Genomic DNA, 57671 nt, shown 5'->3' with positions numbered 1-57671 from the left:
AGCCACGGGACGCGCTGGAAGCTTTCGGCCATTCCGCTCGGCGGCTACGTGAAATTCTTCGGAGACGAGGATGCTTCGAGCCTGCCTGATGCGTCGAGCGTCGCGCATATGAGCGAGGCGGACCGGGCGCAGACGCTTGCGGGCGCAAAGCTGTGGAAAAGAGCGGCGACCGTCGCCGCAGGTCCGATCGCGAATTTCATCCTGGCGATCGCGATTTTCGCGGTGCTCTTCTCCGTCTACGGCAAGATGGTCGCCGATCCGGTCGTGGCCGAAGTGCGGCCTGACAGCGCCGCCGCGGAAGCCGGCGTGCAGCCCGGTGACCGTCTGAAGGCGCTCGATGGCTATGACGTCAACACGTTCGACGATGTGCGTCGTTATGTCAGCGTCCGCCCCGAGACCTCGATCGTCGTCACGGTGGAACGCAACGGTCAGGACATGGACCTGCCCATGGTGCCGAAGCGGACCGAAATCACGGATCAGTTCGGCAACAAGGTCGAGCTCGGCCTGATCGGCATCGTCACAAACGAGGAACGCGGCAATTTCCGGGTGCAGAACTTCACCCCGCTTGAAGCGGTCGGCGAGGGCTTCAAGGAGACCGGCAACATCATCACCGGCACCTTCCGCTATATCGGCAACCTTGTGACTGGCCGCATGAAGGCTGATCAGCTTGGCGGACCAGTGCGCGTCGCGCAGGCATCCGGCCAGATGGCGACGCTGGGCTTTGCCGCCGTCATCCAGTTGGCGGCCGTGCTTTCGGTCTCGATCGGACTTCTCAATCTGATGCCGGTTCCGGTGCTTGACGGCGGGCATCTGGTTTTCTACGCAATAGAAGCGGTGAGGGGAGGCCACTCGGCGCCGGAGCCCAGGAGATCGCGTTCAGAATCGGACTGGCGATGGTGCTCAGCCTGATGGTCTTCGCGACATTCAACGACATAACAAATCTGATCGGTTAACCTGATCAGAGCGTTGAAATAACGGATTATTCACCATGTTTGCATGTGTTGCGTGGCGATATGGCCACGCATCAAAAGGAAGTAAATAGAAATTAACACGATAGCTTGCTTGTAGGGCAAAAGAAGGTAAAACGACACACGTGGCCGGAGTCGGGTTACACCGTCGAGGGACAACGGGAAAAGGTAAGAATTGAAAATGAAGGCTGGTTCAAAGTTTTTGAACGCAGTGTCGGCGTTTGCGCTGTCTGCTAGTGTTGTCGCGTCCGGCGCAGGTGTAATGGTTCTTGCCACTGCCCCAGCTGCTGAAGCTGCTGTCATCCGCAGCGTGCAGGTCCGTGGTGCGCAGAGGGCGGGTGAAGAAGCCGTCCGTTCCAACCTCACGATTCGCCCCGGCGTCTCTTTCTCGGCCTCGGATATCGATGAGTCGGTCAAGCGGCTCTACTCGACCGGTTATTTCTCCGACGTGAAGATCAGTGTTTCCGGCAGCACGCTCGTCGTGTCCGTCAGCGAAAACCAGCTGGTTAACCAGGTCGTGTTCAACGGCAACCGCAAGATCAAGGACGACAAGCTTTCGGGCGTCGTTCAGACCCAGCCGCTTGGCCCGTACAGCCAGGCCATGGTTGATGCCGACATTCAGCGCATCCGCGACGCCTATGCCGCGATCGGCCGCAGCGACGTTGAAATCACGACCCAGACCGTCAATGTCGGTGAGGGTCGCGTCAATATCGCTTTCGTCATCAACGAAGGTGATCGTACGAAGATCGCTGACATCAACTTCGTGGGCAACCAGGCTTACGGCAATGGTCGTCTGAAGGCTGTCATCGTCACGAAGGAAACGGGCCCGCTGTCCTTCTTGACCCGTAAGGACGTTTACAGCCAGGACAAGCTGCGCGCCGACGAAGAGGCGCTGCGCCAGTTCTATTACAATCACGGCTATCCTGATTTCCGTATCATTTCTTCCGACGCGACGCTTGATCCTGCGTCGAACCAGTACAACATCACCTTCACCGTCGAGGAAGGCGCGCGTTACACCTTCGGTGACGTCGGTGTCGAATCGAGCGTCGAAGGCGTAAGCGGCGAATCGCTGCAGGGTCTGGTGGAAACCAAGCCGGGCGCTACCTACGATGCCCGCGAAATCCAGAAGTCGATGGAAGCGATTTCCCGCAAGGTTGCTTCGCAGGGTTATCCGTTTGCCCGCGTCACCCCGCGCGGTGACCGCAACCTGCAGACCAACACGATCGGCGTCTCCTACATGGTCGACCAAGGCGAGCGCGCCTATGTCGAGCGTATCGAGGTTCGCGGCAACACCCGCACGCGTGACTACGTCATTCGTCGCGAGTTCGATTTCTCCGAAGGCGATGCCTTCAACCAGGAAATGATTTCGCGCGCCAAGCGTCGTCTTGAAGCGCTCGGCTACTTCACATCCGTCAACATCTCGACCGCGCAGGGCAGTGCTCCGGACCGCGTCGTCGTTATCGTCGACGTAGAAGATCAGTCGACCGGTTCGTTCGGTATCGGCGCCGGCTACTCGGCAGGTGGCGACGGCTTCGTTCTCGAAGCGTCGATCGAAGAAAAGAACTTCCTCGGCCGTGGTCAGTATGTCCGCGTCGCCGTCGGTGGTGGTCTCGATGACGCGCGTACCTACTCGCTGTCCTTCACCGAGCCTTACTTCCTCGGCTACCGCCTGGCGGCCGGCTTCGACATCTTCCGCAACGAGACGTCGTCGAACGACTACTACGACTACTCCGAGCAGGGGTTACGCTGCGCGTCACCGCGCCGATCACTGAAGATCTGGCGACGACGTTCCGCTACACCTATAAGGAGGTCAAGTACGAAGAGGACGGCGCATTCGGCGACGACAACACGTGGGATCAGATTTCCGGCAACAGCGACGACCGCGTATCGACGATCTTCGGCAACCTCATCGACCACGGTAAATATTCGTCGTCATCCATTTCGCAGACCCTGACCTACAACACGCTGGACAGCCAGACGCTGCCGCGCGAAGGCATCTATGCGAGCTTTACGCATGAATTCGCCGGTCTTGGTGGTGATTCGGAGTTCTACAAGCTTTCCGGTCGCGCCCGTTACTTCCACCTTCTGTCGACCGAAGCCGATCTCGTCGGTTCGTTGGCCGTCGGTGCGGGTCACGTCATGGGCACGGGTGACAACCTGAACGTCTTCGATCAGTTCACGATCGGCGGCCGCCAGATCCGTGGCTTTAAGAACGACGGTATCGGCCCGCGCACGGTCGAGCACAGCGATGCGATCGGTGGCACGACCTACTTCAATGCGTCTGCTGAAATGTCGATGCCGATGCCGGCCGTTCCGGAAGATATCGGCCTGCGTCTCGCAGCCTTCGCCGATGCCGGCACGCTCTATGGTAGCGATGTCGACAAGCTCGGCTCCGAGGTCGAGGGCACTGGCATGTCCTGGCGCGCGTCCGTCGGCGCCGGCATCATGTGGGCTTCGCCGTTCGGCAACCTGCGCTTCGACTACGCGGTTCCTGTCGTGAAGGAAGACTTCGACGAAACCCAGGAATTCCGCTTCAGCATGGCGAACCAGTTCTGATTGTTGCCGGCCGCGAAAGCGGCCGAAACATCTCGGGAGCCCTGGCTTTATGGACCACAACGAATTCTTTCCGCCCCACGATGGTGTGAGCCTGCGCGCGCTGGCGGCCCATCTTGGGGTTGAGCTTTGGATGATGGCGCGGGCGACCGTGTGATCCGTTCCGTCGCGCCGGTCTACCGGGCACAGGAGGGGCAGGTCTGCTATCTGCTCTCGCGCAAGAACCGTCATGAGCTTGAGACCTGTCAGGCTTCAGCGATCATCTGCGATCCCGGCCTTGCAAGCATCGTGCCTTCGCACATCCCTGTTCTGACAACCAAGGCCGCTCATGCAGCCTTTGCCATGGCAGGTGCTCTGCTTCACCAGCAGGCGATGCGCCCGGTGTTGACCACGTCTGCCGATGACCGTATTTCCCCCGCCGCTTACGTGGATCCGACTGCGCATCTCGAAGAGGGTGTGACTGTCGAACCCATGGCCGTTATCGGTGCACGGGTGCATATCGGCAGCGGTACGCGCATCGGGCCGGGCGTCATGATCGGACCGGACGTCCAGATCGGCCGTGACTGCAGCATTGCGGGCGGTGCGAGTGTTATCTCGGCTCTGATCGGCAACGGCGTCATCATTCACAATGGCGCCCGCATCGGACAGGATGGTTTCGGTTTCGCTCCGGGCCCGCGGGGCATGCTGAAGATCGTGCAGATCGGCCGGGTGATCATCCAGGACAATGTGGAGATCGGCGCCAATACGACGATCGACCGCGGCGCCATGGATGACACGGTCATCGGGGAGGGCACGAAGATCGACAACCAGGTGCAGATCGCGCATAACGTGCATATCGGTCGGCATTGCGGTATTGCATCGGGCGCCGGCATCGCCGGATCCACGAAGATCGGCAATGGCGTATTGATTGGCGGCGCTTCGGGCATAAATGGTCACATTACGATCGGCGACCGGGTTCAGATCGCAGCTATGAGCGGCGTCGTCGCCGACATACCTGCCGGTCTTATCTACGGTGGCATACCGGCGCGCCCGATGAGGGATTTCCTTCGCGAAATGGCCGAGAAAATGGCTCAGTCGGACGATAGGGCAAAACGCAAAGGAGAAAAGACCAATGACTGATGAGACCAAGCCGGAACTCGGCGCGGCCGATATTCAGGAAATCATGAAGCTGCTGCCCCATCGCTACCCATTCCTGCTCGTGGACAAGATCATCGATATCGACGGTGACAACTCGGCCATCGGCATCAAGAATGTTACGGCGAACGAACCGCACTTCACTGGTCATTTTCCTGAACGCCCGATCATGCCTGGCGTCCTTCTCGTAGAGGGCATGGCTCAGACGGCAGGCGCGATCTGCGCTCGCAAGGAAGGTGAGAGCGGCAACCTCGTGTATTTCATGACGATCGACAACGCCCGCTTCCGCAAGCCGGTCGTGCCGGGTGATCGCGTGGAATATCACGTTGTGAAGCAGAAGCAGCGCGGCAATATCTGGAAGTTCCACTGCGATGCAAAGGTCGACGGCTCGCTCGTCGCGGAAGCCGATATCGGCGCGATGATCGTCCGTAAGGATGGCGAATGAGTAATATTGCTGCCAGCGCGCGCATTCATCCGCTCGCGGTCGTCGAAGACGGCGCCGTGATCGGTGAAAATGTGGTCGTCGGGCCGTTCAGCCATGTCGGGCCACGCGTCGTCCTTAAGGATGATGTGGAACTGGTGTCCCATGCCGTCGTCAGCGGCAAGACGGAGATCGGCAAGGGTTGCCGCATCTTCCCGATGGCAGTCATCGGCGGTGTCTCGCAGAGCCTTCATGAAGCAGGTGAGGAATCGTCGCTAACTGTCGGCGAAAATTGCACCATGCGTGAAGGCGTGACGATGAATACTGGCACTGTCGGCGGCGGCGGCAAGACCGTTGTCGGTGACAACTGCCTGTTCCTGGCCAATAGCCACATCGCGCATGACTGCCAGCTCGGCAGCGGCATCATCATGTCGAACAACGTGATGTTGGCCGGCCATGTGCATGTTGGAGACCGCGCCATTCTCGGCGGCGGCTGCGCTGTGCATCAATTCACGCGCATCGGTCGCCAGGCCTTCATCGGCGGGCTTTCTGCGGTAAATTACGATGTCATTCCCTATGGGATGCTGAACGGCAATCCGGGTATTCTCGGCGGCCTCAACGTCGTCGGTATGACCCGTGCGGGCATGGACAAGCAGACGGTCCATCGTGTGCGCCGCGCCTTCAAGGATATTTTCGAAGGCGAAGGCAATGTCCGCGCAAACGCTGCGGCGATCCGCGAAAATTATCTCGATTGCCCCGAGGCGCTGGAAGTTATTGATTTCGTCGCGGCTGATAGCGATCGCGCCATCTCCTCGCCTTTCCGCAGGAAGGGATGAGGTCAATGGCCGACGCGTCGGAGAAGGCGCGCCACGGTCGTCAAGGCGGCCGTCTGGCGATTATCGCCGGGCGCGGCCTGCTGCCGCTACATCTGGCGCAGGCGGCGAGGGCCGTCGGCGAGGATCCCTTCATCATCTCGCTGAAGGATGAAGCAGATCACCGTTTTGACGGGTTCGAAACCCTGTCGGTCAGTGTCGGCAATCTCGCGGAAATCGAGAAGGCTTTTCGTGAAAACGGTATCGGCCGCGTCGTCATGTCCGGCGGTGTTGCGCGCCGTCCCGAATGGCGCGACATTCGCCCGACAATCAAGACAATCCTGAAAATGCCGTCCGTCGTGCGGACGCTGTTGTCGCGCGGTGACGATGCCGTGCTGCAGATGGTCATCAAGCTGATCGAGGCGATGGGCTGCGAGGTTGTCGGTGCCCATGAGATTGCGCCGGGCCTGCTTGCGAAACTCGGCCCGCTCGGCCAGATCTCGCCGAACGAGGACGACCTGCGCGATATTGCCCGTGGCACCGAGGCAGCGCTTTCTCTCGGCCAACTGGATATCGGCCAGGGCGCCGTCTCCGTCGGCGGCCGCGTTGTGGCGATGGAAGGTGTCGAGGGCACCGATGCCATGCTGGAGCGGGTTGCCGAGTTGCGCGCGGCGGGCCGGATTTCGGCACGTCGCCGCGGCGTGATCGTCAAGCTCTGCAAGCCGCAGCAGGATATGCGCGCCGACCTGCCGACGATCGGTCCATCCACGGTTGCGAGTGCCGCGAAAGCAGGCCTGGCCGGCATCGCGGTGGAGGCTGGGCGTGCCATCGTTCTGGATGAAACAGCGTTGATTGCAGCAGCCGACGCGGCCGGTATCTTCGTCTGCGGCATCGAGCCGACACTTGCCCATGGAGGTCTGACATGAGCCGCCCTTTGAAGGTCGCCGTCATTGCCGGCGAAGTCTCCGGCGATCTCCTCGGCGGTGATCTTGTCGCAGCATTGAAGGCCGCGCATGATGGACCGGTCGAATTGATCGGCGTCGGCGGGGATGCACTCACCGTCCAGGGACTTCACTCGCTGTTCGACTTTTCCGAATTGTCGATCATGGGGATCACCCAGGTCCTGGCACGGCTGCCGAACCTGATCAAGCGCATCAACGAGACCGCCAAGGCGATCGCCGAGGCGCGACCGGATGTGTTGATCATCATCGACAGCCCGGATTTCACCCATCGCGTGGCGAAGAAGGTGAGGGCGGCTCTGCCCGACCTGCCGATCGTCAACTATGTCTGCCCGAGTGTGTGGGCCTGGAAGGAATATCGCGCCAAGGCGATGCTCTCCTATGTCGATCGGGTGCTCGCGGTCCTGCCGTTCGAGCCGGAAGCCATGGCGCGGCTTGGCGGACCGGAAACGATCTTCGTCGGGCATCGACTGACCAATGATGCCGAGTTGCTGAAGGTGCGCAGCCTGCGCGCAGAGCGGCCGGTGAAGTCAGCGGAGGACGAGAAGACCATCCTGCTCCTGCCCGGCTCGCGCTCCGCAGAGATCAAGAGCCTGCTGCCGATCTTCGGCGAGGCTGCGCGCGAGTTCGTTACCCGTAATGGCAAGACGCGCTTCCTGCTGCCGACCGTGCCGCGGCGCGAAGCAATGGTGCGCGAGATGGCGGCCAAGCTGCCGGTTCAGATAGAGATCACATCAACGGCTGAAGGAAAGTGGACTGCGTTCGCGCAAGCCAATGCAGCGATGGCCGCCTCCGGCACCGTCATTCTGGAGCTCGGCCTTGCCACCGTTCCGGTCGTCTCGGCCTACAAGACCGACTGGCTGATCAAACTGCTTGCCGGCCGCATCAAGATCTGGACGGGCGCGCTTCCCAATCTGATCGCCGACTATGCGGTCGTGCCGGAATATATCAACGAGGTGGTGCGTCCGGGTAGCCTCTGCCGCTGGGCCGAGCGCCTCTCCGGCGACACGCTGCAGCGCCGCGCCATGCTGGAAGGCTTCGATCTCGCCTGGCAGCGATTGCAGGTGCCGGTTCCGCCCGGGAAGCGGCCGCGGGCGCCGTGCTCGATCTTCTGGACAAGAAAAAACCCGGTCATTTCTGACCGGGTTTTTTGTCGGTTCGGTTTGCGGCTTAGCGCTTGGTGACCGGCACGTAGTCGCGCTTTGCTTCGCCCGTGTAGAGCTGGCGCGGGCGACCGATACGCTGCTGCGGATCCTCGATCATTTCGGCCCACTGGGCGATCCAGCCGACGGTGCGGGCAAGCGCGAAGAGCACGGTGAACATAGTAGTCGGGAAGCCCATCGCCTTCAGGGTGATACCCGAATAGAAGTCGATATTCGGGTAAAGCTTCTTCTCGATGAAATACTCGTCGGTCAGCGCGATCCGCTCGAGTTCCATGGCGACCTGCAGAAGCGGATCGTCCTTGTTGCCAAGTTCAGCCAGGACCTCATGGGTGGTCTTCTGCATGATCTTGGCGCGGGGATCGTAGTTCTTGTAGACGCGGTGACCGAAGCCCATCAGGCGGAACGGATCGTTCTTGTCCTTGGCGCGGGCGATGTATTCCGGGATCTTGTCGACCGTACCGATTTCCTGAAGCATGTTGAGCGCTGCTTCGTTGGCGCCGCCGTGAGCCGGGCCCCAGAGGCAGGCAATGCCGGCCGCGATGCAGGCAAACGGGTTGGCGCCGGAGGAACCGGCAAGACGAACGGTCGAGGTCGATGCGTTCTGCTCGTGGTCGGCGTGCAGGATGAAGATGCGGTCCATGGCGCGGGCCAGAACCGGGTTCACCTTGTACTCTTCGCACGGTACGGCGAAACACATGCGCAGGAAGTTCGACGCGTAGTCGAGATCGTTCTGCGGGTACACGAAGGGCTGGCCGATATGGTATTTGTAGGCCATGGCGGCGATCGTCGGCATCTTGGCGATCATGCGGAGCGAAGCGACCATGCGCTGGTGCGGATCGGTAATGTCGGTCGAGTCGTGATAGAAGGCCGAGAGAGCGCCGACGGTGCCGACCATGACGGCCATCGGATGGGCGTCACGGCGGAAGCCGGTGAAGAAGCGGCTCATCTGCTCGTGCACCATCGTGTGATGGGTCACGCGGTAGTCGAAGTCCTTCTTCTGCGCTGCCGTCGGCAGTTCCCCGTAGAGAAGCAGGTAGCAGGTTTCCAGGAAGTCGCCGTGCTCTGCGAGCTGCTCGATAGGATAGCCGCGATGCAGGAGCACGCCTTCGTCACCGTCGATATAGGTGATCTTGGATCTCGCAGGAGGCTGTCGAGGTGAAGCCTGGGTCGTAGGTGAACGCGCCGGTCTGCTTGTAGAGAGCGCCGATATCGATGACGTCAGGGCCGATCGTGCCGGATCGAACCGACATGTCGACATTCTTGTCACCGAGCGTGATAGTTGCGCTTTTTTCCGTCATTCTGATCCTCCAACCAGTTGCCTGCATAGCGCCCAGAAAGCGCCATAAGAGTTAAGCGTCCCAGCTTAGCTATATGATCCGAAACGCAAAGCCAAGCTTTCCTGACGGCAATTTGTGCAGCGCGAAAAATATTGGGCAGACGGATTTTTACGCGTTGCCAACTTGATGTTGCAATCGCGATCAGGGCCTTACGGCATGGGCTGATATGCCTGCCGTTGACGCCTTCTAAAAGAACGCTCAGGTTGTAGCGGGGCGATCGGGCGGGCTGGCTTTCATCATGCCAAAAGATCTGACACGGGAAGGCGTCGACGACTTGGGCGCACGCGCAGAGCGCGTGGCTTTCGCCAACCTGCGTCTCGATTCCAGGTCGCCGGTGATCGGCTCGGGCGACCTTGCTCTTAGTCGCGACGAGCGCCCAAGGCGAGGCATGGCGACAGCCGCCAGGCATCTCGCCAGGCGGTGCGCGCGACTGGGCCCTCACTCTCTGCGGCGGTCGTCGTTGAGCACGCCTACGGGCACGGTTTTCTCTTCGTTCCCGTTGCGATCGGCCTCGGCAGCACGATCTGGTTTCTGGCGCCTCAGGACATAAATCCATGGCCCTGCGTGGCAGCGCTTCTGATCGCGGTTGTCTCTGCTTTCATGGCAAAAGGCAGTATTACCCGCGTGATCCTCCTAGGGCTCAGCCTTCTGCTCGCGGGCATGATCCTTGCCAGCGTCGAAACATGGCGGCGGGCAACGGTCATTCTCGATTCCCCGGTGACGACGACGATTTCCGGCGTGGTGGAGCGCGGCGAAATGGTGGGGGCGGGGATGCGCTATCTCGTCAGCATCACCGCGACGAGCGAGCCCGGCCTTCGCCGACCACCGCTTCGCGTGAGCCTCGTCGCGCGCGGGCGACATGTGCCGTTCGAAAATGGTGCCGCCATTACCGGCCGGGCGCGGCTCTCACCGCCGTCGGGACCGGCCTTGCCGGGGCTGAACGACTTTGCCTTTTCTGCTTATTTCGACGGCATCGGTGCTGTCGGTCATTTCTACGGTGCGCCGAAATCCGTCACAGCGACCGAGATGAGGGCCGGACCGACGGAGGCGGTGGAGCGATGGCTCTTTGCACTGAGGCGACAGATCGGCGACCGGATCAGATCCATCGCGCCGGGGATGCCGGCGCATTTGCCGCCGCCATCATCACCGACGAGCGCCGGGCGATCTCAAACGAGACGGTGGAAGCGCTTCGCGTGTCGGGACTTGCTCATATCGTGGCGATCTCCGGGCTCAATATGGCGCTTGCCGCCGGCATCTTCTTCGTCGGCCTGCGCACATTGCTGGCGCTCTCGCCCGGCACCGCTCAGGCGATCCCGGTCAAGAAGATCGCAGCCGCCGGCGCGCTTGCCATGGTCACCGGCTACTACCTCATCTCCGGCTTCGGCGTGTCGGCGCAGCGCGCCTATATCATGATGGCGGTGATCCTGATCGCCGTTCTGGTCGACCGGCCGTCGATCAGCCTGCGCAATGTGGCGCTCTCGGCGCTCATCATCATCGTCTGGACGCCGTCCGAAATTATGGGGCCCAGCTTCCAGATGTCTTTTGCCGCGACGGCCGCGCTCGTGGCGGGCTATGCCGCCTGGGCAAGGCGGGCGCAGGAGCGGCCATATGAACCTCTGCCTTTCCGTCACCCGGCGGTGACGACGATTGTCGGTTCATGGAATTTCATCGCCGGCATCATCCTCACCTCGCTGATCGGCAGTCTCGCCACGGCGATGTTCTCCGTCGAGCATTTCCATCGGATCGCCACTTATGGGCTGGCCGCCAATCTGGCCGCGATGCCGATCATCAGCTTCCTCGTCATGCCCGCTGGGCTGATGGCCATGCTGCTGATGCCCTTTGGTCTTGACGCGCTATTCATAAGCATCATGGCGCAGAGCCTGGAGTGGGTGATCGCCATCGCTCGGCATGTGGCGAGCTGGGGTGGCGATATCGTCATCGGCCAGCCTCATCCCTGGTTCCTGCCGCTCGGCGTGACGGGGTTCCTGCTGCTGACGCTGCTGCGCACGCGGCTGAGGCTTGCGGGTCTGCCATTTCTTGCCGCCGCGGCGATCCTGTTCTGGACGCATGATCCGCCGGCATCCGACCTGATGATCGCCGAGGATGGTACGCTTGTCAGTATCAGGACCGATGAAGGCATCGCGATCAACCGTATTCGGCCTCCCGCCTTCATCCATGATCAATGGAAAAGAGCGAGGCAGCTTACGATCACGTTGGCGCCTATCATTCAGAAGAGTGGTGCTGTTGCGCCCAAGCCGCCGGTGCGCGAAGAACGGTTGACGAATGAGGCCATTGCCGACGCTCGGCTTGGTATGAGGGACGCCTGGAAAGGGAAGTTCGCCTGTCGAGAACGCGCCTGGTGCAGCGCCATGTCGCCAGTCGGTGTCATTGTCGTTGTGGTCGAGGATGGACGCTATACCGGCGCCGCCTGTGATGTCGCCGATCTCGTCATCGCTCCCCGCGCAAGATTCGATGCCTGCCGATCGGGCACGCCATTGCTCAACGGTGCCACCCTGAGAAAGACAGGCGCCATGGAGATCGATTTCGCCGGATCAAAAGCGAATGCGGATTGGCGGATCACCACCGCAATGACGGGGGTGTCCCGCCCCTGGAGTGTTCATCGCCAATATGACTGGCGGCGCGACGTCTATGACCAAAACCTGCCGCCCTGGCTTGCCCGCATCGCTGAGAGCAAATCATCGCAAGCCGATCCGCCGCCGCAAGCCGATCCCGCACGGCAAAGCCATGAGAACGTGCCCGAGGAGCGAACCCCGGACGCCGACGCCTATCTTAGTGATAACGGCGGATAAGGCCGACCAGTTTGCCCTGGACCTTGACACGATCCGGCGGGAAAATGCGGGTTTCGTAAGCCGGGTTGGCTGCCTCGAGTGCGATCGAAGCGCCCTTGCGGCGAAAGCGCTTCAATGTCGCTTCCTCCTCATCCACCAGGGCGACGACGATATCGCCTGGATTTGCGGTGTTGCCGTTGCGGATGATGACGGTGTCGCCGTCGAGAATGCCGGCTTCGATCATCGAGATCGCCCCTGACCTCCAGAGCGTAATGCTCGCCAGAGCCCAGCATTTCCAGCGGTACGGAAATGTCGTGCGTATTATTCTGAATTGCCGAGATCGGCACGCCGGCAGCGATACGGCCCATGACCGGCACGCTTGCCGCATTGATCGTCTCATCCATGGCGGGCTTGGCGGGTGCGGCCGGCGCAGGCTTTTTGCCGAGGCTGCCTTCAATGACGCTCGGCGAAAAACCGCGACGAGGCTGAAGGCTCGGGGTATAGGCTTCCGGCAGCTTGATCACCTCAAGCGCGCGGGCCCGGTTCGGAAGTCGGCGAATGAAGCCGCGTTCCTCGAGGGCGGTGATCAGGCGATGGATGCCCGACTTGGAAGCGAGGTCCAGCGCATCCTTCATTTCATCGAAGGAAGGCGGCACGCCGGACTCCTTCATTCGTTCGTGAATGAACAGAAGCAGTTCCTGTTGCTTTCGGGTCAGCATCGCCAAGGCACCTTCGTATCGGAAACAAATGCAGAACGGACACTATATGTTCCATATGTGTTCCGCAAGTCCCTAAATTTTAGTGAAGGCGCTATCAGTTTCTCAGATAGCGGGCGCAATTTGTCAGCAGAAATCTACTTGCGCTAATCGGCAGTTCGCCCAATGTACTTAAGCGATTGGAAGTGCGGGGGCATTTGTGAGTATTCGGAAAATCGATCATCTTGTCTTGCCGGTCTCGGATCTGGCACGGACGCGTAGCCGGCTGTCAGACCTGGGGTTCACGGTGGCGGCGGATGGGTATCATCCCTTCGGCACGGCCAATGCCTGCGTTTTCTTCGAGGATGGGACCTATCTCGAGCCTCTGGCGCTGGCCGACCGGCGCAAGGCGGGGATGGCTGCGAAACGCGGCAATGTCTTCACAGACCGCGATCTGATTTATCGCGGGCGTAAGGGGCGGGAAGGTTTTTCGGCACTCGTGGTCGCCAGTGATGACGCCGAAGCCGATCATACGCGCTTTGTATCAGCCGGCGTTTCCGGCGGCCAGCAGCTTCAGTTCGGGCGTACTATGGTGTCTCCGGGTGGTGATACGATGGAGGCGCGGTTCCAGCTCGCCTTCGCGGCCGCCGAAGCTTCGCCTGATTTCTTCGCCTTTGCCGTCCAGCGGCTCGTTTCCTTTCCCCAGGATATGGGAACGCTCCGCTCACATGCGAATGCGGTCATCGGCGTCAAGGAAATCGTGCTCTCGGCGGAAGATCCGCTCCAGTCCGCACCGCTGCTTGAGCATGTGTTGCAGGTCCAGGGAGAAGAGGCTGAGGCAGGGCTGATTTTCGCCGTCGAGAACAGCCGTATCCGTGTGCTGGATCCCGAGCAGCTGGCGCATGATTTCGGCGCTCCGGTGCGAGGTGGTGCGACCGGTCTTTCGGGGCAGGTCGTCATATTCCGCACGGCTGATCTGGCCGTGACAGAGATCATCCTTGCTGCTAATGACGTCGCATTCATCCGCCGGGATGGCCGCGTACTTGTGTCGCCGGCTCCCGGGCAGGGCGTCCTGTTCGGCTTCGAGGAATAGCAAATGGCAGTCTCCCCCAATTCTGAGGTCATCGTCGGTGAAGGCGCCGCGAAGGTCACGTTTTCCAACGCCGGCAAGCTGTCGCTGATCGCCGGCCCCTGCCAGATGGAAAGCCGCGACCATGCCTTCATGATGGCGGGCAACCTGGTTGAACTCTGCGGCAAGCTCGGCATCGGTCTCGTCTACAAGTCGTCCTTTGACAAGGCCAACCGCACCTCGATCTCGGGCAAGCGCGGCATAGGCCTCGAGACCGCCATGGAGGTCTTCGCAGACCTCAAGAAGGAATTCGGCTTTCCGGTCCTGACCGACATTCACACGGAAGAGCAGTGCGCTGTGGTCGCCAAGACCGTCGACGTGCTGCAGATCCCGGCCTTCCTGTCGCGCCAGACGGACCTTCTCGTCGCCGCCGCCAAGACCGGCCGGGCGATCAACGTCAAGAAGGGCCAGTTCCTGGCGCCCTGGGACATGAAGAACGTCCAAGCGAAGTTCCTTGAAAGCGGCAATCCGAATGTCATGCTCTGCGAGCGCGGCGCATCCTTCGGCTACAATACGCTCGTCTCCGACATGCGCTCGCTGCCGGTCATGGCGGCAATGGGGTCGCCTGTCATTTTCGACGCCACCCATTCGGTACAGCAGCCGGGCGGGCAGGGCGGTTCTTCCGGTGGTGACCGGACCATGGTTCCTGTTCTGGCACGCGCAGCTGTCGCCGTCGGGGTTGCCGGCCTTTTCATCGAGACCCATGAGGACCCGGACAACGCTCCGTCCGACGGCCCGAACATGGTGCATCTGAAGGACATGCCGGCACTTCTTGAAAAGCTGCTGGCGCTTGATGCCGTCGCAAAGGGCTGACGCCGTCAAAATTCGGCCCGATCGAGCCGCATTGTAATTTGCCTGTCATCGACTAAGACACATTGTCGGTGAATGCCTGTGCGGGCCGATGCCCGCACGTCAAACTGAGGAGAGACCTTTGACCGCCATTACCGACATCATCGCCCGCGAAATCCTCGACAGCCGCGGCAACCCGACCGTCGAAGTCGACGTCTATCTCGAAGACGGTTCCATGGGCCGCGCTGCCGTTCCGTCGGGCGCCTCTACCGGTGCGCACGAAGCGGTCGAACTGCGCGATGGCGGCAAGCGTTATCTCGGCAAGGGCGTCGAAAAGGCCGTTGAAGCCGTCAATACCGAGATCTTCGATGCGATCGGCGGTTTCGATGCCGAAAGCCAGATCCATATCGACAAGACGATGATCGCGCTCGACGGCACGCCGAACAAGTCGCGTCTCGGCGCGAACGCCATCCTCGGCGTCTCGCTCGCCGTCGCCAAGGCTGCTGCCGAATCGGCCGGTCTGCCGCTTTACCGTTACGTCGGCGGCGCCGGCGCCCATGTTCTGCCGGTTCCGATGATGAACATCATCAATGGCGGCGCCCATGCCGACAATCCGATCGACTTCCAGGAATTCATGGTCATGCCGGTCGGTGCAGAAACGCTGCGCGACGCGGTCCGCATCGGTTCTGAAATCTTCCACACGCTGAAGAAGGAACTGCATGCCGGCGGTCACAACACCAATGTCGGCGACGAAGGCGGTTTCGCACCGAACCTGAAGAGCGCGCCGGAAGCCCTCGACTTCATCATGAAGTCGATCGAAAAGGCCGGCTATAAGCCTGGCGAAGACGTCTTCCTCGGCCTCGATTGCGCCTCGACCGAATTCTTCAAGGACGGCAAGTATGTGATGGAAGGCGAGGGCCGTACGCTCGAGCCGGAGGCCATGGCCGCCTATCTCGCAGAACTCGCAGCCAAGTACCCGATCATCTCGATCGAGGACGGCATGGCGGAAGACGACTGGGACGGCTGGAAGTCGCTGACCGACAAGATCGGCAAGTCGGTTCAGCTCGTGGGCGACGACCTCTTCGTCACCAACTCGGCCCGCCTGCGCGACGGCATCAAGATGGGCGTCGCCAACTCCATCCTCGTCAAGGTCAACCAGATCGGTTCGCTGACGGAAACGCTCGACGCCGTCGAGACCGCCCACAAGGCTGCCTATACCGCCGTCATGTCGCACCGTTCGGGCGAAACCGAAGATCTGACCATTGCCGATCTTGCGGTTGCGACCAATTGCGGACAGATCAAGACCGGTTCGCTGTCGCGCTCCGACCGCATGGCCAAGTACAACCAGCTCATCCGTATCGAGGAGATGCTCGGCCCGCAGGCTGCTTACGCCGGCCGCGCGATCCTCAAAGCCTGATCGCTTCGCTTCATTTTGAAGCCGGAAAAGGCCCGCGCCGCCAGCGCGGGCCTTTTTGCGTCGCACAGAAGAAACGAATGCTTAAGCAAGTTCTGCGATTTTGGATCCCTGTCATCAGGATCCATGAAGCTGATCCTGCCGCGTAAGCTCAGGGCGTCGAATAGGCATGTGGACAAAACATCATAAGAAGAGAAAGTTCGGTCGCTTCGTACTGCCTGCCATTACCGTCGCTTTTCTCTCCTATTTCGGCTATCATTCGATCCATGGCGATCTCGGCTTGATCGCCACCGAGAATTTCGAGAAGCAGCGGCTGGCGCGTAGTGCCGAGCTTGCGGCGCTGACTGCCAAGCGCGAAGCGCTCGAGCGGCAGGTGCATCTGATGAGCGATGGTTCGCTCGACAAGGACATGCTGGACGAAATCGCGCGGTATCAGCTTAATGTTTCGCGATCGGACGAGATCGTCATCTTCAACAACTATTTCTGAATTAACCGAATTCCGGTTAACTTGATATTTCTCAAGTTATTTCAATGACTTGAAAAGAATGTGAGCCATGCAATTATGGCATTGCTGGGTCGTGCTTTCTTCCCTATGTTACGCGGCGAAACCAGGGTGCGTCATTTTGACATGGCCGCCCTCTAATTCATAAGAGCAGCACATAGGGAGGGATCGATGGCGCAAGCAAAATCCGCGTCTACGTCCGGCCGCAAGCCAGCGGCAAAGTCTGCAACGAAACCAGCTTCCAAGACCGCCTCGAAGGAATTTACCGGCAAGAATACGCCGGGCTTCGACAAGAAGGACGAGCTGCACGCCTATCGCGAAATGCTGCTCATCCGCCGTTTCGAGGAAAAGGCCGGCCAGCTTTACGGCATGGGCTTCATCGGCGGCTTCTGTCACCTTTACATCGGCCAGGAAGCTGTCGTCGTCGGCATGCAGATGGCGCAGAAGGAAGGCGACCAGGTCATCACGGCCTATCGTGACCACGGTCACATGCTCGCTGCCGGCATGAGTGCGCGCGGCGTCATGGCCGAGCTTACGGGGCGCAAGGGCGGCTATTCCAAGGGGAAGGGCGGCTCGATGCACATGTTCTCCAAGGAAAAGCATTTCTACGGCGGCCACGGCATCGTCGGCGCGCAGGTGTCGCTCGGCACCGGTCTGGCCTTCGCCAATTCCTATCGCGGCAATGACAGCGTCTCGGTCTCCTATTTCGGTGACGGCGCCGCCAACCAGGGCCAGGTCTACGAGAGCTTCAACATGGCGGCCCTGTGGAAGCTGCCGATCGTCTATATCGTCGAGAACAACCGTTACGCCATGGGCACCTCGACCGCCCGCGCAACGGCGCAGTCGAACTATTCGCTGCGTGGTTCCGGCTTCGGCATTCCCGGCATCCAGGTCGACGGCATGGACGTCCGCGCTGTCCGCGCTGCCGGCGAGGAAGCACTCGCCCATTGCCGCGCTGGCAAGGGTCCGATCATTCTCGAAATGCTGACCTACCGTTACCGTGGTCACTCCATGTCCGATCCGGCCAAGTACCGGACCAAGGAAGAAGTGCAGAAGATGCGCTCCGAGCAGGACCCGATCGAACAGGTGCGCATGCGCATCCTCGACGGCGGCTGGGCCACCGAAGACGAGCTGAAGGCAATCGACAAGGACATCCGCGACGTCGTATCGGATTCTGCCGATTTTGCCCAGAACGATCCCGAGCCGGATGCATCCGAGCTCTACACCGACATTCTGCTCTGATCGCGGGGAGGGAACCCTATGCCAATCGATATCCTGATGCCCGCGCTTTCTCCTACGATGGAGGAAGGCACGCTTTCCAAGTGGCTGAAGAAAGAGGGTGACAAGGTCACCTCCGGCGACGTGATCGCCGAAATCGAAACCGACAAGGCGACCATGGAAGTGGAAGCCGTCGATGAAGGCGTGATCGGCAAGCTGCTGGTCGAAGCCGGCACCGAAAACGTCAAGGTCAACACCAAGATCGCGGTCCTGCTCGCCGAAGGCGAAAGCGCCGATGCGATTTCGGCCGACCAGTCGGCCGAGAAGCCGGCAGAACCTGCCAAGGCGGATGCCGATACTCCGGCCGCGACTTCGGATGCTGCCGGCGGCAAGGCCCGCGAAGCAAAGGACGAAGCATCGTCTGCTTCCGACAAGGTTCCGGCCCAGCCGAAGATCGACGTCGCCAACGACCCGGATATTCCGGCCGGCACCGAAATGGTCTCGACCACTGTGCGTGAAGCACTGCGCGACGCCATGGCCGAAGAAATGCGCCGCGATGGCGACGTGTTCGTCATGGGTGAGGAAGTCGCCGAATACCAGGGCGCCTACAAGATCACGCAAGGGTTGCTGCAGGAATTCGGCGCCCGCCGCGTCATCGACACTCCGATCACCGAACACGGCTTTGCCGGCGTCGGCGTCGGTGCTGCGATGGCCGGCCTCAAGCCGATCGTCGAGTTCATGACCTTCAACTTCGCCATGCAGGCGATCGACCAGATCATCAACTCTGCCGCCAAGACGCTCTACATGTCGGGTGGCCAGATGGGCGCTCCGATCGTGTTCCGCGGCCCGAACGGCGCTGCGGCCCGCGTCGGCGCGCAGCACAGCCAGGATTACGCTGCCTGGTACAGCCAGATCCCCGGCCTCAAGGTCGTCATGCCTTATACGGCAGCCGACGCCAAGGGCCTGCTCAAGGCTGCGATCCGCGATCCGAACCCGGTCGTCTTCCTCGAAAACGAAATCCTCTACGGCCAGCACTTCGACGTTCCGAAGCTGGATGACTTCGTCCTGCCGATCGGCAAGGCGCGCATCCACAAGAAGGGCACCGACGCCACCGTCGTTTCCTTCGGCATCGGCATGACGTATGCGGTCAAGGCTGTCGAGGAGCTTTCAAGGAAGGCATCGATGTCGAGCTGATCGACCTTCGCACCATCCGCCCGATGGACCTGCCGACCGTCATCGAATCGGTGAAGAAGACCGGCCGTCTGGTCACCGTCGAGGAAGGCTATCCGCAGAACTCGGTCGGCACTGAAATCGCCACCCGCGTCATGCAGCAGGCCTTCGATTATCTCGATGCGCCGGTGCTGACGATCGCCGGCAAGGACGTTCCGATGCCTTACGCGGCGAACCTCGAGAAGCTGGCGCTGCCGAATGTCGGTGAAGTCGTCCAGGCGGTGAAGACCGTCTGCTACAAGTAAGGGAGGTCCCGATGCCTATCAACATCACCATGCCTGCCCTTTCACCGACCATGGAAGAGGGCAACCTCGCCAAGTGGCTGGTCAAGGAAGGCGACACGGTCAAGTCCGGCGACGTGATCGCCGAGATCGAAACCGACAAGGCGACGATGGAAGTCGAAGCCGTCGATGAAGGCGTTGTCGCCAAGCTCGTCGTGCCGGCCGGCACCGACGGCGTCAAGGTCAACGCCCTGATCGCCATCCTCGCCGAGGAAGGCGAGGACGTTTCGGCGGCTGCATCCTCCGGCGGTGGTTCTGCGCCGAAGGCAGAAGCTGCCAAGACCGAAGAGAAGACCGACGCTCCGAAGGCAGAGGCCACCAAGGCTGAAACCGCCTCTGAAGCGCCGAAGGCGGACAAGCCGGTCATCGATGCTGCTCCGGCCGCATCGACCCCGGCACCGGTTGCCGACGGCAAGCGCGTGTTTTCCTCGCCGCTCGCCCGACGCCTGGCCAAGGAAGCCGGTCTCGATCTCTCCGCCGTCACCGGCACCGGCCCGCATGGCCGCGTCGTGAAGGCTGATATCGAGAAGGCCGTGTCCTCCGGTGGCGCCAAGGCTGCTCCGGCCGCTGCCGCAACTGCTGGCGGTGCTGCTGCTCCTGCCATGGCAAAGGGTCCGTCGGACGACAACGTGCTCAAGCTGTTCGCGGAAGGCTCCTACGAGCTGCTGCCGCATGACGGCATGCGCAAGACGATCGCCTCGCGCCTCACCGAGTCGAGCCAGACCGTTCCGGCCTACACCGTCTCGATGGATTGCGAACTCGACGCCATGCTGAAGCTGCGCGGCGAGATCAATGCCTCGGCACCGGTAAAGAAGACGGAGAAGGGCGAGGTTCCCGCCTTCAAGCTCTCAGTCAACGACTTCATCATCAAGGCGATGGCGCTGGCCCTTCGCGATGTCCCGATGGCGAATGCCTCCTGGACCTCGACCGCCCGTGTTCTGCACAAGCACGCCGATGTCGGCGTCGCCGTGTCGATCCCGGATGGCCTGATCACGCCGATCGTCCGCAAGGCCGAGGAGAAGTCGCTTTCGGTCATCTCCAACGAGGTCAAGGATCTCGCCAAGCGGGCCCGCGACAAGAAGCTGAAGCCGGAAGAATACCAGGGCGGCACCACTTCGGTCTCCAACCTCGGCATGTTCGGCGTCTCGTCCTTCACCTCGATCGTCAACCTGCCGCAGGCCTCGATCGTCTCGATCGGCGCCGGCGTCGAGAAGCCGGTAGTTCGCAAGGGCCAGATCGAAGTCGGCACGGTCATGACCGCCACCTTCGCCTTCGACCACCGCGTCATCGACGGCGCGCTCGGCGCGGAACTCGCTTCCGCCTTCAAGCGCTACATCGAAAACCCGATGTCGATGCTGGTGTAGTCCGTGTCTCCCTCCCCTTGCGGGGAGGGTGTCCGCGTAGCGGACGGGTGGGGTGGATCGACCGGAGGTGCGTTGGATGGCATGGAATCGAGAGAAGCCAAATCCGCCCAGCGCTTCCGCCGCCCGGAACGCCCCACGACTGCGCAGAACGATGACCGATGCGGAACGCCGTCTCTGGACGGCGCTTCGCAAGGAATTATCCGAGATTTCCGGTACGCATTTTCGCCGCCAGATGGCCATCGGTCCTTACGTTGCAGACTTCGTCTGTCTCGATCGACGCCTGATCATCGAGGTGGACGGGAAAATTCACGAGGATCGGGATCAGCGTATTCGCGACAATGAGCGGGATGCCTATCTGAAGGACCAGGATTTTCGCGTGATGCGTTTCTCGAACCGGGAAGTGATGTTGGACATGCCGTCGGTATTGAGGCGAATTGAATTGGCATTTGCCACCCCCACCCCTAGCCCCTCCCCACAAGGGGAGGGGAACAGGACCTGTGCCCATGAAAACCGTTCTCTGCTTCGGCGACAGCCTGACCTGGGGTTTTGACGCGCAAGGGCGTGGGCGTCATGCCTATGAAGACCGCTGGCCGAGCGTGCTTGAGGCGGCCCTTGGCGAGCAGGTCACGATCATCGCCGAAGGGCTGAACGGTCGCACCACCGGCTATGACGATCATCTGGCTGACTGCGATCGAAACGGCGTGAAGAACCTGCCGACGGTACTTCACACCCATATGCCGCTCGATCTGGTCATCGTCATGCTCGGCACTAACGACCTGAAGCCGATGATCGCGGGCTCGGCCCATGCGGCGCGCGCTGGCGTCCAGCGGCTGGTCGGGCTGATCCGCCATCACGACTATTCCTTCGACTTCGATGCGCCGGATGTCCTGATCGTGTCGCCGCCGTCGTTCAGCGAAACGGCCGATCCGATCTTCTCCGCCGTCTATCGCGGCACGCGGGAGGAATCGACCATGCTCGCCTCGCTCTATCGCGATCTCGCCGACGATCTCGGCTGCGGCTTCTTCGATGCCGGTTCGGTGGCGAAGACCAGTCCGGTCGATGGTGTCCATCTCGATGCCGAAAATACCCGCGCCATCGGACGCGGTCTCGAACCGATCGTCCGTATGATGCTCGGTTTGTAACGAAGAAGAATTCACATGGCAGGCCGCGGATTGCTGGCCGCCCAATGGAAATACAAGGATAAAGGCAGGAAACAATGGCTCAATCCTACGATCTCATCGTCATCGGCGCCGGTCCAGGCGGCTATATCGCGGCGATCCGCGCAGCTCAGCTCGGCATGAAGGTTGCCGTCGTCGAGCGCGAACATCTCGCCGGCATCTGCTCCAACTGGGGCTGCATCCCGACCAAGGCGCTGCTTCGCACCGCCGATGTCATGCACACCGCCCAGCATGCCAAGGATTACGGCCTGACGCTCGAAGGCTCGATCAAGCCGGACGTCAAGGCGATCGTCGCCCGTTCCCGCGGCATTGCCGCGCGCATGAACAACGGCGTCGGCTTCCTGTTCAAGAAGAACAAGGTCGATATCATCTGGGGCGAGGCCAAGCTGACCAAGCCGGGCGAAATCGTCGTCGGCAAGATTTCCAAGCCGATTGTCCAGCCTCAGGGTCCGGTGCCGAAGAACACGCTCGGCGAGGGCACCTATACCGCCAAGCACATCATTGTCGCCACCGGTGCGCGTCCGCGCGCGCTTCCCGGCATCGAGCCGGACGGCAAGCTGATCTGGACCTATTTCGAAGCGATGAAGCCGGAAGAACTGCCGAAGTCGCTGCTCGTCATGGGCTCGGGCGCAATCGGCATCGAATTCGCGAGCTTCTACAACGCCATGGGCGTAGACGTCACGGTTGTCGAGATCATGAGCCAGGTCATGCCGGTCGAAGACGCCGAGATCTCGACCTTTGCGAAGAAGCAGTTCGAAAAACAGGGCATCAAGATCCATCTGGAAACCAAGGTTTCCAAGGTCGAGAAGGGTTCGAACTCGGTAACTGCGATGCTTGAGAAGAAGGATGGCACGACCGAGAAGGTCACGGCCGACCGGATGATCTCTGCCGTCGGCGTTGTCGCCAATATCGAGAATATCGGCCTCGAAGCTGCCGGCGTGAAGACCGATCGCGGTTTCATCGTCATCGACGGTTACGGCAAGACCAATGTTCCCGGCATCTACGCGATCGGCGACGTTGCCGGTGGCCCGCTGCTCGCCCACAAGGCCGAGCATGAGGCGGTCGTCTGCGTCGAGAAGATCGCCGGACTGCCCAACGTTCACGCCACCGACAAGGGCAAGATCCCGGGCTGCACCTATTGCAACCCGCAGGTCGCCTCGGTCGGTCTGACGGAAGCCAAGGCCAAGGAGCAGGGCCGCGACATCCGCGTCGGCCGCTTCTCCTTTGCCGCCAACGGCAAGGCCGTGGCGCTTGGCGAGGACCAGGGCATGGTCAAGACGATCTTCGACAAGAAGACCGGCGAGCTTCTGGGTGCCCACATGGTCGGTGCTGAAGTCACCGAACTCATCCAGGGCTTCGTCGTCGCCATGAACCTGGAGACGACCGAGGAAGACCTGATGCACACCATCTTCCCGCATCCGACCATCTCGGAAACGATGAAGGAAAGTGTGCTGGATGCTTATGGGCGCGTGCTGAACGCGTAAGGGGGCGGGGAGAAATCCCTCACCAACAAAATCTATGACTTAGCTGACGCTAAGATCATGATTTTGTAACCTCTCCCACTAGGGAGAGGTATGGCGCCGAGCGCGCGGCACCCCTATCTCTCCCCTAGTGGAGAGAAAGCGATTTCAGCATCTTAGCGCAGCTAAGTGCTAGAAATCGCAAGTGAGAGGATCTTGGACACGAAGTGACGGAGTTATCTATGGGCGTGGGCTGGTTTGCGGCAATCATCATCGGGGGCTTGGCGGGTTGGCTGGCCGGCAAGTTGATGGATATGCGCTTCGGCATCTTCATGAACATCGTGATCGGCATTGTCGGCGCGGTGCTGGCCAATGCGATCTTCGACAGTGCCAATATCCATGTCGCGAGCGGATGGCTGGGTTACCTGGTGCAGGGTTTCGTCGGCTCGTGCATTTTGCTATTCGTCGCAAAACTCGTCAGACGTTGACGTGACCGCAGTATCAGCGGCTAAGGACAGAAATTCATGGTGACCATTCTCGACAGGACCAATCTTAGTGATGAGAAGCGCGTCCGCCATCCGGAAAAGGCGCATCGCCCGGATACCGAGGTCCTGCGCAAGCCCGAATGGATCCGCGTCAAGGCGCCGGTGTCCAAGGGCTACCAGGAAACCCGCTCGATCGTGAAGGAGCACAAGCTCGTCACTGTCTGCGAGGAAGCGGGCTGCCCGAATATCGGTGAATGCTGGGACAAGAAGCACGCGACCTTCATGATCATGGGCGAGATCTGTACCCGCGCCTGCGCCTTCTGCAATGTCGCGACCGGCAAGCCGAATGCGCTCGACATGGCCGAGCCGGAAAACGTCGCCAAGGCCGTCAAGCAGATGGGCCTCGAGCACGTCGTCATCACCTCGGTCGACCGTGACGATCTGGAAGACGGCGGCGCCGAGCATTTCGAGAAGGTGATCTGGGCGATCCGTGCGGCCTCGCCGAACACGACGATCGAAATCCTGACCCCGGACTTCCTGAAGAAGCCGGGTGCGCTGGAACGCGTCGTTGCCGCGAAGCCGGACGTCTTCAACCACAATATGGAAACCGTTCCGGGTAACTACCTGACGGTTCGCCCCGGCGCGCGTTATTTCCACTCGATCCGGCTTCTGCAGCGGGTGAAGGAACTCGATCCGACCATGTTCACCAAGTCCGGCATCATGGTCGGTCTTGGTGAAGAGCGGAACGAAGTGCTGCAGCTGATGGATGACCTTCGGACTGCGGACGTCGACTTCCTGACGATCGGCCAGTATCTGCAGCCGACCCGCAAGCATCATGCGGTGATGAAGTTCGTCACGCCGGAAGAGTTCAAGTCCTACGAGACGGTCGCCTATACGAAGGGCTTCCTGATGGTCTCGTCGAGCCCTCTGACCCGCTCGTCTCACCATGCCGGTGATGACTTTGCCCGGCTGAAGGCAAATCGGGAGAAGAAGCTGCTGGCTGCCGCCGAATAGGCGGCACCCGGCTTATCTTTATTCGGCGGCTTCGATCTTGCGCGGCTTTTCCTGGCCGTGCCTGCGTTCCCGCAGCGTGGACTTGTGTCCGCGCGTCTCGCCCTTAGCCATTTCGATGAAATAGGCGAGCATCGGCAACCCATTCATGTCTGCCAGCTGCTTCGCGGATTCGAGCAGCTTTATCATCTGTGCGAAATCGTCCATGGGTATGCGTCTTTCGGATGGTTTGGTCTTGAGAATGTTGCAACGCACCAATATAGCGCGGATTGCGATGTCAGGTACATTACAACTCGGCACTTGGGCACATTAAATTTCTTTAACTTGAAATTTATCAAACCGGAAGCGCGGGAGGCGGACGGTGGACATCACATCGGAGCGAGCAGCGATACGCATCGTGAATATCGCCGATGCGGCGAAAATACTTGAACATTCAGATCGTGTTCTTGTCATCGGCTGCTCGGGCGGCGGCAAGTCCACGCTCTCCCAAAAGCTCTGTCGGCGGCTCGACCTACCCTTTGTCTCAATGGACCGGGACTTCTACTGGCTGCCGGGTTGGGTAAGGCGGGATCGCGACGAGGCGCGGGCGCTGATCGCCGAGGCTGTTGCCAGGGACCGCTGGATCATGGACGGAACTGGTGTGACGAGTTTCGACCTTCGGGTCCCGCGCAGCGACCTGATCATTTGGGTGCGCATGCCGCGCTGGCTCTGCCTCTGGGGCGTCTTTTCAAGAAGCCTTCGCCATTTCGGCAGGAGCCGGCCCGAGATGGCGCCCGGTTGCCGGGAGCGGCTCGCCGATCGCGAGTTCCTATCCTTCGTCTGGAATTTCGAGACAAAGACCACGCCGCGGATCATCAAGAGCATCCAGGCGCTGTCGCCCGAATGTCCTGTGGTGATGCTCACTTCCCGGGGGCAGATGCGTGCGCTTCTCGACCTTGTCGGGGCTTGATCTTGAAAGGGCGTCCGCTTAACTGCAGGTCATGCCTAAGTTCGAAATCCGCCGCCCCGTCAAGCACAGTCCCGAGAAGATGTACGCGCTGGTCGCGGACATCGAACGCTATCCGGAATTCCTGCCTCTCTGCGAGGCGCTTGCCATCCGCTCGACCAAGGAGCGGGACGGCAAGACGCTGCTGCTTGCCGACATGACGGTGGGCTACAAGGCAATCCGCGAGACTTTTACCACCCAGGTCCTGCTCAATCCGGCGGAGCAGGCAATCGATGTGAAGTATATCGAAGGCCCATTCAAATATCTCGACAACCGCTGGCGCTTCGAGCCTGCCACCGATGGCGGGCAGGGCTGCGTCGTGCACTTCTACATCGACTACGAGTTCAAGAGCATGATTCTCGGTGCGCTGATGGGCTCGATGTTCGACCGTGCCTTCCGCATGTTCACGGATGCCTTCGAATCGCGCGCCGACAAGATCTACGCACCTGCCTGACGCTTCAGCGTCCGGCGATATCCCGAAGCATCTCGAAGGCCGTACGGACGGTCGCAAGCCGGATCTCCGTCCGCCCGATATCGCCGTAACGCATTTCCCTGTGCAGGATCGCACCTTCGCGACCACGGGCGGCGAGATGCACGAGGCCGACCGGCTTTTCCGCTGAGCCGCCGGCGGGACCGGCAATACCCGTCACAGCCACCGCAAGATTTGCACGCGAACGGAAGAGGGCGCCCTGAACCATCTGCAGCGCCGTTTCCTTCGATACCGCGCCATAGGCTGCAAGCGTCGTCGATTTGACGCCCAGCAGGTCCATCTTCGCCTCATTCGTATAGGTGACGAAGCCGCGGTCGACGACGGCCGACGAGCCGGCGATTTCCGTCAGCGCGCCTGCAATCAGCCCGCCGGTGCAGGATTCGGCGGTTGAGACCATCAGCCCGCGGGCGGAAAACTCGGCGATGATCCGGCGCGCTTCTTCCTCGATATCGGCGGGAAACAGGCTCATGCCGTCTCTCCGCGATAGACGACGGTGGCGGTTGCGATCGCCGCAATGCCCTCGCGCCGTCCGACGAAGCCGATCTTCTCGTTGGTCGTCGCCTTGACCGAGCAGCGGTCGATCGTGATGCCGAGGATCTCGGCCAGATTGGCGCGCATCGTGTCGCGATGCGGCCCGACCTTTGGCGCTTCGGCGATCAGCGACACGTCGGCATTCATGATCACGCCGCCCTTTTCGCGGACGATCTTGGCCGCATGATCGAGAAAGATCTTCGACGGCGCGCCCTTCCACTGCATGTCGGATGGCGGAAAGTGGTCGCCGATATCGCCGGCGCCGCAGGTGGCGAGCAGCGCGTCGGTCAGCGCGTGCAACGCGACGTCCGCGTCCGAATGGCCGCTCAGTTTCTGGTCATGGGGAATGAACACGCCGCAGAGCGTCACACCGTCTCCGGGCACCAGCTGGTGCACATCATAGCCGTTGCCGCAACGGACGTCAGGCAGGCCTTCCGCCGAGAATTTCGAGGAGAGCTTTTCATCGGCCATGGTCATATCCCGTTTGACGGTCAGTTTTATGTTGTCGACGGACCCCTCGACGATGGTCACCGGCAATCCGGCCCATTCGGCGATCGCCGCGTCGTCGGTGAAATCGTCGCGGCGAAGGGCCGCAGCCTTTTCATGCGCCGAACGGATCTCGGAGAGAAGGAAGCTCTGCGGGGTCTGGGCGGCATAGAGGCTGTTGCGGGACACCGTCTCGTGCACCAGCCCGTCGCTGCCGCCGCGCTTTAGTGTGTCGCTCACGGCGACCGCCGGCAGCACGGCGTCGACGCCATCGTCGAAAGCGCCCGCGATGCGGTCCAGCATGTCGTGGTCGACGAAGGGCGCGCCGCGTCATGGATCATCACATGGGTTGCGTCGGTCGCCGAGAGCGCCCGCAAGCCCTCGTAGACCGAGCGCTGCCGCGTGTCGCCGCCGAAGGTGGTCACGACATTATCCACACCATCCAGACCTGCTGTCGCTGCGGCATAAAGCGCCTCGTCGTCGGGGTGGATGACGACCACGATCGGTCCGCGTCGCTCCCAGCCGAGGAAGGTCGCAAGCGTATGCGCAATGACCGGACGCCCGCCGATCGGGCGGTATTGCTTCGGTCCCTCGTCCGGAGAGCCAGCTCTTTCACCTCGTCCTGCAGCGACGATGACGATGCCGATTGTCATGGAGTTGTCGTCCCCGTGCCCTAGCGATTTGGATTGACAGCGGCAGAACTATAGCCTCAAAAGCCGCTTTTCCAGCGTACCGCTTAAAAATAACGCAGCCTGTGAATCTCTCTTGGCAAACGCGTCTTACCTGAATAAAAATAGTGCACAATGCCTGCTTGCCTGAAAGATCATCATTTGCATTCCAGTGATCTTGCTAAACCGTTCCAGATCGGGTCCGTCGCCGTCCGTAATCGGGCGGTGCTTGCACCGATGTCCGGTGTCACCGATCTCGCGTTCCGAAAGCTCGCCTGGCGCTTCGGGGCAGGGCTCGTCGTGACCGAAATGGTGGCGAGCCGCGAGCTCGTGATGAACAAGGGTGAATCCTGGGCGCGGCTCAAGAATGCCGGCATGACACCGCATATGGTGCAGCTTGCCGGCCGCGAGGCCCATTGGATGGCGGAGGCTGCGAAGATCTCGGCCGATAACGGCGCCGATATCATCGATATCAATATGGGGTGTCCGGCCAAGAAGGTGATCGGCGGCTATTCCGGCTCGGCGCTGATGCGCGATCCCGACCACGCCCTGTCGCTGATCGAAGCGACGGTAAAGGCGGTATCGGTGCCCGTCACCGTCAAGATGCGCCTCGGCTGGGACCATGATCTGCTCAACGCCCCGCTGATCGCCAAGCGGGCGGAGGAGGCGGGCGCACAGCTCATCACCGTGCATGGCCGCACGCGCATGCAGTTCTACGAAGGCAAGGCCGACTGGGATGCGATCCGCGCAGTGCGCGACGTCATCACCATCCCGCTGATCGCAAATGGCGACGTGCAGACGCCGGAAGATGCGGCCGAGATCCTGCGCCGCTCCGGTGCCGATGCCGTCATGGTCGGCCGCGGCGCTCAAGGCCGGCCCTGGCATATCGGCTGGCTTGCCGGACATGCCGCGCCTGCAGCCGGCGACATCGCCGCCATCGTCATCGAGCATTACGAGGCGATGCTTGAACTGTACGGCCGGGAGCCCGGCCTGCGCCACGCGCGCAAGCATCTCGGCTGGTATATCGAACGTTACGCGCCGGAAGCGGCGCCTGAAGAAAAAGCGGCAGTCATGGTTGCCCGGGATCCGGATGACGTCATCAGCCGTCTGTCTCGGATCTTCGCCATGGCCGGCCGCGCTCAGTCTCACAGGGAGGCCGCATGACCAAGTCCGCCGTACAGGACGCCGCCCACGGGCAGGCGCTCGCCATGGCCGTTCTCAACGCCGTGCAGAACCCGGTCGTCCTCGTCGATCAGGCCGGCAAGATCGCATTCGCCAACTGGGAGGCTGAGGCCTTCTTCGGTGCCAGCGCCTCGCATCTGGCGAAATACAAGATTTCCAGCTTCATTCCGTTCGGCAGCCCGCTTCTTGCGCTGATCGAACAGGTGCGCGAGCGCAAGGCGCCGGTCAACGAATACCGCGTCGATCTCTCCTCCCCGCGGCTCGGACAGGAAAAGCTGGTCGACCTCTATGTCGCACCGGTCGCCGGCGAGCCCGGCTCGGTCGTCATCGTTTTCCAGGAGCGTTCGATGGCCGACAAGATCGACCGCCAGCTGACCCACCGGGCGGCGGCGCGTTCGGTAACCGGTCTCGCCTCCATGCTGGCGCATGAGATCAAGAACCCGCTCTCGGGCATCCGTGGCGCAGCCCAGCTTCTCGAAACCTCCGTTCCGGACGAAGACCGCGCCCTGACGCGCCTGATCTGCGACGAGACCGACCGGATCGTCTCGCTGGTCGACCGCATGGAAGTATTTTCCGACGAGCGCCCCGTCGATCGCGTGCCGCTCAACATCCATTCGGTGCTCGATCATGTGAAGGCTGTCGCCAAGGCCGGCTTTGCTCGCGACATCAAGATTTCCGAGATGTACGACCCGTCGCTGCCGCCGGTCTATGCCAATCGCGATCAGCTTATTCAGGTATTCCTCAACCTGATCAAGAACGCTGCGGAAGCGGTTCATGACCAGCCGGACGCGGAAATCATGCTGACCACGGCCTATCGACCGGGCATCAAGCTTTCCGTCGCCGGCACGCGTGACAAGATTTCGCTGCCGCTCGAATTCTGCGTCATCGACAACGGTCCCGGTGTGCCGCCCGACCTCGTGCCGCATCTCTTCGACCCCTTCATCACCACCAAGACGAACGGCTCCGGCCTTGGTCTCGCGCTGGTCGCCAAGATCATCGGCGGCCATGGCGGCATTGTCGAATGCGACAGCCAGGCCCGCAAAACCATATTCCGTGTTCTGATGCCCATGCACAAGGATGACGCCGGTGACGGCCGCGCCTTGAACTCCACAGGAAACGTTAAATGACTGCCACGATCCTTGTCGCCGACGACGACGCAGCCATCCGCACGGTGCTCAACCAGGCCCTGACCAGGGCCGGCTACGATGTCCGGATCACGTCCAATGCCGCAACGCTCTGGCGGTGGGTTTCCGCGGGCGAGGGCGATCTCGTCGTCACCGACGTGGTGATGCCCGACGAAAACGCCTTCGATCTTCTGCCGCGCATCAAGAAGGCCCGTCCGGACCTGCCGGTGCTTGTCATGAGCGCCCAGAACACTTTCATGACGGCGATCCGGGCCTCGGAGAAGGGCGCCTACGATTATCTGCCGAAGCCGTTCGATCTCACCGAGCTGATCGCAATCGTCGGTCGGGCGCTTGCCGAGCCGAAGCGCAAGCAGGCTCGCCTCGACGACGACATGCAGGACGGCATGCCGCTCGTCGGCCGTTCGGCTGCGATGCAGGAAATCTACCGCGTTCTCGCGCGCCTGATGCAGACCGACCTGACGCTGATGATCACCGGTGAATCCGGTACCGGCAAGGAACTGGTCGCTCGCGCGCTGCACGATTACGGCAAGCGTCGCAACGGTCCCTTCGTCGCCATCAACATGGCGGCCATCCCGCGCGATCTGATCGAGATCGGAGCTGTTCGGCCACGAGAAGGGCGCCTTCACCGGCGCCCAGAGCCGGTCCACCGGCCGTTTCGAACAGGCCGAGGGCGGCACGCTGTTCCTCGACGAAATCGGCGACATGCCGATGGATGCCCAGACCCGTCTTCTGCGTGTCCTCCAGCAGGGCGAGTACACGACGGTCGGCGGCCGCACGCCTATTCGCACCGACGTGCGCATCGTCGCTGCCACCAACAAGGACCTGAAGCAGCTCATCAACCAGGGCCTGTTCCGCGAAGATCTCTATTACCGCCTCAACGTCGTGCCGCTGCGCCTGCCGCCGCTGCGCGATCGCGCCGAGGATATTCCGGATCTCGTCCGTCACTTCATGCAGATGGCGGAGAAGGAGGGCTCGATCCGAAGCGCTTCGAGAACGAAGCGCTGGATGTGATGAAGTCCTATGCCTGGCCGGGCAACGTGCGCGAACTCGAAAACCTCGTGCGCCGCCTGATGGCGCTCTATCCGCAGGAGGTCATCACCCGCGAGATCATCGATACGGAACTGCGCGCCGACGTGCCCGACAGCCCGATCGACAAGGTGGCGCCGCGCAACGGTTCGCTGACGATCGCCCAGGCGGTCGAGGAAAACATGCGCAGCTATTTCGCCGGCTTCGGCGACAGTCTGCCGCCGCCGGGCCTTTACGACCGCGTGCTCACCGAGATGGAATATCCGCTGATTCTAGCGGCGCTTACGGCCACCCGCGGCAACCAGATCAAGGCTGCCGACCTGCTCGGCCTGAACCGCAACACGCTGCGTAAGAAGATTCGCGAACTCGGAGTTTCCGTCTACCGGAGTTCCCGTTCGGCGTAGTATTCGAAAGAAAAGTCCGGAGATCAGGGGCGGTCGCGCTTGCCCCTCTCGACCGTTTCTATCGTTTCACAAAGAGTTGCGTGAATATACTGCATTCACGTGATCCTCATGCTCGTGCCGCTTGACACGTTGGGATCATCGTTGCATTTTCGCCACAATGCGTTGCTTAGAGGTCACGCAGGTGCCCCTTGTTCGGCTGGCTGATTCCATCCCGGTCGAAGCGACGGACATTCATTTTCAGCAGTATTGATGCGTCTGTCCCCATGTCGGGTGCGGGCGGCAAGGCATTTGGTCTTGAGGACGGAGGTAACGATGGTGGACGGCGGGACGGCATCTCTTGCCGACGGTCAGCCGGCGGCCTCTGTTCAGGATCGGCGTGCCTCCTTTGCGCTGCCGGGCATTCTCGTGGCCGGTGGCGCGCTGGTCTGCGCCAGCCTGACCCTGCTGGTGCTCCTCGGGGTGACGCCGATCGCGCCGACCGGCAATGTCGTGATCGCCTCCGCCGTCATCAATTCGCTCTTCATCCTCGCGCTGATGTATCTGATCGGCCGGGAAGTGACGCGGCTCTTGCGTGCCCGCAATCGTGGCCGTGCTGCGGCGCGGCTCCATGTGCGCATCGTCGCGCTCTTTTCGATCGTGGCGATTACCCCGGCAGTTCTCGTGGCGATCTTCGCCAGCCTGACGCTGAATGTCGGTCTCGATCGCTGGTTCTCGCTGCGCACGCAGTCGATCGTGCAGTCCTCGCAGGATGTCGCACGCGCCTACATGATGGAGAATGCCAGCTATCTGCAGGGCCAGACTGTCTCCATGTCGAACGACCTGGAGCGCAACCGGGCCATGTTCTATCTCGACCGCACGGGCTTTCTCGACCTGATGACCCGCCAGGCGCGGGGCAGGGGTCTGCTCGGCGCCTTCCTTGTGCAGGAAGACGGTGCGGCGATCGCGCAGGCCGATATCAAGGTCGAAAAGCCGCTGCCGGCCATCCCGGCGGATGCGTTGAAATCTGCCGCAGCCGGCCAGCCGACGCTGATACCCCCGGGTGTCACCAATCTCGTCGGCGCGGTGATCAAGACGGACGCGATCTCCGGCACCTATCTCTATACGATCCGCGCGGTCGATCCGAAGGTCATGAACGCCATGCGCCTGATGGAGGAAAACACCGCCGAATACAAGGCGATGGAAGCGGGCCGCATGTCGCTGCAGGTCGCCTTCGCCGTGCTCTATCTCGGCTTTGCGCTGATCGTGCTGCTTGCGGCAATCTGGGCGGCTATCGCGGTCGCCGACCGGATCGTGCGCCCGATCCGCCTGCTGATCAGCGCCGCCGACAGCGTCGGTGCCGGCAATCTCAATGTCGTCGTGCCGGTACGCGCCGCCGATGGCGATGTCGGCAGCCTGTCGCGCACCTTCAACAAGATGATTTCCGAGATCCGCAGCCAGCGCGACGAAATTCTCGAGGCCAAGGACGAGGTCGACGACCGCCGCCGCTTCATCGAAGCGGTGCTCTCCGGTGTGACGGCAGCCGTCATCGGCGTCGAGGACGACCGGCGCATCGCCATCGTCAACCCGTCGGCGGAGGAAATGCTCGGCGAAAGCGCCGAAAGTTTGATCGGCAAGACGCTGAATGAGGTCGCGCCGGAGATCGATCCAGTGCTGACCGAGGCGACTGCCCGTTCGCGCGGCGATTTCCGCAAGCAGGTGAACCTGATGCGTGGGGGCAAGGAGCGGACGCTGTCCGTCCAGGTCACCCGCGAGGAACAGCGTTCTGCCGCCGATTCCTACGTCATCACGCTCGATGACATCACCGATCTCGTGATCGCCCAGCGCTCGACCGCCTGGGCTGATGTCGCCCGCCGCATCGCCCACGAGATTAAGAACCCGCTGACGCCGATCCAGCTTTCCGCCGAGCGCCTGAAACGGCGTTATGGCAAGCAGATCGACGAAAACGATCGCGCGGTCTTCGATCAGTGCACCGATACGATCGTGCGTCAGGTGGGCGATATCGGGCGCATGGTGGACGAATTCTCGTCCTTCGCACGCATGCCCAAACCGTCGAAGGAAATCACCGATCTGCGCGGCATCCTCAAGGATTCCATATTCCTGCGCGAAATAGGCGCCAGCCATGTCGAGTTCATCAGCGAATTCGGCGAGGAGCCGCTCGAAGGCCTGTTCGATGCGCGCATGCTCGGCCAGGCTTTCGGCAATCTGGTCAAGAACGCCGTCGAGGCGATCGAGATCCGTGCCGGCAGGCGAGGAGCGGGATGGCCAGAAGGTCAAGGTCCGCACCGGCTTCGACAAGGCGCGGGACGTCTTCGTCGTCGACGTGATCGACAATGGCATCGGGCTTCCGACCGAGAACCGTCACCGGATTCTCGAACCCTATATGACGATGCGCGAGAAGGGCACCGGCCTTGGTCTTGCGATCGTGAAGAAGATTATTGAAGAGCATGGCGGGCAGCTCGAACTGCATGACGCTCCCGCCGATTTCGATCATGGCAAGGGTGCCATGATCAGGGTGGTTCTGCCGCATCTCGATGCGGCCGGCGCATCCGCCAGTGATAAGAACAAGGAAATTGCTTATGGCGTCTGACATTCTGGTCGTCGATGACGAGGCGGATATCCGCGAAATCGTTGCGGGCATCCTATCCGACGAAGGGCACGAAACGCGTATGGCGCATGACAGCGACAGCGCGCTGGCGGCGATCTCCGACCGCGTGCCGCGGCTGGTCTTCCTCGATATCTGGATGCAGGGCTCCAAGCTCGACGGGCTCGCACTGCTCGACGAGATCAAGGCCCGCCATCCGGACCTGCCCGTCGTGATGATTTCCGGTCACGGCAATGTCGAGACGGCGGTGTCTGCCATCAAGCGCGGTGCCTTCGACTTCATCGAGAAACCATTCAAGTCCGACCGCCTGATCCTGATTGCCGAGCGGGCGCTGGAAAACTCAAGCTGAAGCGCGAGGTTTCCGAACTGAAGCGCCGGACCGGCGATGCGGCCGAGCTCGTCGGCACGTCGGTTGCCGTGTCGCAGCTGCGTCAGACGATCGAGAAGGTGGCACCAACCAACAGCCGCATCATGATCCTCGGTCCATCCGGTTCCGGCAAGGAACTCGTGGCACGGATGATCCACCGCAAGTCGTCGCGCGCTGCCGGCCCGTTCGTGGCGCTGAACGCGGCGACGATCACGCCGGAGCGCATGGAAATCGCGCTTTTTGGCACCGAGGGCGGCCCCGGCCAGGCCCGCAAGATCGGCGCGCTGGAAGAGGCCCATCGCGGCATTCTCTATCTCGACGAGGTCGGCGAAATGCCGCGTGAGACGCAGAACAAGATCCTGCGCGTGCTCGTCGATCAGCAGTTCGAGCGTGTCGGCGGCTCCAAGCGGGTCAAGGTCGATGTCCGCATCATCTCGTCGACCGCCTACAATTTGGAAAACCAGATTTCCGAGGGGCATTCCGCGAGGATCTCTATCACCGCCTGGCTGTCGTGCCGGTCAAGGTGCCCGCACTTGCCGAACGGCGCGAGGACATCCCGTTCCTCGTCGACATGTTCATGCGCCAGGTTTCCGAACAGGCCGGTATTCGTTCGCGCAAGATCGGCGACGACGCGATGGCGGTGCTGCAGGCCCATGACTGGCCGGGGAATATCCGCCAGCTGCGCAACAATATCGAGCGACTGATGATCCTCGCCCGCACCGACGGCCCGGACACGGCGATTTCCGCCGACATGCTGCCGACCGATCTCGGCGACATGCTGCCCAAGGTCTCGTCCAAGGGCAATGTCCACATCATGACGCTGCCGCTGCGCGAAGCCCGTGAAATGTTCGAGCGTGATTATCTGATCGCCCAGATCAACCGTTTCGGCGGCAACATTTCCCGCACGGCGGAATTCGTCGGCATGGAGCGTTCGGCACTTCACCGCAAGCTCAAGTCTCTCGGCGTCTGATCCGCCGGTCATCACGGGCGGATGGCGAAGCGTCGGGCAGGCACTTCGCTTCGCCCCTTAGACATCCTGCCCCGAAATGAAGTGAACAGCATGTCGAGAATTGCCTATGTCAACGGCCAGTATCTTCCTCACACGGACGCAGCCGTCCATGTGGAGGACCGCGGCTTCCAGTTTGCCGATGGCGTCTACGAAGTCTGCGAGGTCCGGGCCGGACTGATCGTCGATCTGACACGGCATCTCGACCGGCTCGATCGCTCGCTGAGCGAGTTGCGCATGGCATCGCCCATGGATCGCAAGGCCATGACGATCGTCATCCGCGAGGTCCTGCGCCGCAACCGGATCAGGAACGGCCTCTTCTATCTGCAGGTGACGCGTGGGGCTGCCCGCCGCGACCACTTCTTCCCGGCTGCCGGCACCGCGCCGACGCTGGTCATCACGGCGAAGTCGGTCGATCCGTCGATCGCGGCCAAGAAATACGAGACCGGCATCAAGGTCATTACGGTTGCGGAAAATCGCTGGGACCGGGTCGATATCAAGACCGTCGGCCTGCTTCCCAACGTGCTTGCCAAGCAGCAGGCGCGCGAGGCCGGCGCCCAGGATGCGGTCTACATTGACAGCAATGGCATCGTCATGGAGGGCGCATCGTCCAATATCTGGATCGTCACGCCGGACGGCGCGCTCGTTACTCGCCCGGCCGAGCACGGCATTTTGCGCGGTATCACGCGCACCACGGTGCTCGATGTCGCGAAATCGCTGAAGCTTGCGGTCGAGGAGCGCGAATTCACGACGGAAGAGATGCTGGCGGCGCGCGAAGTGTTCTTCACATCGGCAACCGGCTCCTGCGTGCCGATCATCGAGGTCGACGGCAAGGCGATCGCCAACGGCCATCCGGGCACTGTTGCATCCGAAATCCGCGACGCCTTTTTCGACATTGCGGAAAAGACGGTGATTTGATAACCAGACATTTGGGGGAAGGGAATTCGGGAATTGCCCGTTCATCTCTTTACAATCTAGTGATCAGACCCGGCCGTGCCGGCAAAAGAAAGAAGCGACGCTATGGCGGAACGTTCTCAGAACCTGCAGGATTTATTTCTTAACACCGTTCGCAAGCAAAAGATTTCCCTGACAATATTCCTCATCAACGGGGTCAAGCTCACGGGAGTCGTCACGTCCTTCGACAACTTCTGCGTCCTTCTGCGTCGTGACGGGCACTCGCAGCTCGTGTATAAGCACGCGATTTCGACCATCATGCCGGGCCAGCCGATGCAGATGTTCGAGACGGAAGAAAACGCAGCGTAAGGATCAGGACAGATTTCGAACCGAGATACGTCTAACGAATCGCTCGTCCCGGAAGCCGAAAAGCACCGGGACGACATGCGTGCCGTGGTGGTGGTTCCCGTGCTCAAGCAGACACGGGCCCGCACCGGGCAGGGCGATGCGCCGGTGGTGGTCGCTCCGAAGCGCTCCAACGAGGCCCGCCTCGAGGAGGCGACCGGTCTCGCACGCGCCATCGACCTGGAAATTGCCGAGGGACTGATCGTCTCCGTCAACCAGCCGCGTCCGGCGACCCTGATGGGCACAGGCAAGATCGAGGAGATCAAGGCGCTGCTCGACGAGAAGGACGCCGGCCTCGTCATCGTCGATCATCCGCTCACCCCGGTGCAGCAGCGCAATCTCGAAAAAGAGCTGAATGCCAAGGTCATCGACCGCACCGGTCTGATCCTGGAAATCTTCGGCCGCCGCGCCTCCACCAAGGAAGGCACGCTGCAGGTCGATCTGGCGCATCTCAACTACCAGAAGGGCCGCCTCGTCCGGTCCTGGACCCACCTTGAACGCCAGCGCGGCGGCGGCGGCTTCATGGGCGGCCCGGGTGAAACCCAGATCGAAGCCGACAGACGCCTGCTGCAGGACCGTATCGTCAAGCTGGAGCGCGAGCTCGAGCAGGTCGTGCGCACCCGCCAGCTGCATCGCGCCAAGCGCCGCAAGGTGCCGCATCCGATCGTGGCGCTGGTCGGCTATACGAATGCCGGCAAGTCGACGCTGTTCAACCGCATCACCGGTGCGGGCGTTCTCGCCGAGGACATGCTGTTTGCGACGCTCGACCCGACGCTGCGCCGCATGAAACTGCCCCACGGCCGCACCGTCATCCTGTCCGATACGGTCGGCTTCATCTCCGACCTGCCGACCCATTTGGTCGCCGCCTTCCGCGCCACGCTGGAAGAGGTGCTGGAGGCGGATCTTATCCTGCATGTCCGCGACATGTCCGACCCGGACAGTGCCGCCCAGTCCCATGACGTGCTGCGCATCCTTGCCGATCTCGGCATCGACGAGAAGGAAAGCTCCGAGCGCATCATCGAGGTCTGGAACAAGATCGACCGGCTCGACCCGGAAACCCATGATGCGCTGTTCGACCGCGCCAAGGGCCGCGACAACATCATGGCGCTGTCGGCGATCACCGGCGAGGGGCTCGACGCCCTGATGGACGAGATCGCCAAGCGCCTTTCCGGCGTTCTGACCGAAACCTCGATCACCATCCCGACCGACAAGCTCTCGCTCGTCTCCTGGGTCTACGGCAATTCCATCGTCGACGACCGCAAGGACAACGAGGACGGTTCGGTGACGCTGGACGTGCGCATGTCGGAAGCCCAGGCCGCGGAACTTGAACGCCGGCTCGGCAACGGACCGAAGCCTCAGAAGGAAGACTGGGAGCGGTAGACTTCCGGCCTTTCGTCTATGGCCGCATCAGAGGCCTCGCGACACCACGTCGAGAGCGGCGTGATCGTCATCGCTCGCTGTCTCGTCGAGACTTTCCGGTTATCGATGAAACGATCCCCGTCCGTCCTGTAGCATAAGCGAAACCTTCGCTTGAGAGCTTCCGTCAGCGTCCTTCCGCCTGGGAAGGACATGATGAGGAGCATCCCTATGTCACTGGTTTCCTTTGTTCCCGACGAGATCTACACCAAGACGCTCGGCTCGCCGCAGACGGCCAATCTTCTGCGGGTCGCATTCAACGCCCCGGCCTGGGCCGAAGCCTTCGTGAAAATGGCGGCGGTGCAGCTTTCGGCGCTGTCGCTGAAGCCTGAACATCGGGAACTCGCCTTCCTGCGCACCGCCTCCTATCTCGGCGGCCGTTATGCCTGGGCGGGCCATGAAAACCTGGCGCGGAAGTCTGGCGTGACCGAAAAGCAGATCGAGGCGATCCGCACCGGCGAGGACGAGATCCTCGGTCTTTTCCGAAGAGGAGCAGGCGCTGCTGAAGCTCGTCGTGCTCCTGTGCCGGAAGTCGACCGAACGCAGTGTCGTCTGGCACGCGCAATGCTTCTTCACCGACCAGGAAATCGTCGAGATCATCGCGGTGCACAGCCTGTGCTACAGCATCACCAGCCTCACATCGGCGCTGCATGTCGAACTCGACGAGCAGCCGGAGGTGGCCGCGAAGGTGCCGAGTTTTGCCGATAGTGCGGCCCGGATCGCGGCCGCGGCATTTCCGCGGCATTGAGGTTTTGCGGCGGGGCGGGGGCGCGTCGCTGCGCGTGCAGTGTTCCGGGTTTATCTGGCAGATGTCGCCGATGTCCGCTTCGGGCAAGAGGCGGACTACGAAGGCTGTGTAGCTACTTACCTGTTGGAAACAAAAGCTCCATTGGATAAGGAAGGGCCAGTCTCGGCATCTCGTTGAAGGACGTGTATTTGAGGCCGACAGTCTCAGGATCGGTACATCCTCCCGCCTCGCCACTCGTCAGGCATCTGAACAAAACGACTAGATATTCGACACTATCTCCGTTCGGATAGATGTATCGGAATTCCTTACCGCCAAATACCGCCAAAACTTCTGAGTCTGTGACCGTTAGCCCAGTCTCCTCAAGGACTTCGCGCGCAATCGCTTGATGGGGTGTCTCACCCGGCTCGATCGCGCCGGCGGGAAGGCTCCAGCCTTCGCCGCTGCCTTTCTGCTGGAGAAGCAACCGCCCTTCGGCGTCGGAAATTACCGCGGCCACGCTGGGCAACATGATGAGATCATGTCCGACCTTTGATCGAAGAGATTGAATGTAACTCAAAGGCCTGATTTCCAAAAACTAAGTCCCTGCGCGACCATAAACCAAAGCTCTTGCCCGCTTCAATGTCTGCAATTGGCGCTTCTGCGCCACGCGGCCCGCTGGCTGAAACGGTCCATCAGGCCGCCCCGGCTATCGCCTCCACCTCATTCGGCAGGTTGATCTTCAGCATAAATGCATTGAAGCTTGTTGCTCAGCCCCATACACCCTGCTGGCGCGATTTCTTGATGATTGCGGCAGCCGATCCTCCATCCGTGGAGCGCGTATCGGTCTGAATGGAAGCTGACAAAGGAATGCAGATGTCGATCACTGTACAGAAAACAATCCCTGCTGCGCGGATGCTTCAATTCCAGCAGATGGTTGAGCGGTGGCTTGAGGAAGGTCCGATCAGGCTCGCGACCAATGCCACGATAACCGCGATGGACAATGCCGCGATCCCGAAGGCTGAACAGGCAGCGATTATCGAAGACCGGGATATCATCATGAAACACAATATGCGCCTCGGTCTGATCAGCGAAGTCTTCGCAGCGTCCATCGAGAAGGCTGTGAAAGCATCTCGGTCAGGACGCGAGGCGCAGGACGAGATCGCTCGATTGATCGTGACTGCAATAGGCATCCGTCAAGACGATGGCAGTGAACTGGTCACATTCACGTTCGCTACTCAAAGTGAGGCAGATGCATTCAGTGGATCAGCTTGATGGTAGCAATCGGCCCGAGGCAGAGATCAGTCGTTGGCCGGCTGCCGATATCCGCTGTCATTGCTGCCTTGCCTTGGCTGCCAATCTTCTCAATATCGTCCTGAACGAAACTCGCAGGGCGTTCCAATGGCATCAGCAAAGATTCAGGAAGCAGTAGAGCTACTCAAGAAGCATGATGATGGATTTGTTTCACCAATCCTGCCTCCCGATGACGACGTCATTCAGTATGTCGAAGGCGCGATTGGTCTGAAGCTACCAACTGACTATCGATATCTCGTTCAAAATGCGGGACATATCGTTCTGAGCAAGGAGTTGCTGTATCTTCGCGCCGACGGGGAAGGGCGTTGCAATATCATTCCGAGCATAGCGACCGCGCGGGAATCGGGCGTCCCCAACGACTGGCTGCCTATCTGCCGAGACAATGGCGATTATTATTGTCTTTTACCGGATGGTTCAGTCGAACTGTGGTCCCACGATCAGATGTTCGAGGGGCGATGGTCGGACCTTTCCGATTGGGTCGTGGACAGTTTCGTCAACGGAAACTGATCGTGTGCAAGCCGCTTCACTGGAGCATTTTGCCGGCCACAGGCCGTCGCATCCCGCCCAGCCCTTCGCCAGGGCTCAGGGCGTTAGGTCCTCGAAACGGTTCACTGGATCGATTGCTCGGGCTACGCCCGACCGGACCTCTCCCGGCTGCTCGCTTTAGGCTCGCAGCGTTCGATTCTCAAAATGCTCCACCGGAGCATTTTGCCGGCCATAGGCCGTCGCATCTCACCCCACAAACGCCCGTTCGATGACGAATTCGCTCGGCTTGTTGTTGGCGCCTTCGGTGAGGCCGGCTTTTTCCAGCCGTTCCTTGGTGTCCTTCAGCATCGCCGCCGAGCCGCAGATCATGCCGCGGTCGACGTCCGGGTCGAGCGGGGGACGCCGAGGTCGGTGAACAGCTTGCCGCTGTCGATCAGGTCGGTGATGCGGCCCTGATAGGGGTAGGACGGGTCACGGGTGACGGTCGGATAGTGCTTGAGCTTGGTGCCGACGACTTCGGCCAGAAACTCGTGATTGCGGATCTCTTCCATCAGGTCGAAACCGTATTTCAGTTCGGCCACCTCGCGGCAGGTATGGGTGAGGATGACCTCGTCGAACTTTTCGTAGGTTTCCGGATCGCGGATCAGGCTGGCAAACGGCGCGATGCCGGTGCCGGTCGAGAACATGTAGAGGCGCTTGCCCGGCGTCAGGGCATCAAGCACCAGCGTGCCGGTCGGCTTCTTGCGCATCAGCACCGTGTCGCCCGGCTTGATCGCCTGCAGATGCGAGGTCAGCGGACCGTCCGGCACCTTGATGGAGAAGAATTCCAGTTCCTCGTCCCAGGACGGGCTCGCGATCGAATAGGCGCGATAGACCGGCTTTTCGCCGACCATCAGGCCGATCATGGCAAATTCACCCGAACGGAAACGAAAACCTGCCGGACGCGTCATGCGGAAACGGAACAGATGGTCCGTGTAATGCTCGACGGCGATCACCGTCTCGGCATAGACGCCATCCGGGATTTTTGCGGCAAATTCTTCGTTCTTGGTAGGAGCGTTCATCGCGATCGGTCTTCCAGTCTCATCGTTCGACAGCGAGATATACCATCAAGCCGCGCATTTGAAGGCATCCGCGCCTGTTTGTCGCGGAAACCTGAGAAATATGTCATCTTTAGTCAAGTTTCATCAGGCGGGCACTGTTCGGCGGCGCCAGCTATAGCCTTCGCCCTGTTCCGCAGGACGCGCCGTTGGCTGGTAATGCACGGCAATGCCCGGCAGGCGGCCTTCGGCCAGCCGCTTCAGTGCGGTCGCATTGGTGACGGCAAAACTGTCAATACCGCAGCGAAGCATCAGCGGGACCTGGTCGATCAGCACGTCACCGACGGCCCGCAGCTCGTTCTTGTAGGCCAGCCGGTCGCGCAGCAGCGAGGCATGGCTGAAGGCGCGGCCGTCGTTGAAGGCGGGGAAATCCACCGCGACGATCTCGATGCGGTAGAGATAGGGTTCAAGCTTGCGCACATCGTCGGCGGGCTTGATCAGCACGCCGAGGCCGACATCATTGCTCGCTTCCGCCTTCTCGATGAACTGATCGAGCGGCAGAAGCGGCTTCTGATCTTCCGAAGCCTGCACTTCTTCCGTCTCGATCACCCAGGGATCGTTCTCGACGAAGCCGGTTTCTCTCCAGATTTTCGCCATCACGCAGCCTCCGCCTTGGCTTCACCGTAGAGTGCATCCTTGAATGGCTGCGGCCCGACACGGCGATAGGCCGCGAGGAAGGTTTCCTCCTTGCTTTCGCGCAGGCCGAGATAGGTATCGACAATGGTTTCGATCGCATCCGTCACCTTGGACGGTTCGAAACCGCGGCCGATGATTTCGCCGATCGAGGTATTCTCGTCGCCGGAACCGCCGAGTGTGATCTGGTAGAGCTCGGCACCCTTCTTCTCGACCCCAAGCAGGCCGATGTGGCCGACATGGTGGTGGCCGCAGGCGTTGATGCAGCCGGAAATCTTGATCTTCAACTCTCCGATTTCCGCCTGACGTTCCGGTGCGCCGAAGCGGGTGGAGATTTCCTGGGCTACCGGGATCGAACGGGCGTTCGCCAGCGCGCAGTAGTCCAGGCCGGGACAGGCAATGATATCCGTGATCAGGCCGGCATTGGCGGTGACGAGGTTATGGGCGGACAGCGCCCGATAGAGCGGTTCGAGATCGGCGAGAGCCACATGCGGGAAGATGACGTTCTGCTCGTGGCTGATGCGGATCTCGTCATGGGCGAATTCCTCGGCCAGATCGGCGATCACATCCATCTGCACGTCGGACGCATCGCCCGGAATGCCGCCGATCGGCTTGAGCGAGATCGTCACCATGCCATAGTCGGGATGCTTGTGCGGCTGGACGTTCTGGTCCACCCAGCGGGCAAAGGCCTCGTCCTGCTTCTTCCACGCGGCCAGCTGCGCCCAGCCTTCGGCACGGTCGGGCAGGGACGGCGGGGCGAAATAGGCGGTGATCGCCGCAACGTCCTTTTCCGGCAGTTTCAGCTCGGTTTCCTGCAGGTGGGCGAATTCCTCCTCCACCTGGCGGGTCAGTTCCTCGACACCGGTCTCGTGAACGAGGATCTTGATGCGGGCCTTGTACTTGTTGTCGCGGCGGCCGTGCAGGTTGTACACGCGCATGATCGCTGTGATGTAGGAGAGCAGGTCTTCCTCGGGCAGGAAGTCGTTGATCTTCTTGGCGATCAGCGGTGTGCGGCCCTGTCCGCCGCCGACATAGACGGCAAAGCCGATCTGCCCTTGGTCGTTCTTCTTCAGATGCAGGCCGATATCGTGGACCTGGATTGCCGCGCGGTCACGTTCGGCGCCGGTCACGGCGATCTTGAACTTGCGCGGCAGGAAGGAAAATTCCGGGTGGACGGAGGACCACTGGCGCAGGATTTCCGCGTAAGGGCGCGGGTCGGCCACCTCATCGGCGGCAGCACCGGCGAAGTGGTCGGCGGTGACGTTCCTGATGCAGTTACCCGACGTCTGCAGCGCGTGCATCTCGACACTTGCGAGTTCGTCGAGGATATCGGGCGTGTCCGACAGTTTCGGCCAGTTGTACTGGATGTTCTGGCGGGTGGTGAAATGGCCGTAACCGCGGTCATATTTGCGGGCGATATGGGCGAGCATCCGCATCTGCTTCGCATTCAGCGTTCCATAGGGGATCGCGACGCGCAGCATGTAGGCGTGCAGCTGGAGATAGACGCCGTTCATCAGGCGCAGCGGCTTGAACGCGTCCTCGGCGAGCTCGCCAGACAAGCGGCGCTCGACCTGATCGCGAAACTGGTCCACGCGGCTGGAAACAAAGGCGTGGTCGAATTCGTCGTAACGATACATGGGGTCCCGGTCTTTCGGTATCAGACTGCGATGAAGGCTTTGTCGGCTGGTTTATAGCCCGTGGCATATTCCATGGTCGGGCCGGCGGCGCGGATGCGTTCGCGAAGGCGGGTCGGCCAGAGAATGCCGTTGGTCTCCTCGACATCGATCACGGCGACGTCGACCACCTTGTTTTCGGCGAAATCACGCTTGCCGATCGCTTCCAGCGAGGCGATCGCCTCGGCATGGCGGGCGACGAGCGCTTCCTGCAGGTGTTCGTTCCACTGACCGGCGGCATCGAGCCAGACGGCGATGCCATCGGAGAGGCGGTTGGCGGTGAGAACCTTCTCGGTCATTTTTCCACTCCAATGCTTTCCCGCTTGTCGGCCTTGCGGAAGGCGGAGAGCGGTTCGGATTTGTCGAAATTCGCGCCGGCGACGGCCTCGCCGATGATCACCATGACCGGGCCATCGAGATCGTCGCGGGCTTCCAGTTCCGGCAGTTCGCCGAGCACGCCATGGAAGAGCCGGCGGTCGGCGCGGCTGGCATTCTCGATGACGGCGACAGTGGTGTCCGAAGACAGGCCGGCGCCCATCAGGCGTTCGGCCACGGAGGCGGCGACCGTGCGGCCCATATAGACGGCGATCGTGGCACCGGAAATTGCAAGGCTTGCCCAGTCGGGAAGGACCTTGCCGGTCAGGTCATGGCCGGTGGTGAAGATCAGCGACGAGGCGACACCGCGCAGCGTCAGCGGCAGATCGAAATCGGCAGCTGCGGCAAAGGCCGAGGTGATGCCGGGGACGATCTCGTAGGCGATGCCTGCGTCGCGCAGCGCCGCCATTTCCTCGCCGGCGCGGCCATAGACCAGCGGATCACCGCTCTTCAGACGCACGACGCGCTTGCCCTGGCGGCCGAGATCGACCAGCAGGCGATTGATCTCGTCCTGGCTCTTGGAATGGCAGTTCTTGCGCTTGCCGACCGACAGGCGCTCGGCATCGCGGCGGCCCATGTCGACGATCGCCTGCGGCACCAGTGCGTCATAGACGATCGCGTCGGCTTCCATCAGCACGCGCTGGGCGCGCAGCGTCAGCAGGTCTTCCGCACCGGGGCCGGCACCGACCAGCCAGATCTTGCCTTCGGCCTTGCCGGAGGTCGAAAGCAGCGCATTGGCGGCGCGGCGAGCGGACGCGTGATCATTGGCATCGACAGCATCGGCGACATCGCCGGAGAAGAAGCGGCGCCAGAAAATGCGTCGGGACACGCCGCGCGGCACCATGCGTTCGGCGGCATCGCGGTAATCCGCAGCCAGCGAGGCGAGGCGGCCGAGCGAGGGAGACAGCATCTGGTCGATGCGGGCGCGGATCATCTGGGCGAGAACCGGGCCCGCACCCTCGGTGCCGATGGCGATCGCCACCGGAGCGCGGTTGACGATGGCGGGGGTGAAGAAGTCGCAGTAATCCGGCTGGTCCACGGCATTGGCCGCGATCTTTGCAGCGCGGGCGGCGGTGACGATCGCCTGATCCTCTTCGGCCTCACCGGTGGCGGCGAAGACGAGGGTGGCGCCGATCACCTGTTCGGCCGAGAAGGACTGGCGGATGGGGTCGATGCCCTGGGCGGCGAGCCACGCGGCGTAATCGGCTTCCGGTTCCTCGGCATAGGCGACGATCTCGGCATCGGTATTGGCGAGCAGGCGGGCCTTGGCAAAAGCTTCGTCGCTATTGCCGAAGATCGCGACGCGGTTGCCGCGCACACGGAAAAAGGCCGGGAATACCGACAGCCGATCCTGATGGCGGTTTTGAATGCGATCTGTCTGGGAAGGCATGCGAATATCCTGAACCATGGTTCGGGAAGTATCGGGCAGAGGCGCAGGGGATTGAAGGAATGGATGTGCGATCTCACCTGCAGCGCGGTATTTCTTTTGCGCCGCAGCGGCTTTCATGAGCAAAAGCCACCGGTGGCTCATGTCCGCCCGGGTTTCCCCAGCTTTTGCCGGGGCTTGGCGGTTTTCTCTTCCGGGCGGCGGGGCAAGCGCCTAAGCTTGCGCTATAGACATCCATCGGAAGACCGCCATGACCGCCGCAACGACCATCGCCGCACGCCTGCTCGACGTGATTGAGCACGACATTCTGCCTCTGACCGAGCGCGGCGTGGCGGCCGGGAACAAGGTGTTCGGCGCGGCCATCCTGAAGAAGTCGGATCTGTCGCTGGTGATTGCCGAGACCAATAACGAGCTGGAAAATCCGCTCTGGCATGGCGAGGTTCACACGTTGAAGCGTTTCTATGAAAAGACTTCAGGACTTTCCACCAAGGATCTGATTTTCCTGTCTACTCACGAACCCTGCACCATGTGCATGTCGGCGATTACCTGGGCCGGGTTTGACAATTTCTACTCCTTCTTCAGCCACGAGGATCTCGCGCGATGCCTTCGCCATTCCGCACGACCTGAAGATCCTGAAAGAGGTTTTCGGCCTGGAGCCCGGCGGTTACCGGCGGTCGAACGCGTTCTGGAATTCCTATTTCATCGCCGAGCTGGTCGAGACCGAGGCGGAGCCGCTGCGGGCTAAGCTGAAGGCGCAGACGGCGCAGATCAAGGACACCTACCAGCGCCTGTCGGAAAGCTACCAGTCCGGCAAGGGCGACAACAGCATACCGCTCAACTGAGGGGCGGGGACGATCTCCCGGAGAGAATTCATGCAAGCTTCGAAGGATATTTCGCGCCTGATCGAGATCATGGCGGCGCTCCGGACGCCGGTGACCGGCTGCCCCTGGGATCTTGAGCAGGACTTTGCCTCGATCAAGCCCTACACGATCGAGGAGGCCTATGAGGTGGCCGACGCGATCGAACGCAACGACATGGACGATCTCTGCGAGGAACTGGGCGATCTTCTGCTGCAGGTCGTGTTCCATGCGCGGATGGCCGAGGAGGCCGGCGAGTTTTCCTTCGGCGATGTGGTCGAGGCGATCACGAAGAAGATGATCCGCCGGCATCCGCATGTGTTCGCCAGGTCGGACGCCGATACGCCCGGCGCGGTGAAGCTGCAATGGGATGCGATCAAGGCCGAGGAGAAGCGCGAGCGGGCCGAGCGGCGCGGGGCGCGGGGCCTCACGGAGGATTTCAAAAAGGTTTTCTCGGCAGCGTCGACCGGCATCTGCCGGCGCTCACGGAGGCGCTGAAGCTGCAGGAACGGGCGGCCAAGGTTGGCTTCGACTGGTCGACGCCGGAGCCGATCCTCGACAAGATCGAGGAAGAGGTGGCGGAACTGCGCGAGGCGCTGGCGGCCGGAGCGCCGGACAAGGTGGCCGACGAGCTCGGCGACCTGATCTTCGCCATGGTCAATATCGGCCGGCACGTGAAGGCGGATCCGGAAATGGCGCTGCGCGGCACCAACACGAAATTCCGCAGGCGATTCAACCATATCGAGACGGAACTTGAAGTTTCCGGCGAGACGCTGGAAGCGGCAACGCTCACGCGGATGGAAGAGCTCTGGCAATCCGCCAAGGCGATCGAGCGGGCGGTGGCGCGGCAGGAGTAAGGCGGGCTTTGCGGATCGCGAGTGTCCCGCTCCTGACGGTCGGTCTGGTCGGCTGCATACGGCGAGCCGACGCGGATGGCCGAAGCAGAGATGGCTGGACCCGTGCGCCGGGACCGCTGCCGAGCCGGTATCCGGTTGATGGGGATATGTGAATTTTCAAGGGCTCGGCCCAATCGGGTACGGTCTTGCGCCATCGGCATCCTGGTGCGGAAGCAGCCTTTGGGCCGGCTCCTCTCCCGATGCTGTCGCCGGTTCACGATCGGTGCGGGTGCCGAAGGTCTCATAGGCGATCACGCTGCCGCGGGGCGGCCGCCCGAGCGGCGCCAGCTTGAAACGACGCAGCCGCTGGCGCAGCGGGCCGCGGTTGGCCGGCAGGTCGGCGAGGGCGCGGAATGCCACGCGCAGGCAGAGCGCGAAGGCGTAGGCCTGCCCGCTTTCCTTCAACGGAACGGGCGGTTCACCGGCACGGATCAGGTCGGCGCAGATGCGGACAAGCTCGGCATAGCTGGCGAAAAGGTTGCGCGTGCTCGGCGCGAGGCGCTCGATGCAGGATGGTTCGCCGGTGGCGGAAACGCTGCCCTGGCAGCAGCCAGTGCGACGGCAGGCCCGGCGGCTGCATTGCGCCGGCATCCAGAAGGCCTCGGCGGTGTGGCGGGCGAGCCGTGTTTCCAGGCTCAGAATTTCCTTTGGCATGTTTTTGGACATAGTACCCCCTTGGCGATCTCTGGCATTTTTTGATCCTCGGGTTTAACCCGAGGACGGACGGGGCGCTGAAAGCTGCCTCGTAAGTAAAGTTTAAAGTGACACCTCTCAGCGCCCCGTTCGGCAGTTTCTATCCGTGAACTCCGGTTGCTCTGCGGTGAGCGGGACAGTGGGCACGGGGGCGTGTCTCATTTGCGAGTGTCATGCACGCCCTTTTACGGAACCCGGCCCGGGCCATGACGACCTTGAGCCACGTCATCCACCTGCGCCACGGTTTCCGAACATCCGAGAATGTTCGCGAACGCCCCATGGCGCCATCCCGCCACCCTCTAATGCCTCACAGGCACGCCCGACGCGCCATAAGGGAAGTGATGCGGGATGTCGGTCCGACTTTCATCCCGCGCCTCCCGGTCGTCGGAGGGCAACCATTTTCTCACGGACCCCGATGAGGAAGGTTCACGTCGTCCCTTCATCACCAGTGCCGGCCCCGCCTCGCCGGAACGCCTTCCGGTGTATCCGCGACGGGACGGGGAGATTGTAGGCGGAGGTTTTCGGGACGGGGACGAATAGGGGTGAGATTTTGTGCGGGCCTGCCTCTCCCCCTGCGGGAGAGGAAGAAAAATCAGCATCTTAGCTGACAAGCTAAGCGCTAGATTTTTCAGGAGAGGGCAAGATCGTCCCCGGCCTTTCGCGGGGCTCAAGGCGTTCGTCCTTCGAAACGATTCACTGGATCGTTTCGTCGGCTTTGCCGACCAGTCCTCACCCCTCTCTTGCGATTTCTAAGACTTAGCTAAAGCTAAGATCTTGAAATCGCTTTCTCTCCCGCAAGGGAGAGATACCGTGCGGCACGCTCCGCCCAAACACAAGGGAAACAATGATGCGCATAATCCGATGACTGATGATGGGGGCGGGCGTGGCGATCTTTATCGGCACCGCCGCGGCCTGGTACTGGGTCTCAGCTTTCGGCTGCGGCATGAACGCCACCGGCTGTATCAATTTCAGCATCCCCATGCCCTGGGATGACCCGGAACTGTTCGGCGTGCTCGGGCCGTTTTTCGCGCTGGGGGCGGGGTTGTGGTGTTCGGGGAAGTGGGTGGTGAAGCGGTGAGATATGCTACTGCGGTTGATGTCAGGGAGGTGGCGACAGATACCTCAAATTTACCAATCGATTACGACGGCTCACAGTCGTCAATATCATCCAAGGGTCTGGATGGATGGCTGATATCGGAGTGGTGCGAAAATCCTAGCGGTCTGCCAGCGCAGAAGACAGCTCGACCGCCGACTGCTGCGTACTTCCTACGATCTGACGCTACGGCTGCCACGCGCAAGGTTCCCGCGTTAGGGTCAAGAGCGAAGAGGTAATCTAAACCCTTATTTAATTGACTCATCCGCACAATATAGTACGTGTTGCTCCCTTGGTTTTATGAGGTCACACCCTTGCCGACTGGCTCCGTTGATCACGTTTCGATCCACTATGTAAAGAGTTCGTATTTTCGCGTCATCTATGCAGACGGATTTTTCGGAGGCCCGACGCCATCAGGCAACCTCCGCTTGGCCCCGTATTCGGATAGGCAGAAAATGCCGGGAGTTACCCGTCTCCCGGTTGATGAAAGGGGCAATGCAACTGGGCCGGAAGTTTCGGACGATGACAAGTTCGCTGTGGACCGCTCAGTCGAGTGCGATCTGATTATGGACTTCAACGCCACTGTGAATCTTTTCCTTTGGCTGGAAAGTCGTGTTCGTGAATTAGGTGTCATCCAAGGGCTGTCGCCAGAGCAAATCGACGAGATATTAAAGCTGAAACGCGAAACCTCATCATGACGTACATTGCTTCAAGTACTCAGCCCTACCATGGCTTATTAGCTAACGCTGCACTCCGCGGGAACACAAACACATCTTCAAAAGTGCCGTACGCCAAGGCTACTCCAGAGGCAGCACAAGCTCGCCGGGTGCGCGCTCAGCTAATTCAGGCGGCTGGAAGCTGCTATGTTCTGGTAGACGAAGCAGCGGACAGAAACGTCGAATGGCGGGTATCAGCGCCTTTATCGCACAACGCCGTCGTTATGCGTGAGCCCCTGTCACGCGAAAATCAGCCGCGCACCAGCAAGTCCACATTCGGTCAGCTTATCCTTCTTCGGCTACAGGTGCAGAAACGCCTATTAGATCTCGACGCAGAGGCAAGAGATGAAACGATCTCGATCAATGCTGAATCGCGCAGTGATATACTAACGTTTCTCTTAAATGCATCCGCTTCCAAAAGGCCGGCCATTGCGCTTTTGGACAATGGTAACTTCCGCGCTCTCTGGAGAAATGCGGACGGGGAGCAAATCGGTCTCCAGTTCAAAGGCTTAGGCGAAGTGAATTATGTGCTAGTCTACAATGAGGAGACCGGCACCAAGAGAGATTACGGCTCTGCTCAGTTAGGCCATCTCCTTGAGATGATCGCGGATGCAAATCTCTTGCGGCTTTTGCAAAATGGAGGGTGACGCGCTGCCGCGTGAAGACCACGTGGTACGGTACGTGGGAGGCCGGTTTATTGATCAAGTCGGCGAAACCATCACCGTATTTGGAAATGCCTTTCTATCCGCCCCTAAAGACAAAAACTCGCCGTCATTCAATTGGCTTGAATGTTTCGGCAATGATCGGCCTGCTTCAGTAACCAGAATTCGGCAGGTCAGTCGCCTCAACTACGGCGCTACCGCAAGGCTAGCTGTTGTCAACGTTAAGTCGGCGGTTGATGCTGCATCCTCCGTGTTGCCCAATACTGGGATAGAAATAGTTCACGATCCGCTCGCAAGTACCGACCAATTTCCAGCGGACCCGTCCCATGCCCTCATGCTCAACATCCCCGAAGCGGGCGAGCCTAGCTCGGATGCGCTAGCCGACGCCCTTGAGATCTGCGTTTTGGAAAGCTACCCGGCGAGAGGCGTGTAGTGTTACGCAATTGATGCGGCGGGGCAGGATCTTCAGACAGAAGCGAACTCGACGATTTTGCGGTTGACGAGATTGTGGCTCGCCTGTGTCAAGTGCGGTTCGCCTCCAGCGTCCTAACTGCTAACTAACTGAAGAGCGCAACGGTTTGCCACGACCATAAAAGATCGATCGAATAAATGCGTTGCATGCTGCCGCCCACGTGGCGGTCGCCTGTAAACAGGGAACAATTTCGCTTGCCAGAATCCCCGCTAGATCCGCCGCCCCAACATCCCACATAAACCACCGCCCACACGGCCCCCGGCGCCACCAGTAACTTCAGCATGAACGGATCGAACGGTACTAGCCCCCGCAATGCCGAAGCTGTCGGGCTGGATGTCGGCGGCGACGTAGTCGGGGCGAGGAAGGTTTGACCGCTGGTGATGCCCCATCAGATGCAGAGAGCGACGCCAGCAGCAGGAGCGGGCGCGACAGGCGTCGACCGATCAGCGCGTGCAGGCCGAGGCCGATCAGGGCGTGATCTCGCTCACTGGCCCGGACGGCCCGTCTTGCCCTTGGTGCGGCCCTTGCGCTTCTGCTCGCCGGGATCTTCGTAGGAGCCGGCGCCGATCTTGCCGCGGATAACCGGGCGGGGATCGTCGCGCTCGCCGCTTCCGCCGGCAGATCCTCGGGACGAGTCCGAGGATGACGACGGAGAGGTTTGCGGGTCACCGCGTTCCGGCTGGCCTTCGAGCAGGGGCGAGAAGCGTTTCTTTGTCGAATAGGTTTCCGGCGGGCGTTCGGGCAACGGGGCGTTGGACGGCTTTTCGGTGCGGCCGACGGTCATTTCGTCGAGGGTGTTGCGGCGGAACAGGGGACGTGCCGTGTCTGTGCCCGGGCCCATGTCGTCGATCGACGGTTTCTGGAAGAGGGACGTTGAGGGGCGGAACTGTCTTCACCCCTCACCAAGTTCGCCGAACCACTCGGCTGCGCCTCGCGGGGCGAACTATCCTCTCCCGCAAGGGAGAGGTAGACCCGCGGCGACCGCTCGGGCCGCCTTTGCCGTTTTTGGATGAGCCACCTTCCTGGCTGCGGGCCTCGTCTCTTGCGATCGGGTCGTCCATGCTGGCCAGTTCGGCGGCCTTGAGGCGTTTGATTTCGTCGCGCAGGCGGGCGGCCTTTTCGAAGTCGAGGTCGGCGGCGGCGTCGCGCATGGATTTTTCCAGCGCATTGAGATGGGTCTGGAGATTGTTGCCGACGAGGTGGCCGCCATCGGCAAAGCCCTTGCCGGAGGTGCCGGAAATGTCGGCGCGGACGTGGTCGCGTTCGTAGACCGAGTCGAGAATGTCGGAAATGCGGGCCTTTACCGATTCCGGCGTGATGCCGTTTTCGGTGTTGTAGGCCATCTGCTTTTCGCGGCGGCGGGCGGTTTCGTCCATCGCGCGCTGCATCGAGCCGGTGATGTTGTCGGCATAGAGGATGACCTTGCCGTCGACGTTACGCGCGGCGCGGCCGATCGTCTGGATGAGCGAGGTTTCCGAGCGGAGAAAGCCTTCCTTGTCGGCATCCAGAATAGCGACGAAACCGCATTCGGGAATGTCGAGGCCTTCGCGCAGCAGGTTGATGCCGACCAGCACGTCGAAGGCGCCGAGGCGGAGATCGCGGATGATCTCGATGCGTTCCAGCGTGTCGATGTCCGAGTGCATGTAGCGCACGCGCACGCCCTGTTCGTGCAGGTATTCGGTGAGGTCTTCCGCCATGCGCTTGGTGAGGACGGTGCAGAGGGTGCGGTAGCCTTTTTGCGCTGTTTCCCGGATTTCGCCCAAGACGTCGTCGACCTGGGAGCGGGCGGAGCGGACTTCCACCGGGGGATCGATGAGGCCCGTGGGACGGATGACCTGTTCGGCAAAAACGCCGCCGGACTGTTCCATTTCCCAATTGCCGGGCGTGGCCGAGACGGCGACGGTGAGGGGCGCATGGCGTCCCATTCCTCGAAGCGGAGTGGGCGGTTGTCCATGCAGGAGGGCAAGCGGAAACCGTACTCCGCGAGGGTGGCCTTTCGGCGGAAGTCGCCGCGATACATGCCGCCGATCTGGCTGACGGAGACGTGGCTTTCGTCGATGAACAGAAGGGCATTGTCGGGGATGTATTCGAACAGGGTCGGCGGCGGCTCGCCGGGATTGCGGCCGGTGAGATAACGCGAATAGTTCTCGATACCGGCGCAGGATCCGGTCGCCTCCATCATCTCGACATCGTAGCGGGTGCGCTGCTCCAGTCGCTGCGCTTCCAGCAGGCGGCCGCCCTTTTCCAGCTCGGCAAGGCGGATCTTCAGCTCTTCCTTGATCGCCTTTATGGCGCCGTTGAGGGTGGGGCGCGGCGTGACATAGTGCGAGTTGGCGTAGATTTTTACGCTCTTCAGGTCGCCGGTCTTCTGACCGGTCAGCGGGTCGAACTCGGTGATCGCGTCGATCTCGTCGCCGAACATGGAAATGCGCCATGCCGCGTCTTCAAGGTGGGCCGGGAAGATTTCGATCGTGTCGCCGCGGACGCGAAAAGAGCCGCGGATGAAATTGATGTCCTGGCGCTTGTATTGCTGGGCGACGAGGTCGGCCAAGAGCTGGCGCTGATCCAGCCGGTCGCCGACGGCCATCTGGAAGGTCATCGCCGTATAGGTCTCTACCGAGCCGATACCGTAGATGCAGGAGACCGAGGCGACGATGATGCAGTCGTCGCGTTCCAAGAGCGAGCGGGTGGCGGAGTGGCGCATCCGGTCGATCTGTTCGTTGATCGAGCTTTCCTTCTCGATAAACGTGTCGGAGCGCGGCACATAGGCTTCCGGCTGGTAATAGTCGTAATAGGAGACGAAATATTCGACCGCGTTGTCGGGGAAGAAGTTCTTGAACTCGGAATAGAGCTGGGCGGCGAGCGTCTTGTTGGGCGCGAGGATGACGGCGGGGCGCTGGGTTTCCTCGATCACCTTGGCCATGGTGAAGGTTTTGCCCGAGCCGGTGACGCCGAGCAGGACCTGGCTGCGCTCGTTGTTGTTGATGCCCTCGACGAGATCCCTGATGGCGGTCGGCTGGTCGCCGGCGGGCTTGTAGTCCGACGCCATGCGGATGGTGACGCCGCCCTCGGATTTTTCCGGGCGCTGGGGCCGGTGCGGCGTCCACAGTTTTCCGTCCTTGAAGAGCGGGTTGCCGCTTTCGATCAGTTTCGACAGCGCGTCGACGGTGGCGGTGACCGCACCGGGGGCCAGTGACTGCGCCTCTTCCAGCGAGATGTCGAGGCCGGCGACGGGGTTGAGGCCGGCGGCAGCGCGGGTTTTCGGGTCGGACGAGGCACCGATCGAGACGCCGCGGGCGGTCTTTTGGGCCGTGGTGTTTTTGGCCGTCTTCTGGGTGGTCTTGCCGGAAGTCTTGCCGGCTGCCTTCTTCGCCTTGGCAGCCTCCTCCTCGGCCTGGCGCAAAGCCTGTTCGCGGGCGGCGATCTCGATCTTCTTGCGGTGCTTGCCGGCCTTCGACGCGATCTCGCGCTGGGTCTCGATGCCTGACGCTTCCGCCTCGGCCTCGAGCTGCTTCACCCAGTCGGCGACGCTTCCCTCAAGGGGCGCGCCTTCGAACGACGATTGGGGAGCTTCACCGAAACCGGAACGATCTTCGCGGTTTTCGGGCGTGGATTTCTTCGGAGATCTGGCCATGGCCCGAATATGGAGAGAGTCCGGCCGGAAGTGAAGAGGGCGGCGGTGGAAAATGAGTACAAAGGGAAACGGAAGTTTGGGTCGGTTTACGCCGCCGGTGTCAGCGCCCGCGTCTCCAGCCAGGTGGCGATCATTTCGACGGGCATGGGGCGGGCGAAGTAATAGCCTTGGCCGGCGGGACAGCCGAGGCTGCGCAGGGTCTCGGCTTCCTCGGGGCGTTCGACGCCCTCGGCGACGATGTCCATCGACAGGGCGCGGCCGAGGCCGGCGAGGGCGCCGACGATTTCCTGGTTCTGGCGGCTGGTCTCGATATTCTCGACGAAGCGGCGGTCGAGCTTCAGGCGGTCGACCTTGAGGGTGACGAGATAGGCGAGGAGGAATGGCCGGCGCCGAAATCGTCGACCGCCAGCTTGTAGCCGGAATGCTCGATATGTTTCAGCTGCTCGCCGGCGACGAGCGTGTCGATGATCGCCTCCTCGGTGATCTCGATCTCGAACAGGCCGGGATCGATGCCATGGGCGCGGGTGACGCGGTCGAGCGTGTCGGCGACCGAATAGAGCTCGAATTCGCGCGGCGAAATATTGACCGCGACCGTGGCGTCCGGCAGGCCGAGGTCGGGGAGGTCGGCCAGCAGGCGACAGGCGCTGGCGGCGATGGTCTCGGTCAGCGCCTCGGAGAGGTTGAGGGCGTGGGCGGCGGTGACGATCTCCGGCGGCGGGATCATGCCGAGTTCGGCATGGCGCCAGCGGACCAGCGCCTCGAAGCCGACGACGCGGTTCTCCGCGAGGTCCAGCTGCGGCTGGAACCAGGGGCGGATCTCGCCGGCTTTCAGGGCGGCGGGCAAATCATCCTCGATGCGGCGGCGGCGCTCGGCTTGTTCCTTGAGCGAATGGTCGAATTCGCGCCACAGCCCGCGGCCTTCGTCCTTGGCGCGGTAGAGCGCCATGTCGGCGGAGACGAAAAGGTCGGTCGCGGTATCGGCATGTTCCGGGGCGATGGCGAGGCCGACCGAGACGCCGGACATGACCGGGCGGCCCTGGATGACGAAGGGCTCGCGGCCGCGGGCGAGGATGGTTTCCGCAAGGCTGCGTGCCTCGTCACCTGCCTGCGGGCCTCCGATGATGATGGCGAATTCGTCGCCGCCGAGCCGGGCGATGACGCCGCGCCCGACGACCGCCTCGCGCAGCCTACCGCTCGCCTGATAGAGAAGGTCGTCACCGGCGGAATGGCCGAACGTGTCGTTGATCGTCTTGAAGCGGTCGAGGTCTAGGATCAGCAAAGCGAGCTGTTCCTTGCGGCTGCGGGCATTGTCGATGCCTTCGGTGAGCGAGGCGTTGAAGGCGGCGCGGTTGGCAAGGCCGGTCAGCGGGTCGCCATTGGCGAGGACTTCCAGCCGCTCGTTGGCGAGCATGATGTCCGCATTGGCCTGGGACAGCGAGTTTGCAAGAGCCGTGGCGCGAAGCTGTGCGGTGATATTGCCGATGACGATGCTCTCGCCCTTCACGCCGCTCTTATAGAGCACGAAGGTGAGGGCAAGCACGTTCAATGCCAGCAGGCGTCCGCCGGCGCTGGTATCCATCAACAGACTGGCGATGACCGACAGATGCACCGGCAGCGCGAAGGCGAGTGCGGTGACCGCATGGCCGGTGCCGAGCAATACGGCGCCGGTGCCCATGCCGCACATGAGGATATAGATGCCGCCATCGACGCCGAGCGGCTCGAATTCCGGAAGGGAGAAGGGCAGGGCCGCCCAGGCAAGGCCGCTGACGAAGGCGCCGAGGATCATCAGGCGCAGGGTCAGAACCGGATTATGATGCGGGAGTTGACGCCGGGTCAGCATGCGGGCGACGAGGAAGCGCCCTGCGATCGTGATCATGGTGAGAAAAAGCCAGATCAGCGATGAGCGGGTGATGCCACGGTTGATGCTGCTCAGCAATACGGCGGAGATCGAGACGGCGGCATTGACCACGAGCGTGGTCGTCAGGCGGTCAAGTATTGTGTCCGCCTGGGCGCGCTTAACGGCCAGTGCAAGCTGAGGCTCCATCCGGCCGTCTGTCATATTCGTCTGCGTAGTCATCGCGTCGCCCGGTTACAGTATCGACCTCTATAGTATGAGGCATTGCTAATAATAAAGTCTTTTCGATCGCGTAGTTGGGGCGCGGCGATTCGTGTTTATCCTCAATAATGCGTGAATGTGGCTTTCTCCAGCCTGTTGCCGATTGTCATTCATATTTTGAACGGCGATCAAGCGCATCCGGGTGGGAACGAGTCGGCAGGCTTGCGGGTTACAAATCATCCATCTTTCCCGCATGCCATACTTTGCCTCGGTTTCCACCGCACTTGTCGGCAGTGACTCGACGATCGAAAGGAAGCAGCGCATGGCTCTTGCACGGCCAACTCTGGCAGCAATCCGCTATGGATACGGGCTTCGCGCCGGGCAGGATGCACCGGACGATGCCG

General features: G+C 61.4%; 39 protein-coding genes and 16 pseudogenes (2 of these 55 running past the window's edge). 41 read left to right on the top strand and 14 right to left on the bottom strand.

Features of this window, described 5'->3' with window-relative positions; translation table 11 throughout:
• The 7 genes and pseudogenes from rseP to lpxB form a co-directional block, all read left to right on the top strand.
• Window positions 1-953: pseudogene (rseP, locus tag N7E02_RS27125) on the top strand (RIP metalloprotease RseP); it begins 168 nt to the left of the window's first position.
• A 196-nt stretch (window positions 954-1149) separates the two neighbouring features.
• Window positions 1150-3524, top strand: a pseudogene (gene bamA / locus N7E02_RS27120) (outer membrane protein assembly factor BamA).
• Between the two features lie 49 nt (window positions 3525-3573).
• Window positions 3574-4640 (top strand): annotated as a pseudogene (gene lpxD / locus N7E02_RS27115) (UDP-3-O-(3-hydroxymyristoyl)glucosamine N-acyltransferase).
• Window positions 4633-5100: a 3-hydroxyacyl-ACP dehydratase FabZ gene (gene fabZ / locus N7E02_RS27110; RefSeq protein ID WP_286580903.1), complete on the top strand. Its 468-nt coding sequence runs from the start codon at window positions 4633-4635 to the stop codon at window positions 5098-5100. The pseudogene lpxD and the gene fabZ overlap by 8 nt, the downstream one beginning before the upstream one ends.
• Window positions 5097-5912: an acyl-ACP--UDP-N-acetylglucosamine O-acyltransferase gene (lpxA, locus tag N7E02_RS27105; protein ID WP_286580902.1), complete on the top strand. Its 816-nt coding sequence runs from the start codon at window positions 5097-5099 to the stop codon at window positions 5910-5912. Before fabZ ends, lpxA begins: the two co-directional genes overlap by 4 nt.
• A gap of 5 nt (window positions 5913-5917) precedes the next feature.
• Window positions 5918-6814, top strand: coding sequence for an LpxI family protein (locus N7E02_RS27100; protein ID WP_286580901.1), 897 nt, complete (start codon window positions 5918-5920; stop codon window positions 6812-6814).
• Window positions 6811-7988, top strand: a pseudogene (gene lpxB / locus N7E02_RS27095) (lipid-A-disaccharide synthase). The gene N7E02_RS27100 and the pseudogene lpxB overlap by 4 nt, the downstream one beginning before the upstream one ends.
• Before the next feature lie 29 nt (window positions 7989-8017).
• On the opposite strand, the pseudogene gltA reads toward lpxB, so the two are convergent.
• Window positions 8018-9308, bottom strand: a pseudogene (gene gltA / locus N7E02_RS27090) (citrate synthase).
• 639 nt (window positions 9309-9947) lie between these two features.
• On the opposite strand from gltA, the pseudogene N7E02_RS30255 reads away from it, so the two are divergent.
• Both N7E02_RS30255 and N7E02_RS27085 read left to right on the top strand, forming a co-directional pair.
• Window positions 9948-10289 (top strand): annotated as a pseudogene (locus N7E02_RS30255) (ComEC/Rec2 family competence protein); the annotation flags it as partial.
• A 116-nt stretch (window positions 10290-10405) separates the two neighbouring features.
• Window positions 10406-12157 carry a ComEC/Rec2 family competence protein gene (locus tag N7E02_RS27085; RefSeq protein ID WP_286580900.1) on the top strand — a complete coding sequence of 584 codons (1752 nt, stop codon included), beginning with the start codon at window positions 10406-10408 and terminating at the stop codon, window positions 12155-12157.
• Here N7E02_RS27085 and lexA read toward each other — a convergent pair.
• A pseudogene (lexA, locus tag N7E02_RS27080) lies at window positions 12138-12855 on the bottom strand (transcriptional repressor LexA). The gene N7E02_RS27085 and the pseudogene lexA overlap by 20 nt on opposite strands.
• Window positions 12856-13051: 196 nt before the next feature.
• Between lexA and N7E02_RS27075 the strand changes: the two are divergent.
• The 13 genes from N7E02_RS27075 to lipA all read left to right on the top strand — a co-directional run bounded on the left by N7E02_RS27075 (window position 13052) and on the right by lipA (window position 24895).
• Window positions 13052-13924 (top strand): VOC family protein, encoded by an 873-nt coding sequence (locus N7E02_RS27075; RefSeq protein WP_286580899.1) that lies wholly within the window; start codon window positions 13052-13054, stop codon window positions 13922-13924.
• 3 nt (window positions 13925-13927) lie between these two features.
• Window positions 13928-14773 (top strand): 3-deoxy-8-phosphooctulonate synthase, encoded by an 846-nt coding sequence (gene kdsA / locus N7E02_RS27070; protein WP_286580898.1) that lies wholly within the window; start codon window positions 13928-13930, stop codon window positions 14771-14773.
• Window positions 14774-14891: 118 nt separating this feature from the next.
• A complete protein-coding gene (gene eno, locus N7E02_RS27065; protein WP_286580897.1) occupies window positions 14892-16166 on the top strand; it encodes a phosphopyruvate hydratase in 1275 nt (424 codons plus the stop codon).
• A 166-nt stretch (window positions 16167-16332) separates the two neighbouring features.
• Entirely contained in the window at window positions 16333-16650 is a 318-nt protein-coding gene (locus tag N7E02_RS27060; protein ID WP_286580895.1) for an FtsB family cell division protein, read from the top strand.
• Between the two features lie 186 nt (window positions 16651-16836).
• The gene (gene pdhA, locus N7E02_RS27055; protein ID WP_286580893.1) at window positions 16837-17907 is read left to right on the top strand and encodes a pyruvate dehydrogenase (acetyl-transferring) E1 component subunit alpha; all 1071 of its coding nucleotides are present in this window, start codon (window positions 16837-16839) and stop codon (window positions 17905-17907) included.
• An 18-nt stretch (window positions 17908-17925) separates the two neighbouring features.
• Entirely contained in the window at window positions 17926-19077 is a 1152-nt protein-coding gene (locus N7E02_RS27050) for a pyruvate dehydrogenase complex E1 component subunit beta (protein ID WP_374730670.1), read from the top strand.
• A gap of 23 nt (window positions 19078-19100) precedes the next feature.
• Complete coding sequence (locus tag N7E02_RS30155; protein ID WP_374730669.1) at window positions 19101-19358, top strand: transketolase C-terminal domain-containing protein; 258 nt, start codon at window positions 19101-19103, stop codon at window positions 19356-19358.
• Between the two features lie 11 nt (window positions 19359-19369).
• Window positions 19370-20758, top strand: a complete 1389-nt coding sequence (locus tag N7E02_RS27045; RefSeq protein WP_286580892.1) for a pyruvate dehydrogenase complex dihydrolipoamide acetyltransferase — start codon at window positions 19370-19372, stop codon at window positions 20756-20758.
• A 151-nt stretch (window positions 20759-20909) separates the two neighbouring features.
• The gene (locus N7E02_RS27040; protein WP_286580890.1) at window positions 20910-21308 is read left to right on the top strand and encodes an endonuclease domain-containing protein; all 399 of its coding nucleotides are present in this window, start codon (window positions 20910-20912) and stop codon (window positions 21306-21308) included.
• A complete protein-coding gene (locus tag N7E02_RS27035; protein WP_286580888.1) occupies window positions 21262-21900 on the top strand; it encodes an SGNH/GDSL hydrolase family protein in 639 nt (212 codons plus the stop codon). Before N7E02_RS27040 ends, N7E02_RS27035 begins: the two co-directional genes overlap by 47 nt.
• Before the next feature lie 74 nt (window positions 21901-21974).
• Entirely contained in the window at window positions 21975-23420 is a 1446-nt protein-coding gene (gene lpdA, locus N7E02_RS27030; protein WP_286580886.1) for a dihydrolipoyl dehydrogenase, read from the top strand.
• A gap of 218 nt (window positions 23421-23638) precedes the next feature.
• On the top strand, window positions 23639-23884 hold the full coding sequence (locus N7E02_RS27025) for a GlsB/YeaQ/YmgE family stress response membrane protein (protein ID WP_093000441.1): 246 nt from the start codon (window positions 23639-23641) through the stop codon (window positions 23882-23884).
• 36 nt (window positions 23885-23920) lie between these two features.
• Complete coding sequence (lipA, locus tag N7E02_RS27020) at window positions 23921-24895, top strand: lipoyl synthase (protein WP_286580883.1); 975 nt, start codon at window positions 23921-23923, stop codon at window positions 24893-24895.
• 18 nt (window positions 24896-24913) lie between these two features.
• On the opposite strand, the gene N7E02_RS27015 is transcribed toward lipA, so the two are convergent.
• Window positions 24914-25099, bottom strand: a complete 186-nt coding sequence (locus tag N7E02_RS27015) for a hypothetical protein (protein ID WP_286580882.1) — start codon at window positions 25097-25099, stop codon at window positions 24914-24916.
• A gap of 154 nt (window positions 25100-25253) precedes the next feature.
• Between N7E02_RS27015 and N7E02_RS27010 the strand changes: the two genes are divergently transcribed.
• Window positions 25254-25841 carry a P-loop NTPase family protein gene (locus N7E02_RS27010; protein ID WP_374730668.1) on the top strand — a complete coding sequence of 196 codons (588 nt, stop codon included), beginning with the start codon at window positions 25254-25256 and terminating at the stop codon, window positions 25839-25841.
• A 31-nt stretch (window positions 25842-25872) separates the two neighbouring features.
• Complete coding sequence (locus N7E02_RS27005) at window positions 25873-26331, top strand: type II toxin-antitoxin system RatA family toxin (protein ID WP_286580880.1); 459 nt, start codon at window positions 25873-25875, stop codon at window positions 26329-26331.
• A 4-nt stretch (window positions 26332-26335) separates the two neighbouring features.
• Here the strand turns inward: N7E02_RS27005 and N7E02_RS27000 are convergent, their stop codons facing one another.
• Together N7E02_RS27000 and N7E02_RS26995 are read right to left on the bottom strand one after the other, a co-directional pair.
• Entirely contained in the window at window positions 26336-26836 is a 501-nt protein-coding gene (locus N7E02_RS27000; protein ID WP_286580878.1) for a CinA family protein, read from the bottom strand.
• Window positions 26833-28037: pseudogene (locus N7E02_RS26995) on the bottom strand (bifunctional 2-C-methyl-D-erythritol 4-phosphate cytidylyltransferase/2-C-methyl-D-erythritol 2,4-cyclodiphosphate synthase). The gene N7E02_RS27000 and the pseudogene N7E02_RS26995 overlap by 4 nt, the downstream one beginning before the upstream one ends.
• A gap of 150 nt (window positions 28038-28187) precedes the next feature.
• On the opposite strand from N7E02_RS26995, the gene dusB reads away from it, so the two are divergent.
• The 9 genes and pseudogenes from dusB (at window position 28188) to N7E02_RS26950 (ending at window position 39207) form a co-directional block, all read left to right on the top strand.
• On the top strand, window positions 28188-29216 hold the full coding sequence (gene dusB / locus N7E02_RS26990) for a tRNA dihydrouridine synthase DusB (protein WP_286580873.1): 1029 nt from the start codon (window positions 28188-28190) through the stop codon (window positions 29214-29216).
• Window positions 29213-30361, top strand: coding sequence for a two-component system sensor histidine kinase NtrB (locus N7E02_RS26985; protein WP_286580872.1), 1149 nt, complete (start codon window positions 29213-29215; stop codon window positions 30359-30361). The genes dusB and N7E02_RS26985 overlap by 4 nt, the downstream gene beginning before the upstream one ends.
• A pseudogene (gene ntrC, locus N7E02_RS26980) lies at window positions 30358-31809 on the top strand (nitrogen regulation protein NR(I)). Before N7E02_RS26985 ends, ntrC begins: the two are co-directional and overlap by 4 nt.
• Before the next feature lie 312 nt (window positions 31810-32121).
• Window positions 32122-34396 (top strand): annotated as a pseudogene (locus N7E02_RS26975) (sensor histidine kinase NtrY-like).
• Window positions 34386-35748: pseudogene (ntrX, locus tag N7E02_RS26970) on the top strand (nitrogen assimilation response regulator NtrX). The pseudogenes N7E02_RS26975 and ntrX overlap by 11 nt, the downstream one beginning before the upstream one ends.
• Window positions 35749-35838: 90 nt before the next feature.
• Window positions 35839-36702: a D-amino-acid transaminase gene (locus tag N7E02_RS26965; RefSeq protein ID WP_286580869.1), complete on the top strand. Its 864-nt coding sequence runs from the start codon at window positions 35839-35841 to the stop codon at window positions 36700-36702.
• Window positions 36703-36804: 102 nt separating this feature from the next.
• A complete protein-coding gene (hfq, locus tag N7E02_RS26960; RefSeq protein WP_007757453.1) occupies window positions 36805-37047 on the top strand; it encodes an RNA chaperone Hfq in 243 nt (80 codons plus the stop codon).
• Window positions 37048-37122: 75 nt separating this feature from the next.
• The gene (gene hflX / locus N7E02_RS26955; protein ID WP_286580868.1) at window positions 37123-38463 is read left to right on the top strand and encodes a GTPase HflX; all 1341 of its coding nucleotides are present in this window, start codon (window positions 37123-37125) and stop codon (window positions 38461-38463) included.
• A gap of 207 nt (window positions 38464-38670) precedes the next feature.
• A complete protein-coding gene (locus tag N7E02_RS26950) occupies window positions 38671-39207 on the top strand; it encodes a carboxymuconolactone decarboxylase family protein (RefSeq protein ID WP_286580865.1) in 537 nt (178 codons plus the stop codon).
• 152 nt (window positions 39208-39359) lie between these two features.
• Here the strand turns inward: N7E02_RS26950 and N7E02_RS26945 are convergent, their stop codons facing one another.
• Window positions 39360-39803: an NUDIX domain-containing protein gene (locus N7E02_RS26945; protein WP_286580863.1), complete on the bottom strand. Its 444-nt coding sequence runs from the start codon at window positions 39801-39803 to the stop codon at window positions 39360-39362.
• 296 nt (window positions 39804-40099) lie between these two features.
• Here N7E02_RS26945 and N7E02_RS26940 point away from each other — a divergent pair, with 296 nt between their 5' ends.
• Window positions 40100-40498 carry a hypothetical protein gene (locus N7E02_RS26940; RefSeq protein ID WP_286580861.1) on the top strand — a complete coding sequence of 133 codons (399 nt, stop codon included), beginning with the start codon at window positions 40100-40102 and terminating at the stop codon, window positions 40496-40498.
• 126 nt (window positions 40499-40624) lie between these two features.
• The gene (locus N7E02_RS26935; RefSeq protein ID WP_286580860.1) at window positions 40625-41044 is read left to right on the top strand and encodes an SMI1/KNR4 family protein; all 420 of its coding nucleotides are present in this window, start codon (window positions 40625-40627) and stop codon (window positions 41042-41044) included.
• Window positions 41045-41269: 225 nt separating this feature from the next.
• Here the strand turns inward: N7E02_RS26935 and N7E02_RS26930 are convergent.
• From N7E02_RS26930 to cysG, 5 genes and pseudogenes are all read right to left on the bottom strand, one after another.
• A pseudogene (locus tag N7E02_RS26930) lies at window positions 41270-42084 on the bottom strand (ferredoxin--NADP reductase).
• Window positions 42085-42207: 123 nt separating this feature from the next.
• The gene (locus N7E02_RS26925) at window positions 42208-42717 is read right to left on the bottom strand and encodes a DUF934 domain-containing protein (protein WP_286580858.1); all 510 of its coding nucleotides are present in this window, start codon (window positions 42715-42717) and stop codon (window positions 42208-42210) included.
• A complete protein-coding gene (locus N7E02_RS26920; protein ID WP_286580855.1) occupies window positions 42717-44390 on the bottom strand; it encodes a nitrite/sulfite reductase in 1674 nt (557 codons plus the stop codon). Before N7E02_RS26920 ends, N7E02_RS26925 begins: the two co-directional genes overlap by 1 nt.
• 20 nt (window positions 44391-44410) lie before the next feature.
• The gene (locus tag N7E02_RS26915) at window positions 44411-44725 is read right to left on the bottom strand and encodes a DUF2849 domain-containing protein (RefSeq protein ID WP_286580852.1); all 315 of its coding nucleotides are present in this window, start codon (window positions 44723-44725) and stop codon (window positions 44411-44413) included.
• Window positions 44722-46191: a siroheme synthase CysG gene (gene cysG / locus N7E02_RS26910; protein ID WP_286580850.1), complete on the bottom strand. Its 1470-nt coding sequence runs from the start codon at window positions 46189-46191 to the stop codon at window positions 44722-44724. Before cysG ends, N7E02_RS26915 begins: the two co-directional genes overlap by 4 nt.
• 247 nt (window positions 46192-46438) lie before the next feature.
• Between cysG and N7E02_RS26905 the strand changes: the two are divergent.
• Together N7E02_RS26905 and mazG are read left to right on the top strand one after the other, a co-directional pair.
• A pseudogene (locus tag N7E02_RS26905) lies at window positions 46439-47030 on the top strand (deaminase).
• A gap of 30 nt (window positions 47031-47060) precedes the next feature.
• Window positions 47061-47902 (top strand): annotated as a pseudogene (gene mazG, locus N7E02_RS26900) (nucleoside triphosphate pyrophosphohydrolase).
• Between the two features lie 156 nt (window positions 47903-48058).
• Here the strand turns inward: mazG and N7E02_RS26895 are convergent.
• Window positions 48059-48607, bottom strand: coding sequence for a hypothetical protein (locus tag N7E02_RS26895; RefSeq protein ID WP_286580848.1), 549 nt, complete (start codon window positions 48605-48607; stop codon window positions 48059-48061).
• Window positions 48608-49517: 910 nt separating this feature from the next.
• Between N7E02_RS26895 and N7E02_RS26890 the strand changes: the two genes are divergently transcribed.
• From N7E02_RS26890 to N7E02_RS26880, 3 genes are all read left to right on the top strand, one after another.
• Window positions 49518-49712, top strand: a complete 195-nt coding sequence (locus N7E02_RS26890; RefSeq protein ID WP_286580846.1) for a hypothetical protein — start codon at window positions 49518-49520, stop codon at window positions 49710-49712.
• A 329-nt stretch (window positions 49713-50041) separates the two neighbouring features.
• Complete coding sequence (locus tag N7E02_RS26885) at window positions 50042-50425, top strand: hypothetical protein (protein ID WP_286580844.1); 384 nt, start codon at window positions 50042-50044, stop codon at window positions 50423-50425.
• Window positions 50422-51090, top strand: coding sequence for a hypothetical protein (locus N7E02_RS26880; protein ID WP_286580842.1), 669 nt, complete (start codon window positions 50422-50424; stop codon window positions 51088-51090). The genes N7E02_RS26885 and N7E02_RS26880 overlap by 4 nt, the downstream gene beginning before the upstream one ends.
• Window positions 51091-52061: 971 nt before the next feature.
• Here the strand turns inward: N7E02_RS26880 and uvrB are convergent.
• Window positions 52062-55211 (bottom strand): annotated as a pseudogene (uvrB, locus tag N7E02_RS26875) (excinuclease ABC subunit UvrB).
• 86 nt (window positions 55212-55297) lie between these two features.
• Window positions 55298-56622, bottom strand: a pseudogene (locus N7E02_RS26870) (putative bifunctional diguanylate cyclase/phosphodiesterase).
• A gap of 967 nt (window positions 56623-57589) precedes the next feature.
• Between N7E02_RS26870 and N7E02_RS26865 the strand changes: the two are divergent.
• Window positions 57590-57671, top strand: the 5' portion of a protein-coding gene (locus N7E02_RS26865; protein WP_286580841.1) for a DUF1800 domain-containing protein. The gene runs 1391 nt beyond the window's last position; only the first 82 of its 1473 coding nucleotides appear in the window; the start codon lies at window positions 57590-57592; its stop codon lies off the right edge, out of view.

This window comes from Terrirhizobium terrae (assembly GCF_030323265.1).
Taxonomy (GTDB): domain Bacteria; phylum Pseudomonadota; class Alphaproteobacteria; order Rhizobiales; family Rhizobiaceae; genus Neorhizobium.
Note: the sequence above shows the minus strand (reverse complement) of the source record. Positions and strands in the feature narration are given on the sequence as shown.

Coding starts and splice junctions, on each gene's coding strand:
- N7E02_RS27100 (WP_286580901.1), top strand. CDS start 5,918: ATGGCCGACGCGTCGGAGAAGGCGCGCCACGGTCGTCAAGGCGGCCGT.
- N7E02_RS27050 (WP_374730670.1), top strand. CDS start 17,926: ATGCCAATCGATATCCTGATGCCCGCGCTTTCTCCTACGATGGAGGAA.
- cysG (WP_286580850.1), bottom strand. CDS start 46,191: ATGCCTTCCCAGACAGATCGCATTCAAAACCGCCATCAGGATCGGCTG.
- N7E02_RS26895 (WP_286580848.1), bottom strand. CDS start 48,607: ATGTCCAAAAACATGCCAAAGGAAATTCTGAGCCTGGAAACACGGCTC.
- N7E02_RS26880 (WP_286580842.1), top strand. CDS start 50,422: ATGACGTACATTGCTTCAAGTACTCAGCCCTACCATGGCTTATTAGCT.
- N7E02_RS27025 (WP_093000441.1), top strand. CDS start 23,639: ATGGGCGTGGGCTGGTTTGCGGCAATCATCATCGGGGGCTTGGCGGGT.
- hflX (WP_286580868.1), top strand. CDS start 37,123: ATGCGTGCCGTGGTGGTGGTTCCCGTGCTCAAGCAGACACGGGCCCGC.
- N7E02_RS30155 (WP_374730669.1), top strand. CDS start 19,101: ATGGACCTGCCGACCGTCATCGAATCGGTGAAGAAGACCGGCCGTCTG.
- N7E02_RS27005 (WP_286580880.1), top strand. CDS start 25,873: ATGCCTAAGTTCGAAATCCGCCGCCCCGTCAAGCACAGTCCCGAGAAG.
- N7E02_RS27040 (WP_286580890.1), top strand. CDS start 20,910: ATGACCGATGCGGAACGCCGTCTCTGGACGGCGCTTCGCAAGGAATTA.
- N7E02_RS26940 (WP_286580861.1), top strand. CDS start 40,100: ATGTCGATCACTGTACAGAAAACAATCCCTGCTGCGCGGATGCTTCAA.
- dusB (WP_286580873.1), top strand. CDS start 28,188: ATGCCTGCTTGCCTGAAAGATCATCATTTGCATTCCAGTGATCTTGCT.
- N7E02_RS26965 (WP_286580869.1), top strand. CDS start 35,839: ATGTCGAGAATTGCCTATGTCAACGGCCAGTATCTTCCTCACACGGAC.
- kdsA (WP_286580898.1), top strand. CDS start 13,928: ATGGCAGTCTCCCCCAATTCTGAGGTCATCGTCGGTGAAGGCGCCGCG.
- N7E02_RS26935 (WP_286580860.1), top strand. CDS start 40,625: ATGGCATCAGCAAAGATTCAGGAAGCAGTAGAGCTACTCAAGAAGCAT.
- N7E02_RS27035 (WP_286580888.1), top strand. CDS start 21,262: ATGAAAACCGTTCTCTGCTTCGGCGACAGCCTGACCTGGGGTTTTGAC.
- lpxA (WP_286580902.1), top strand. CDS start 5,097: ATGAGTAATATTGCTGCCAGCGCGCGCATTCATCCGCTCGCGGTCGTC.
- N7E02_RS26950 (WP_286580865.1), top strand. CDS start 38,671: ATGTCACTGGTTTCCTTTGTTCCCGACGAGATCTACACCAAGACGCTC.
- hfq (WP_007757453.1), top strand. CDS start 36,805: ATGGCGGAACGTTCTCAGAACCTGCAGGATTTATTTCTTAACACCGTT.
- N7E02_RS26920 (WP_286580855.1), bottom strand. CDS start 44,390: ATGTATCGTTACGACGAATTCGACCACGCCTTTGTTTCCAGCCGCGTG.
- N7E02_RS27000 (WP_286580878.1), bottom strand. CDS start 26,836: ATGAGCCTGTTTCCCGCCGATATCGAGGAAGAAGCGCGCCGGATCATC.
- N7E02_RS26915 (WP_286580852.1), bottom strand. CDS start 44,725: ATGACCGAGAAGGTTCTCACCGCCAACCGCCTCTCCGATGGCATCGCC.
- N7E02_RS27015 (WP_286580882.1), bottom strand. CDS start 25,099: ATGGACGATTTCGCACAGATGATAAAGCTGCTCGAATCCGCGAAGCAG.
- lipA (WP_286580883.1), top strand. CDS start 23,921: ATGGTGACCATTCTCGACAGGACCAATCTTAGTGATGAGAAGCGCGTC.
- N7E02_RS27045 (WP_286580892.1), top strand. CDS start 19,370: ATGCCTATCAACATCACCATGCCTGCCCTTTCACCGACCATGGAAGAG.
- N7E02_RS27085 (WP_286580900.1), top strand. CDS start 10,406: ATGGCTCTTTGCACTGAGGCGACAGATCGGCGACCGGATCAGATCCAT.
- fabZ (WP_286580903.1), top strand. CDS start 4,633: ATGACTGATGAGACCAAGCCGGAACTCGGCGCGGCCGATATTCAGGAA.
- lpdA (WP_286580886.1), top strand. CDS start 21,975: ATGGCTCAATCCTACGATCTCATCGTCATCGGCGCCGGTCCAGGCGGC.
- N7E02_RS27060 (WP_286580895.1), top strand. CDS start 16,333: ATGTGGACAAAACATCATAAGAAGAGAAAGTTCGGTCGCTTCGTACTG.
- pdhA (WP_286580893.1), top strand. CDS start 16,837: ATGGCGCAAGCAAAATCCGCGTCTACGTCCGGCCGCAAGCCAGCGGCA.
- N7E02_RS26985 (WP_286580872.1), top strand. CDS start 29,213: ATGACCAAGTCCGCCGTACAGGACGCCGCCCACGGGCAGGCGCTCGCC.
- N7E02_RS26925 (WP_286580858.1), bottom strand. CDS start 42,717: ATGGCGAAAATCTGGAGAGAAACCGGCTTCGTCGAGAACGATCCCTGG.